Source organism: Citrobacter sp. Cf088 (assembly GCF_030334295.1).
GTDB classification, from domain to species: Bacteria; Pseudomonadota; Gammaproteobacteria; order Enterobacterales; family Enterobacteriaceae; genus Citrobacter; species Citrobacter freundii.
This window is the reverse complement of the sequence record NZ_JAOWEE010000053.1, coordinates 168,883-226,553: the sequence shown is the minus strand read 5'-3', so window position 1 is coordinate 226,553 and position 57,671 is coordinate 168,883. Positions and strand designations below refer to the sequence as shown.

48 protein-coding genes and 1 pseudogene (2 of these 49 only partly in view) are annotated in these 57,671 nt (G+C 52.7%); 27 read left to right on the top strand and 22 right to left on the bottom strand.

Translation table 11 applies throughout. The annotated features are described in order from the left end of the window. The 3 genes in view from napA to napF are tightly spaced (each overlapping or abutting the next) and all read right to left on the bottom strand, a layout consistent with a single transcriptional unit that may run on beyond the window. Nucleotides 1-136, bottom strand: the beginning of a protein-coding gene (gene napA / locus OGV71_RS13940) for a nitrate reductase catalytic subunit NapA (RefSeq protein WP_003027558.1). It extends 2,351 nt beyond the left edge of the window; the window shows 136 of its 2,487 coding nt (coding positions 1-136); it begins with the start codon at nucleotides 134-136; its stop codon lies off the left edge, out of view. After that, nucleotides 133-396 (bottom strand): chaperone NapD, encoded by a 264-nt coding sequence (napD, locus tag OGV71_RS13935; protein WP_003027560.1) that lies wholly within the window; start codon nucleotides 394-396, stop codon nucleotides 133-135. The genes napA and napD overlap by 4 nt, the downstream gene beginning before the upstream one ends. Continuing rightward, the gene (napF, locus tag OGV71_RS13930; RefSeq protein ID WP_003027564.1) at nucleotides 386-877 is read right to left on the bottom strand and encodes a ferredoxin-type protein NapF; all 492 of its coding nucleotides are present in this window, start codon (nucleotides 875-877) and stop codon (nucleotides 386-388) included. The genes napD and napF overlap by 11 nt, the downstream gene beginning before the upstream one ends. Nucleotides 878-1,290: 413 nt before the next feature. Between napF and eco the strand changes: the two genes are divergently transcribed. Then, entirely contained in the window at nucleotides 1,291-1,788 is a 498-nt protein-coding gene (gene eco / locus OGV71_RS13925) for a serine protease inhibitor ecotin (RefSeq protein WP_044711545.1), read from the top strand. A gap of 92 nt (nucleotides 1,789-1,880) precedes the next feature. Here the strand turns inward: eco and mqo are convergent, their stop codons facing one another. Next, entirely contained in the window at nucleotides 1,881-3,542 is a 1,662-nt protein-coding gene (mqo, locus tag OGV71_RS13920) for a malate dehydrogenase (quinone) (protein ID WP_204583421.1), read from the bottom strand. Between the two features lie 278 nt (nucleotides 3,543-3,820). On the opposite strand from mqo, the gene OGV71_RS13915 reads away from it, so the two are divergent. Beyond that, nucleotides 3,821-5,068, top strand: coding sequence for a SulP family inorganic anion transporter (locus tag OGV71_RS13915; RefSeq protein WP_204583420.1), 1,248 nt, complete (start codon nucleotides 3,821-3,823; stop codon nucleotides 5,066-5,068). On the opposite strand, the gene mgtE is transcribed toward OGV71_RS13915, so the two are convergent. The 6 genes from mgtE to OGV71_RS13885 all read right to left on the bottom strand — a co-directional run bounded on the left by mgtE (nucleotide 5,031) and on the right by OGV71_RS13885 (nucleotide 12,369). Further along, the gene (gene mgtE / locus OGV71_RS13910) at nucleotides 5,031-6,467 is read right to left on the bottom strand and encodes a magnesium transporter (RefSeq protein ID WP_003027576.1); all 1,437 of its coding nucleotides are present in this window, start codon (nucleotides 6,465-6,467) and stop codon (nucleotides 5,031-5,033) included. The two genes, OGV71_RS13915 and mgtE, sit on opposite strands and share 38 nt — an antisense overlap. A gap of 105 nt (nucleotides 6,468-6,572) precedes the next feature. After that, entirely contained in the window at nucleotides 6,573-8,216 is a 1,644-nt protein-coding gene (locus OGV71_RS13905; protein WP_204583419.1) for a multidrug ABC transporter permease/ATP-binding protein, read from the bottom strand. Nucleotides 8,217-8,291: 75 nt separating this feature from the next. Beyond that, nucleotides 8,292-8,942: a DNA oxidative demethylase AlkB gene (alkB, locus tag OGV71_RS13900; RefSeq protein ID WP_204583418.1), complete on the bottom strand. Its 651-nt coding sequence runs from the start codon at nucleotides 8,940-8,942 to the stop codon at nucleotides 8,292-8,294. Then, on the bottom strand, nucleotides 8,942-10,006 hold the full coding sequence (gene ada, locus OGV71_RS13895) for a bifunctional DNA-binding transcriptional regulator/O6-methylguanine-DNA methyltransferase Ada (RefSeq protein ID WP_204583417.1): 1,065 nt from the start codon (nucleotides 10,004-10,006) through the stop codon (nucleotides 8,942-8,944). Before ada ends, alkB begins: the two co-directional genes overlap by 1 nt. A gap of 79 nt (nucleotides 10,007-10,085) precedes the next feature. Beyond that, a complete protein-coding gene (gene apbE, locus OGV71_RS13890; protein ID WP_204583416.1) occupies nucleotides 10,086-11,138 on the bottom strand; it encodes an FAD:protein FMN transferase ApbE in 1,053 nt (350 codons plus the stop codon). Nucleotides 11,139-11,253: 115 nt separating this feature from the next. Continuing rightward, nucleotides 11,254-12,369: a porin OmpC gene (locus OGV71_RS13885; protein ID WP_003027588.1), complete on the bottom strand. Its 1,116-nt coding sequence runs from the start codon at nucleotides 12,367-12,369 to the stop codon at nucleotides 11,254-11,256. A gap of 738 nt (nucleotides 12,370-13,107) precedes the next feature. Here OGV71_RS13885 and rcsD point away from each other — a divergent pair. Both rcsD and rcsB read left to right on the top strand, forming a co-directional pair. Beyond that, nucleotides 13,108-15,777 carry a phosphotransferase RcsD gene (rcsD, locus tag OGV71_RS13880; RefSeq protein WP_204583414.1) on the top strand — a complete coding sequence of 890 codons (2,670 nt, stop codon included), beginning with the start codon at nucleotides 13,108-13,110 and terminating at the stop codon, nucleotides 15,775-15,777. Between the two features lie 16 nt (nucleotides 15,778-15,793). Further along, nucleotides 15,794-16,444 (top strand): response regulator transcription factor RcsB, encoded by a 651-nt coding sequence (gene rcsB, locus OGV71_RS13875; protein ID WP_003027592.1) that lies wholly within the window; start codon nucleotides 15,794-15,796, stop codon nucleotides 16,442-16,444. 112 nt (nucleotides 16,445-16,556) lie between these two features. Here rcsB and rcsC read toward each other — a convergent pair whose 3' ends face one another. Next, nucleotides 16,557-19,403 carry a two-component system sensor histidine kinase RcsC gene (gene rcsC / locus OGV71_RS13870; protein WP_204583413.1) on the bottom strand — a complete coding sequence of 949 codons (2,847 nt, stop codon included), beginning with the start codon at nucleotides 19,401-19,403 and terminating at the stop codon, nucleotides 16,557-16,559. Nucleotides 19,404-19,571: 168 nt separating this feature from the next. Between rcsC and atoS the strand changes: the two genes are divergently transcribed. The 6 genes from atoS to OGV71_RS13840 all read left to right on the top strand — a co-directional run bounded on the left by atoS (nucleotide 19,572) and on the right by OGV71_RS13840 (nucleotide 26,837). Further along, nucleotides 19,572-21,410 (top strand): two-component system sensor histidine kinase AtoS, encoded by a 1,839-nt coding sequence (atoS, locus tag OGV71_RS13865; protein ID WP_286533536.1) that lies wholly within the window; start codon nucleotides 19,572-19,574, stop codon nucleotides 21,408-21,410. Next, the gene (gene atoC, locus OGV71_RS13860) at nucleotides 21,407-22,792 is read left to right on the top strand and encodes an acetoacetate metabolism transcriptional regulator AtoC (protein WP_220393132.1); all 1,386 of its coding nucleotides are present in this window, start codon (nucleotides 21,407-21,409) and stop codon (nucleotides 22,790-22,792) included. The genes atoS and atoC overlap by 4 nt, the downstream gene beginning before the upstream one ends. 198 nt (nucleotides 22,793-22,990) lie before the next feature. Next, entirely contained in the window at nucleotides 22,991-23,650 is a 660-nt protein-coding gene (gene atoD / locus OGV71_RS13855) for an acetate CoA-transferase subunit alpha (RefSeq protein WP_003845129.1), read from the top strand. A gap of 2 nt (nucleotides 23,651-23,652) precedes the next feature. After that, a complete protein-coding gene (locus OGV71_RS13850) occupies nucleotides 23,653-24,303 on the top strand; it encodes a 3-oxoacid CoA-transferase subunit B (protein WP_032949682.1) in 651 nt (216 codons plus the stop codon). Beyond that, nucleotides 24,300-25,622 (top strand): TIGR00366 family protein, encoded by a 1,323-nt coding sequence (locus OGV71_RS13845; RefSeq protein ID WP_048218308.1) that lies wholly within the window; start codon nucleotides 24,300-24,302, stop codon nucleotides 25,620-25,622. The genes OGV71_RS13850 and OGV71_RS13845 overlap by 4 nt, the downstream gene beginning before the upstream one ends. 30 nt (nucleotides 25,623-25,652) lie before the next feature. Further along, nucleotides 25,653-26,837 (top strand): acetyl-CoA C-acetyltransferase, encoded by a 1,185-nt coding sequence (locus OGV71_RS13840; protein WP_220393130.1) that lies wholly within the window; start codon nucleotides 25,653-25,655, stop codon nucleotides 26,835-26,837. A gap of 43 nt (nucleotides 26,838-26,880) precedes the next feature. Here OGV71_RS13840 and gyrA read toward each other — a convergent pair whose 3' ends face one another. Further along, complete coding sequence (gyrA, locus tag OGV71_RS13835) at nucleotides 26,881-29,517, bottom strand: DNA topoisomerase (ATP-hydrolyzing) subunit A (RefSeq protein ID WP_003027598.1); 2,637 nt, start codon at nucleotides 29,515-29,517, stop codon at nucleotides 26,881-26,883. A 158-nt stretch (nucleotides 29,518-29,675) separates the two neighbouring features. On the opposite strand from gyrA, the gene ubiG reads away from it, so the two are divergent. The 5 genes and pseudogenes from ubiG to OGV71_RS13810 all read left to right on the top strand — a co-directional run. Beyond that, entirely contained in the window at nucleotides 29,676-30,404 is a 729-nt protein-coding gene (ubiG, locus tag OGV71_RS13830; protein ID WP_204583412.1) for a bifunctional 2-polyprenyl-6-hydroxyphenol methylase/3-demethylubiquinol 3-O-methyltransferase UbiG, read from the top strand. Between the two features lie 488 nt (nucleotides 30,405-30,892). Next, nucleotides 30,893-33,178 carry a class 1a ribonucleoside-diphosphate reductase subunit alpha gene (gene nrdA / locus OGV71_RS13825; RefSeq protein WP_003027604.1) on the top strand — a complete coding sequence of 762 codons (2,286 nt, stop codon included), beginning with the start codon at nucleotides 30,893-30,895 and terminating at the stop codon, nucleotides 33,176-33,178. Nucleotides 33,179-33,288: 110 nt separating this feature from the next. Continuing rightward, the gene (nrdB, locus tag OGV71_RS13820) at nucleotides 33,289-34,419 is read left to right on the top strand and encodes a class Ia ribonucleoside-diphosphate reductase subunit beta (RefSeq protein ID WP_003027605.1); all 1,131 of its coding nucleotides are present in this window, start codon (nucleotides 33,289-33,291) and stop codon (nucleotides 34,417-34,419) included. Continuing rightward, nucleotides 34,419-34,673, top strand: a complete 255-nt coding sequence (gene yfaE / locus OGV71_RS13815; protein WP_003027609.1) for a ferredoxin-like diferric-tyrosyl radical cofactor maintenance protein YfaE — start codon at nucleotides 34,419-34,421, stop codon at nucleotides 34,671-34,673. Before nrdB ends, yfaE begins: the two co-directional genes overlap by 1 nt. 21 nt (nucleotides 34,674-34,694) lie before the next feature. Continuing rightward, nucleotides 34,695-34,784, top strand: a pseudogene (locus OGV71_RS13810) (hypothetical protein); the annotation flags it as partial. 61 nt (nucleotides 34,785-34,845) lie between these two features. Here OGV71_RS13810 and glpQ read toward each other — a convergent pair. Further along, a complete protein-coding gene (gene glpQ / locus OGV71_RS13805) occupies nucleotides 34,846-35,913 on the bottom strand; it encodes a glycerophosphodiester phosphodiesterase (protein ID WP_204583411.1) in 1,068 nt (355 codons plus the stop codon). Between the two features lie 3 nt (nucleotides 35,914-35,916). Beyond that, nucleotides 35,917-37,275 carry a glycerol-3-phosphate transporter gene (gene glpT, locus OGV71_RS13800; protein WP_032949686.1) on the bottom strand — a complete coding sequence of 453 codons (1,359 nt, stop codon included), beginning with the start codon at nucleotides 37,273-37,275 and terminating at the stop codon, nucleotides 35,917-35,919. Nucleotides 37,276-37,545: 270 nt separating this feature from the next. Here glpT and glpA point away from each other — a divergent pair, with 270 nt between their 5' ends. From glpA to OGV71_RS13780, 4 genes are all read left to right on the top strand, one after another. Continuing rightward, nucleotides 37,546-39,174, top strand: a complete 1,629-nt coding sequence (glpA, locus tag OGV71_RS13795; RefSeq protein WP_046670096.1) for an anaerobic glycerol-3-phosphate dehydrogenase subunit A — start codon at nucleotides 37,546-37,548, stop codon at nucleotides 39,172-39,174. Beyond that, complete coding sequence (glpB, locus tag OGV71_RS13790; protein ID WP_204583410.1) at nucleotides 39,164-40,423, top strand: glycerol-3-phosphate dehydrogenase subunit GlpB; 1,260 nt, start codon at nucleotides 39,164-39,166, stop codon at nucleotides 40,421-40,423. Before glpA ends, glpB begins: the two co-directional genes overlap by 11 nt. Continuing rightward, on the top strand, nucleotides 40,420-41,610 hold the full coding sequence (gene glpC / locus OGV71_RS13785) for an anaerobic glycerol-3-phosphate dehydrogenase subunit GlpC (RefSeq protein ID WP_003027620.1): 1,191 nt from the start codon (nucleotides 40,420-40,422) through the stop codon (nucleotides 41,608-41,610). Before glpB ends, glpC begins: the two co-directional genes overlap by 4 nt. Nucleotides 41,611-41,927: 317 nt before the next feature. Then, the gene (locus OGV71_RS13780) at nucleotides 41,928-42,176 is read left to right on the top strand and encodes an Rpn/YhgA-type helix-turn-helix domain-containing protein (protein ID WP_353622297.1); all 249 of its coding nucleotides are present in this window, start codon (nucleotides 41,928-41,930) and stop codon (nucleotides 42,174-42,176) included. A 38-nt stretch (nucleotides 42,177-42,214) separates the two neighbouring features. Here OGV71_RS13780 and OGV71_RS13775 read toward each other — a convergent pair whose 3' ends face one another. Both OGV71_RS13775 and OGV71_RS13770 read right to left on the bottom strand, forming a co-directional pair. Further along, nucleotides 42,215-43,411: a nicotinamide mononucleotide deamidase-related protein YfaY gene (locus tag OGV71_RS13775; RefSeq protein WP_286533531.1), complete on the bottom strand. Its 1,197-nt coding sequence runs from the start codon at nucleotides 43,409-43,411 to the stop codon at nucleotides 42,215-42,217. Nucleotides 43,412-43,490: 79 nt separating this feature from the next. Further along, complete coding sequence (locus tag OGV71_RS13770) at nucleotides 43,491-44,033, bottom strand: YfaZ family protein (RefSeq protein ID WP_003027640.1); 543 nt, start codon at nucleotides 44,031-44,033, stop codon at nucleotides 43,491-43,493. A 317-nt stretch (nucleotides 44,034-44,350) separates the two neighbouring features. On the opposite strand from OGV71_RS13770, the gene nudI reads away from it, so the two are divergent. From nudI to arnF, 8 genes are all read left to right on the top strand, one after another. Continuing rightward, nucleotides 44,351-44,776 (top strand): nucleoside triphosphatase NudI, encoded by a 426-nt coding sequence (nudI, locus tag OGV71_RS13765; RefSeq protein ID WP_204583408.1) that lies wholly within the window; start codon nucleotides 44,351-44,353, stop codon nucleotides 44,774-44,776. A 284-nt stretch (nucleotides 44,777-45,060) separates the two neighbouring features. Then, nucleotides 45,061-46,200, top strand: coding sequence for a UDP-4-amino-4-deoxy-L-arabinose aminotransferase (gene arnB, locus OGV71_RS13760; RefSeq protein WP_071697039.1), 1,140 nt, complete (start codon nucleotides 45,061-45,063; stop codon nucleotides 46,198-46,200). Nucleotides 46,201-46,202: 2 nt separating this feature from the next. Further along, nucleotides 46,203-47,186 (top strand): undecaprenyl-phosphate 4-deoxy-4-formamido-L-arabinose transferase, encoded by a 984-nt coding sequence (arnC, locus tag OGV71_RS13755; protein ID WP_003027648.1) that lies wholly within the window; start codon nucleotides 46,203-46,205, stop codon nucleotides 47,184-47,186. Next, a complete protein-coding gene (arnA, locus tag OGV71_RS13750; protein ID WP_204583407.1) occupies nucleotides 47,183-49,165 on the top strand; it encodes a bifunctional UDP-4-amino-4-deoxy-L-arabinose formyltransferase/UDP-glucuronic acid oxidase ArnA in 1,983 nt (660 codons plus the stop codon). The genes arnC and arnA overlap by 4 nt, the downstream gene beginning before the upstream one ends. Continuing rightward, complete coding sequence (gene arnD, locus OGV71_RS13745; RefSeq protein ID WP_204583406.1) at nucleotides 49,162-50,064, top strand: 4-deoxy-4-formamido-L-arabinose-phosphoundecaprenol deformylase; 903 nt, start codon at nucleotides 49,162-49,164, stop codon at nucleotides 50,062-50,064. Before arnA ends, arnD begins: the two co-directional genes overlap by 4 nt. Further along, nucleotides 50,061-51,719 (top strand): lipid IV(A) 4-amino-4-deoxy-L-arabinosyltransferase, encoded by a 1,659-nt coding sequence (gene arnT / locus OGV71_RS13740; RefSeq protein WP_204583405.1) that lies wholly within the window; start codon nucleotides 50,061-50,063, stop codon nucleotides 51,717-51,719. Before arnD ends, arnT begins: the two co-directional genes overlap by 4 nt. Further along, nucleotides 51,716-52,051 (top strand): 4-amino-4-deoxy-L-arabinose-phosphoundecaprenol flippase subunit ArnE, encoded by a 336-nt coding sequence (arnE, locus tag OGV71_RS13735; protein WP_003027661.1) that lies wholly within the window; start codon nucleotides 51,716-51,718, stop codon nucleotides 52,049-52,051. The genes arnT and arnE overlap by 4 nt, the downstream gene beginning before the upstream one ends. Further along, entirely contained in the window at nucleotides 52,051-52,437 is a 387-nt protein-coding gene (arnF, locus tag OGV71_RS13730) for a 4-amino-4-deoxy-L-arabinose-phosphoundecaprenol flippase subunit ArnF (protein ID WP_003027663.1), read from the top strand. Before arnE ends, arnF begins: the two co-directional genes overlap by 1 nt. A 2-nt stretch (nucleotides 52,438-52,439) precedes the next feature. Here arnF and pmrD read toward each other — a convergent pair whose 3' ends face one another. The 6 genes from pmrD to menD all read right to left on the bottom strand — a co-directional run. Beyond that, a complete protein-coding gene (pmrD, locus tag OGV71_RS13725) occupies nucleotides 52,440-52,703 on the bottom strand; it encodes a signal transduction protein PmrD (RefSeq protein WP_048218323.1) in 264 nt (87 codons plus the stop codon). 95 nt (nucleotides 52,704-52,798) lie between these two features. Beyond that, the gene (gene menE, locus OGV71_RS13720) at nucleotides 52,799-54,223 is read right to left on the bottom strand and encodes an o-succinylbenzoate--CoA ligase (RefSeq protein ID WP_204583404.1); all 1,425 of its coding nucleotides are present in this window, start codon (nucleotides 54,221-54,223) and stop codon (nucleotides 52,799-52,801) included. Then, on the bottom strand, nucleotides 54,220-55,182 hold the full coding sequence (gene menC, locus OGV71_RS13715) for an o-succinylbenzoate synthase (protein ID WP_204583403.1): 963 nt from the start codon (nucleotides 55,180-55,182) through the stop codon (nucleotides 54,220-54,222). Before menC ends, menE begins: the two co-directional genes overlap by 4 nt. Further along, entirely contained in the window at nucleotides 55,182-56,039 is an 858-nt protein-coding gene (gene menB / locus OGV71_RS13710; RefSeq protein ID WP_003027671.1) for a 1,4-dihydroxy-2-naphthoyl-CoA synthase, read from the bottom strand. The genes menC and menB overlap by 1 nt, the downstream gene beginning before the upstream one ends. Nucleotides 56,040-56,053: 14 nt before the next feature. Further along, nucleotides 56,054-56,812 carry a 2-succinyl-6-hydroxy-2,4-cyclohexadiene-1-carboxylate synthase gene (gene menH / locus OGV71_RS13705; protein WP_204583402.1) on the bottom strand — a complete coding sequence of 253 codons (759 nt, stop codon included), beginning with the start codon at nucleotides 56,810-56,812 and terminating at the stop codon, nucleotides 56,054-56,056. After that, nucleotides 56,809-57,671, bottom strand: partial view of a 2-succinyl-5-enolpyruvyl-6-hydroxy-3-cyclohexene-1-carboxylic-acid synthase gene (menD, locus tag OGV71_RS13700; protein ID WP_204583401.1) — the 3' portion only. The gene runs 808 nt beyond the window's last position; only the last 863 of its 1,671 coding nucleotides appear in the window; the start codon falls outside the window, past its right edge; it ends in the stop codon at nucleotides 56,809-56,811. Before menD ends, menH begins: the two co-directional genes overlap by 4 nt.

Here is a 57,671-nt window from a genome sequence, read left to right as displayed (position 1 = left end):
ACGGGGCTTTGTCCCATTTGATGGCTTCTTGCTGACCGACTACCGCGCGGGCAACGCCCGGCACGCTTAACCCGGCAGCCGCCGCAGCGGCCGCAACGGCGTTAGCTTTCATAAAGCTACGACGACTGAGTTTCATGGTGTTTCCTCACCTTGCTCATCCTGCTGGTGATAAACCAGCGACACCGCCAGCACGCCCGCAACGTTGCGCACTGACTCAATTGTTTTCATTAGCGTTTCACTTTGCTCAGCTTCCACCACCACAATCAACTGACCACTTTCCACATCGCTGAGGGCAACTTCGCAACCGGGAAAGGAACGCAACTGCGTGGCGATATCGTTGATATGCTGGCTTTTGGCCTGAACGACCAGGCTGCAGACCTGCCAGTTATTGTCCATGGTTGTACTCCGCGTTAATGGCTGATACCGGGCAGATAGCGACACAGGCGCCACATCCGTTACAGTCCTGATTGTCGAGCTGCGGCTGATAAATGCCGGACAGCGTGGGGCGAAAGGTTATTGCCATGGGCTCACAGCTATCCTGACAGCGGTGACATTCAACTGACTGATGTGCGAGACAGTTTTCCCCAATCGTAAAGTTCAGATCCCATGCCCTGGTGTGGCGCGGAAGAAAAAGTGATTCGGGACAGGCTTCTGCGCAGGCATAGCAAAAGCTGCACTCGCCGTGTTTGAAATTTACGCTCGGGTAACCACCCTGGCCTCGCTGCAGGATGTCGGTTTCGCACGCCTGGATGCAGGCGTCACAACGGAGGCAATGGGCCAGAAAGTGAGAGTCTTCCTTGCTCCACGGCGGACGGATCCCTGCGCTGGCGTTTCGCCAACTGCCTGTCAACATGCCTCGACGGGATAAATCAACCATGACATTGTCCTTCCATAATGACGCCCTCCCTCGGCGGGTTGAACGACATAAAAAACTGCACTATTTATGAGTAGTTATTTTTAGCCGTAAGATATTTCAGGATGTGTTAGAGGTGCATACCCCAATTGGGGTAAATGCTGTTGCCGGATCAAAGGAGTGTTGAGTTGGCGGGAAAAAATGCGCTTTTGCTCACATTTCAATGAGTTATATAACAACGTATATAGCGACTTATTCAAAAAGATAAAGATCTCAACATTAGGATAATTCCTAGAATATATCGCTACATTTATAGTAAATTTCTATCTAATACACCTTAAATATAAGTAAATCCAGATTAATAGATTATCCAAATATGTTAACCTGCTACAGACTCGTTCATAAGACAGAAGAAAGGAAACACTGTGAACAATAAGATGAAGACAATTGTCCCTGCCGTACTTTTCGCCGCCTTTGCCAGCACCTCTGCATGGGCTGCCAGTAACGATACCGCCGCTCAGCCGCTGGAAAAAGTCGCCCCTTATCCTAAGGCGGAAAAGGGTATGAAGCGCCAGGTTATCCAGCTTACCCCTGAGAAAGATGAATCTACTCTGAAAGTAGAACTGCTGATCGGACAAACGCTGGAAGTTGACTGCAACCAACACCGCCTGGGTGGCGAACTGGACAGCAAAACGCTGGAAGGTTGGGGATATGACTACTACGTCTTCGATAAAGTCACATCTCCGGTTTCAACCATGATGGCCTGCCCGGACGGTAAGAAAGAGAAGAAATTCATTACTGCGTATCTGGGTGATGACGGCATGCTCCGTTACAACAGCAAGCTGCCGATTGTGGTCTACACCCCGGAAAACGTGGACGTTAAATACCGTATCTGGAAAGCAGAAGATAAAATTCAGGACGCAGTCGCGCGCTAAGTCAGGATGTGCCGGATGGCGGCGTACCGCCTTATCCGGCCTACAGACGCATAAAACAGGCCGGATAAGCGCAACGCCATCCGGCATTGTATTTACAGTGCGATATCCGCGACGGCTTTCTGTTCAGGCTGCGGTTGTGCCTGAGATTTCAGCTGTGGTTTCGGCGCTTCATCAGCAACCTGCGGCTTGTCATATTTCAGACCCAGAACCTCACTGGTGTACTGCAACTCTTGTTCCGTAGCCTCAACGTTACCGTTCAGCTTAGTACCATAAGACGGAATGATGGTTTTCAGCTTCGCCTGCCACTCGGGGCTGGCCACTTTATCTTTAAACACTTTTTCCATCAGATGCAGCATGATCGGTGCCGCGGTTGATGCGCCCGGAGAAGCTCCCAGCAGCGCAGCAATCGTGCCTTCTTTATCGCTGACGACTTCAGTACCCAGACGCAACACGCCGCCCTTCTCCGCATCGCTTTTGATGATCTGCACACGCTGGCCCGCCTGCCATAAACGCCAGTCTTCTTTTTTCGCCTGCGGATAGTACTCTTGCAGCGCAGCAAAACGGTCGTCGTCGCTGAGCATCACCTGGCTCACCAGATATTTCACCAGATCGAAGTTATCCAGACCCACGTTGACCATCGGCATAAAGTTCGACGTGGTGGTCGAGCTAAGCAGATCCCACAATGAACCGTTTTTCAGGAACTTGGTGGAGAATGTCGCGAATGGCCCAAACAGCACAACGCGCTTGCCATCAAGGATACGCGTGTCGATGTGCGGTACGGACATCGGCGGCGCGCCAACGGAGGCCTGACCGTACACTTTCGCCAGGTGGCGGTTGACTACGTCCGGATTGTCCGCAACCAGGAACTGCCCACCCACCGGGAATCCGGCATAGCCTTTCGCTTCCGGAATGTCGGTTTCCTGCAACAGCTTCAGCGCAGCGCCACCGGCACCGATAAAGACAAACTTCGCCTTGATATCATGTTCCGCTTCGTTATTTTTCAGATCGGCGACCGTGACCGTCCAGCTATTGTCGGCATTACGCTTAAAACCGCGCACTTCGGTGCTCAACTGCAGCGCAAAGTTGGGCTTTTTCTGCAATGAGGTAATCAACTGGCGCGTGATTTCGCCGTAGTTCACGTCAGTACCAATCTCGGTACGCGTTGCTGCGACTTTCTGTTTTGGATCACGACCTTCCATGACCAGCGGCGCCCACTCTTTAATCTGCGCGTGATCTTCAGAATAACGCATACCGCGGAATAACGTGCTCTGTTGCAATGCGGCGTAACGGGCACGCAGGAAGTTGACGTTCTCGTCACCCCAGACAAAACTCATGTGCGGAACGGTAGTGATAAACGAGCGTGGTTCATGCATCACGCCATTATTAACCTGATATGCCCAAAACTGGCGGGAAATCTGGAAGGCTTCGTTAATGTCGACTGCCTTTTCAATGCTGATGCTACCGTCTGCCTTTTTAGGCGTGTAGTTCAGCTCCATCAGTGCGGAGTGTCCCGTTCCGGCGTTATTCCAGCCGTTTGAGCTTTCCTGCGCTACACCATCCAGTCGCTCAACCATGGTCATTGACCATTGCGGCTCCAGCTCCTGTAAATAGGTTCCCAGCGTGGCGCTCATGATGCCGCCGCCAATCAACAGTACATCCGTTTCCTGCTCTTCCGCCGCTTTCGCTTTTGCCGCCATCGAGACAACATTCAGCCCTACAGCTATGGTGAAGAGCATGGCAGTCACTTTTTTCATAATGTTAATGCCTTACTTTTAGTATCGCTTTTTTGCTTTTAATGCAGGTGAAAATCGAGCGGCATCAACGGTAACACTTAAGTAAAAATAATTAAATATTGTTTATAAATTATATTTAATTTTTAAAGATGTTATAAATACGTTGATATTTTATAGGGTTATTGGCAATCATTTCTGGAAACCGGCCCGGCAGACGGGTACTATGCTGCGCTTTGCTATTCACCGCACGGATGCCTGTCGGTCTGCTGTATCAGGCCATTTTTGACCTGAGTGTAACTATGTCTGCAACTCAACATTCCTCTGTCGCAGTCGCGGAAAACGCGGCTCGAGCCGTGCTCCGCCAACCCCGTCTGCTGGTTCGCGAAACACTGGCCGGTGTGGTAACCGCCCTGGCGCTGATCCCGGAAGTGATTTCGTTTTCCGTTATCGCAGGCGTTGATCCTAAAGTCAGTCTGATCGCCTCCGTCGTACTGTGCCTGGCGATGTCCTTTTTAGGTGGTCGTCCCGCAATGGTTACCGCCGCTGCAGGATCGGTTGCGCTGGTGATTGGTCCGATGGTGCATCAACACGGCATGCAATACATCCTGCCTGCAGTGGTGCTGGCCGGGATGATTCAGATCCTGTTTGGTGTATTGGGAATGGCACGTCTGATGCGATTCATCCCTACGGCCGTGATGACCGGATTTGTCAACGCACTAGGTATTTTGATTTTCTTTGCCCAGGTCCCTCATTTCTGGGGGAAAAGCCCGCTCATCTGGGGGCTGTTTGTCCTGACGCTGCTGATTGTGCTGTGGGTTCCGCGGTTTATTAAAGCCATCCCCGCACCGCTTATCGCCATCGTGCTACTGACCTTATTCACTGTCACCAGTGGGCAACTGTTACCGACCGTCGGTGACGAAGGTTCGATGAGCGGCGGCCTGCCGGGTTTCACCCAGTTGTTGGTTCCGCTCAACCTGCAAACGCTGGCGATTATCTGGCCCTGCGCGCTGAGTATCGCTTTTGTTGGTTTGATGGAGTCGCTGTTGACCGCCCGTCTGGTGGATGACCTGACGGTGACGCCGTCGAATAAGAATCGCGAGAGTGCCGGGCTAGGGATAGCCAATATTCTGGCCGGATTTTATGGCGGCATCGCCGGGTGCGCGATGATTGGTCAAACCATCGTTAACGTCGAGATGGGCAAAGGACGCAGCCGCGTCTCGACGGTTGCCGCCGGACTGGTATTACTACTGTTAGTCACTGGGTTAAGCGAAGTGATGGCAGAAATACCCATGTCGGTGCTGGCGGGAATTATGGTGATTGTGGCGGTAAAAACCTTCAGTTGGCACAGCATCCAGCCCGCCACGCTGAGGAAACTCCCCATCACTGAAACGCTGGTGATGCTGATGACCGTCGCTGCCACGGTGTCCACCGGCAACCTGGCGATTGGCGTGGTTGCCGGGGTGATGGCAATGCTCATTCTACCGCGTATCGTCAGAGGCAAACGCGCGACTACATCAGAAACAGCGTTGCCAGACCGAGAAAAATAAAGAATCCCCCGGTATCGGTGATAGCCGTAATCATCACGCTCGAGCCGACCGCCGGGTCGCGCCCGAGCTTCACCATCGTCATCGGAATGATGACCCCCATTAATGCTGCCATCAACAAATTAAGCATCATCGCCAGGGTCATTACTCCGCCGAGCGCCATGTCATCGTACAGCCACCAGGTAATACCGCCCATAATTCCGCCCCATACGAGGCCATTAATCACTGCCACGCCCATTTCGCGCAGGATCAAAAACGTCAGGTTCCCCGGCTGAATATTTTGTAGCGCCAGCGCTCGAACGATCATGGTGATGGTTTGATTCCCGGTATTGCCGCCAATTCCCGCCACAATTGGCATCAGCGAGGCCAGCGCCACCAGTTGCGAAATCGTATGTTCAAAACCGTCGATCACCCGCGAGGCGATAAAGGCGGTACAGAGGTTAACGGCCAGCCACGCCCAACGGGTTTTTACCGCTTTGGTAACGGGCGCAAACACATCCTCTCCGGCGCTTAAGCCCCCCATTCGACGCAAATCGGTATCAGTTTCTTCATAAACCACATCGACGATCTCATCGATAGTTAAGCGGCCCATCAGCTTGCCTGAAGGGTCAACGACTGCAGCACTGACCAGGTCGTCACGTTCGAAGGTACGTGCAGCGTTTTCAGCGATATCGTCCGGAGAAAAGGTGAGCGGGTCATCTTCCATCACCTCGCTGACTTTGCGTTGCACATCATTGAGCAGAATACAGGTTAGCGTCAATTCGCCAACCAGCACTTTATTGCGATCGGTCACGAAGAGTTTATCGGTGTTCTCCGGCATTTTGCCCAACCGTCGCAGGTAGCGTTGCACCACTTCCAGCGTCACGTCCGGACGCACGGTGATGACTTCGAACTCCATAATCGCGCCGACGCGATTCTTCTCGTAATGCATTACCTGGCGGACACGCGCCCGCTCTTCGGCTGGTAACGTCGCCAGCAACCGTCCAGTGAGGTTACGCGGGAGATGCTGCACCAGATAAATCTGTTCATCGATATCGAGATATTGCAGCGCATCCAGTATTTCGCGGTCACTCATCTCATCGATCAGGTCGTCCCAGACGTTTTCAGACGCCTCAAGCAGGACGTTACCACGCTTTTCACTTTCGACCAGTCGCCACAGGGCGTGACGCTCTTCTGAAGGTAATGCTTCGAGGGTATCGGCTAAATCGGGAGGCGGCAGGTGGGCGACCAGCGCCCCTACCTCAGCAATATCGTCGGCTAACGTACCGACGTCATATTGCTCAGCCAGGGTAAGCTTGCCCAACAGTGTTGAAATAATGGCTTTATCAGTGGTCAGCAGCCAGATAAGGCGCGCACGCTCTTCATCACGCAGCCTGGCGCTGTTTTTGTTTATTACGGACATTAATCATAAATCCATGATATGAAATATCATTAATCATGATGCCGATTTATGTAAATAACAATAAACAGTGCCGCCGGGTGGCTAAAAAACCGGCGGCACGTGGGATCAGGCTGTGCGAGCCACCGCGTCACGCGAGGCGGCTTCACGTTCATCGCCCAGCAGTTCACTCAACTGTCCGTTACGCATTTCCAGCAGACGATCGGCGTGAATAAAATAGTGATCGTCGTGGCTAATGGCGAAAATGGTTTTGCCCATTTCCTGCATCAAAGGCAATAGCACCTGATAGAACTCCCGGCGGAAATGGGGATCCTGATCGGCAGCCCATTCGTCCAGCAGAATGATGTCGCGCTCCTCCGCCAGAGCCAGCAGCAGCGCCACGCGTTTCTTCTGCCCTTTCGACAGTTTCAGATTGAGGATACGGCCATCGCTCAGCTCCAGCTTGTGCCCCATCTTCAGATGTTCCAGCCACTTCGCGACCAACTGCGGATTAGCCTCTTTACCTTCCGGCCCCAGCAGTTTGTCGAACAGCCAGACGTCAGTAAACACGGCGGAGAATAGCTTGCGGTAGTCTTCCGGTGTTTCAACGGCAACGGCCTTACCATCAAGCAATATTTCGCCTGACTGCGGCTGGTATAGACCGGTCAGTAACATCGCCAGCGTAGATTTCCCGCTACCGTTACCGCCAATCAGAAAGATCAGTTCACCGCGATGAATCGTCAGATTCACTGGTCCAACGGAGAAGGCGTTATCCTGATAGTGGAAAACCACGTTACGTAACTCCAGCGTCTGCCAGTTCGGAAACGCATTTGGACGCGGGAATTCGGCCTTAAAGGGCGCAAGGGCAAACCTGTTCAGCTTGTTGAACGCTACCTGCGCGGTGAGCAGCGTCGGTAGCGCGCCAACGGCAGAGAGCAGCGGCGTGCGCAGAAATAGCAGGGTCAGAGAATAGGTCGCCGCCACGGCGGTATCGGCCCATCCCAGACTGTTGGCCATCCAGAACACCAGGCCAATGGCACCCAGCATCATAATGTTCGACCAGTTGACCGCGCTCAGGTGGAAAGTATCGGCGCGAATAATATGGTGACGGTACTCTTTGGCATCCGGGACATACATCTGATTAAAGATATGCTCGGCACGCTCACGGTTGAGTGTCAGCTCTTTGCGCCCTTCCAGCACCGTTTGATAATCGTTGTACAACTTATCTTCAGTTTCGCGCAAGGTAGCCATGTGTTTATACACCCGCGCCACCAGCACAAATCCGCCCCAGATGGTGATTACCATCCAGATTGCCGTCACCAGCAGCATTTTAGTCGACAGCATCGCCAGATACGCCGCCGATCCGACGGTCAGGATAATCCCCTGTACCAGCTCAGGCAGGCGGACAAAGGCGATGGTGATGTTGCGGATGTCGCTGGTTAAACCCGCCAGCAACGAGGCGCTGCCAAGCTGTTCGATACGCTCGACGTGGGTGTCCAGAATCCGTTTGATAAATTCGCTACGCAGTCGGTAGACAAAGTGGTGTCCCAGCGTGGTGAGCGCCAGTTGTGAACCGAGGGTGACGGCCATCAATAACAGCAGCAGGCCAAGAAACTCCGGTAGCACCATCAGCGTGGTGTCGACCGTTTCAATCAAACGCTGGTTGATAAACGCAATCAGCCCAATCCCCAACGCGGCGCTGGCGAGGCTGAGCGCCATCACGCTGATAAATGGCCAGCGATACTGCCGCCAGACAAGAAGTAAAAGTTCCATGCGAACAACCCGGGCAAGTAATAACAGCCCGCAGTTTAAACATCTCTTCGCTGACAGCAATAATAATTCTTATTTTTATTCTTTTTTACCTGCCTGACGAAACGTCAGATTGTAACGACAGTCTCCGGTCAACGGATGATACCCCGTTTTAAGCGGCTGGATCCCATGATAAAACAGCCGCGAATTACCGCCCCACACCATAACATCGCCATGCTCCAGCAGCAAACGCTTTAAAGGGTCATTACGGCGCAATCCGCCAAATTGAAAGATGGCCGGTAGCCCCAGCGATACAGAGACAATCGGCGCCCGCAGGTCGGGCTCGTCTTTATCCTGATGTAAGGACAGTTTTGCCCCTGGCGTGTAGCGGTTAATCAGGCAGGCATCGGGTTGAAAATCAGCATAGCCCGCCGCCGTCGCCGCCTGTTGACACAGGTCAGCAAATGCATCCGGCAGCGGCGGCCAGTGCACGCCGGTGAGTGGATCAAACGGAGAATAAAGATAGCCATGCTGATCCGTCGTCCAGCCCAGATGGCCGCAGTTGGTCATTGCCACCGACATCGTATAGCCGCCGGGCGTTACCATCTGACGAAACGGCGACTGTCTGGCGACAGCCGCTATCGCCTGCAGTAAAGTGGGTGCAGAGTCAAAAGCGAAACGTCGCAGAATAACCGCACCTGAAGCCAGCGGCTCCTGCCAGGGTTTAGCATCCGCAAAAAGATCGAGCATTATGTTTCCTCACCAGTAGTTTCCCGTTGCAGTAACTGCGTCTTGCGCGCAATACCCCATCGGTAGCCCGAAAGTGCGCCATCACCACGGATCACCCGGTGACACGGTATAACAATCGCCAGTTTGTTGGCCCCACAGGCACTGGCCACCGCGCGTACCGCCTTCGGTTTGCCGATGGCGCTGGCCAGCTGTTGGTAGCTCATTGTTTCGCCGCACGGAATTGCGCGCAGCGCCTGCCACACCTGCTGCTGAAATGCGGTGCCCCGGATATCCAGGGGTAGCGATAGCGACGCGTCACGCGAGTTGATCGCGGCGATCACTTCGCGCACGCGCTGCTGAAAATCGGCATCTGCAGGAACATCCTGCGCGGCGGGAAACAGCTCATGCAGATCCGCAACTAACGTGGCGTCATCATCACCAAGTAAGATCGCACAGATACCCCGCTCGCTTTCTGCCACCAGACAACGACCCAGAGCGCAATCTGCGAGGGTATAGCGTACAAAAACGTTGTCGCCACCTTTACGAAATTGCTTTGCGGTCATGCCTAATGTCTGATCCGCTTTGCGGTAATAGCTGCTGCTGTCGGGGAATCCAGCGTTGAGAATCGCTTGCGTAACCGGAACACCTTTCGCCAGAGCATCGCGCAGACGGCGGGCACGCCAGGACTGCTGCCACGCTTTCGGGGTCATGCCTGTCGTAGCTTTGAACAAGCGATGTAAGTGATACGGGCTCATTGCCACCTGTTGCGCCAACTCGTCCAGCGTAAGAGGTGACTCTTGCTCCAACAACTGGCAGGCGCGGGCAATTTTTTCCAGCCGATGCTGCTGCGCGCTGTCTTTATCCGGCTGGCAGCGCTTACAGGGGCGAAACCCGGCAGCCTGCGCCTGCTGAGCATCAGAGAAAAAGCGGACATTTTTGCGCAGCGCATGTTTTGCCCGACAGGACGGACGGCAGAAAATACCGGTGGTCTGGACGGCAAAAACAAACTGACCGTCGGCGTCGGCGTCACGAGCCAAAACGGACTGCCAACGGTCATCGTCAGTGATGCGTAAACGATTTTTCATTTCGGACTCCTTTGTTAAGCATAGCGCTTAGCCTCAGTGTGTCCCCATCGTCGGGCATAAAAACCCGCAATCTTGCTTTTTAATTTTTTTCGCTGACCAGAAAGCTTTTGAACTGCGGCGACATCCAGGTTTTAAACCCCTCGCCCTCTTTCATAATCATATAGACCGCCAGCCCTTCACGACGCACAACTTCTTTGGCCTTTTCCGGGCCGAGCACCATCAATCCTGTATCCCAGCCATCGGCCTCCAGCGCCGTTGGGGCAATCACCGTTACGGACACCAGGTTGTGTTCAATCGGACGACCGGTTTGCGGATCGATAACATGGGAAAGACGCTTGCCATCAAGCTCATAATAGTTACGGTAGCTGCCGGAGGTGCTAATGCCATGCCCGTTAATGTCGACAATCGCCTGCACCGCGTTTTCACGATCGGTCGGTTTCTGAATTGCGACTCGCCACGGATGCCCTTCAGCATTCATACCGCGGCTGTTTAGCGCACCACCAACGGAAACCAGATAACGGGCGATCCCTTCCTGCTCCATTAATCGAGCCAAATGATCGGCGGCGTACCCTTCGCCAACGGTAGAGAGATCCACATACAGATCCGGCAAGTCTTTTTGCAGGTAGTTCTGATGCGCTTCATTCACGACCTTCAGATGTGAAAGTCCGGTTTGCGCTTTTGCAGCGTCAATTTGCCCTTGGGTGGGAAAATGTAACGGTTGCTGATCCGGGCCAAAGCCCCACAGGTTGACTAACGGCCCCACGGTGATATCCATAGCCCCATCGGTTTTTGCACCAATGCGTAGCGCCGAGGTCACGATATCCGCCATGGCGTCGCTAACCGGCCACGGCGACAGACTTTTCGACAGGTTAAAGCGCATCAATGCAGAGTCATTTTTATAGGTGGAGAGCAGTTGATCATCGGCATCAAGCTGAGTCTGGATCTTCGCCTGTAGTTCTGCGGCGCGTTTTGCATCGACGCCCACGACGCTGACCCGCCAGAAAGTGCCCATGGTTTTACCTTCCAGAACGGTGGCTGGCGTTGTGGTCTGAGCAGGTTTCGGGGCTTCATCGCACCCGACAAAAAAAATCGTCACCGCCAGCAGCGCTGCGCGATAAAATTTCATTTCCATACGTAATTATCCTCATGCGAACGCGCGCAAGAGTACACCAAAAATCGTTGTTTGTACGGCGGAAAAACAGCATTAAAAAAGGCCCCGCAGGGCCTTTGATAACAATAAATGTAGATTAGAACTGGTAAACCAGACCCAGCGCTACGATATCATCGGTACCGATACCTGCGTCACGGGTGAACTGATTGTCATCCAGCAGGTTGATTTTGTAATCAACATAGGTGGACATGTTTTTGTTGAAGTAGTAAGTCGCGCCAACATCAACATATTTCACGATGTCTTCGTCGCCATAGCCACGGCCCAAGTCTTTACCTTTAGACTGCAGGTAAGCCACGGACGGACGCAGACCGAAGTCGAACTGGTACTGAGCAACCGCTTCGAAGTTCTGTGCTTTGTTAGCCCAACCCAGGGAGCCTGCACGCGTTGCGTTGTAGGTCTGAGTGTACTGAGTTGCAAAGTAGAAGTTGTTCGCGTCGTATTTAATACCACCGGTATAGGTTTCAGCACGGTCGCCGGTACCGAAGTTCAAACGGTTCTGTTCGTCGGTACGTTTGGAACTGGTGACTGCAGTACCCAGAGAGAAGCCTTCGCCGATATCATAAGTGATAGATCCGCCAACGCCGTCGCCATTCTGACGCAGTGCTTCACGACCGTTGTTTGTCACACCAGTGAAAGTTCTGCCGGTATCGTCTTCGCCACTCACGCTACCGTTTTTACCCTGGTACTGAATGGCAAAGTTCAGGCCATCAACCAAACCGAAGAAGTCGGTGTTACGGTAGGTCGCGAAGCCGTTACCACGCTGCTGCATGAAGTTGTCAGAACCGTAGGTGTCGCCGCCGAATTCCGGCAGAACGTCGGTCCAGGACGTTACATCGTAAACTACGCCGTAGTTACGACCGTAGTCGAATGAACCCACGTCTGCGAATTTCAGACCCGCAAACGCCACACGGGTCCAGGCGTTGTTTTCATTTTCTGCGGAGTTACCCTGAATCTGGTATTCCCACTGGCCGTAACCGGTCAGTTGGTCATTAACCTGAGTTTCGCCTTTGAAGCCGATACGCATATAGGTTTGGTCACCGTCAGCGCTTTTGTCATCGGAGAAATAGTGCAGACCGTCGACTTTGCCGTACAGGTCTAATTTGTTGCCGTCTTTGTTATAAATTTCAGCCGCATTCGCTGCGCCTGCTACCAGCAGTGCTGGTACCAGGAGGGACAGTACTTTAACTTTCATGTTATTAACCCTCTGTTATATGCCTTTATTGCTTTTTTATGCCACTGCATACTGATTAAGGTCATTAACCAGTCGGCAACTTCATTCTCCGCAAAAACACAGAATAATCCAACACGAATATGATACTAAAACTTTTAAGGTGTTTCATTTATCTGCATAGATGTTTCAAAATATTAATACAAGGGAACTTTTTTAAAATCAAAAAATAGGCAAAATAAGCACAAATAATCAAGAATCATATTAATGATCTTTAAAATCAACAGGTTACACGAAAAAATCTTATAGCACTGAATGACAAAAAAAAATCTTCACTCGCAACTAAAATAGACCCGCTATCATCATTAACTTTATTTATTACCGTCATTCATTTATGAATGTCTGTTTACCCCTATTTCAACCGAATGCTCAGCGTTCGGTTTTTTTTTACCCTTCTTTACACAAAACTTACCTTTCTGTGCTACCGATGCAAAACTATAACGACTATTAACTATCTCATAGCACTGCGCTCAGATATAAGCCTGACAAATAATTGATTGTTATTTAATGCTAAATGTATACTTTCCGTACGAATATTTGTACCCGCCGTTATCCACTGTACACCTTTGCACCGTCACGGGTGCAACCAAATGAGGCGTAAAAAATGCAACCTCTGCCGCGCGGTGTAAGTGTGGTAATTCATACATTACCCTTTATACTGCCCCTTCATCTTTCGCGTCGTTTAACAGGTCATAAACACGAATGAGTCAGTCTGACACAACGGTTTCCACCCGATTCTCCCTGTTGCCAGGAAGTATTACCCGTTTCTTCTTATTACTGATCGTTGTGCTGTTGGTGATGATGGGTGTTATGGTCCAGAGCGCCGTCAACACCTGGTTAAAAGATAAGAGCTATCAGATCGTCGATATTACCCATGCCATTCATAAAAGGGTCGATACCTGGCGATACGTGACCTGGCAAATCTATGACAACATTGCCGCCTCAACCAGTTCGCCGGGTGCAGAAGGGCTGCAGGAAACGCGTCTGAAACAAGATGTCTATTATCTTGAGAAGCCGCGCAGAAAGACCGAAGCGCTGATTTTCGGCTCGCATGACAGTTCTACATTGGAAATGACCCAGCGCATTTCAACATATCTGGATACGTTGTGGGGCGCAGAGAATGTCCCATGGTCAATGTATTACCTGAATGGTCAGGACAACAGCCTGATCCTAATCTCGACGTTACCGCTGAAAGATCTTACCTCCGGTTTTAAAGAATCGACAATTGGGAATATTGTCGATTCCCGGCGCGCTGAGATGCTGCAACAGGCTAATGCGCTAGATGAACGTGAAAGCTTCTCTTCACTGCGCCGTCTGGCCTGGCAGAACGGGCATTACTTCACGCTACGCACGACCTTTAATCAGCCAGGACATCTGGCAACGGTTGTCGCCTTTGACCTGCCGATTAATGACTTGATCCCGCCCGGTATGCCGCTGGACAGTTTCTATCTGGAACCTGATGCCACCTCAACGACCGAGCACCTGAATGAAAAAGAGTCGCCTGACAGCGTCAGCATTAATTTCAACAACAGTAAAATTGAGATCTCTTCAGCGCTAAACTCAACGGATATGCGGCTGGTATGGCAGGTTCCGTTTGGCTCATTGCTGCTCGACACATTGCAAAGCATTCTGCTACCTCTTTTGCTGAACATTGCGTTGCTGGCCCTGGCGCTGTTTGGCTATACCACATTTCGCCACCTCCCTGTCCGTTCCACCCAAGTGGCGCCAAACCTTGCGGCAAATAATGAACTGCGCGTTCTTCGCGCCATCAATGAAGAGATTGTTTCCCTTCTGCCGCTGGGATTACTGGTACACGATCAGGAAGCAAATCGTACGGTTATCAGCAACAAAATTGCCGATCACCTGCTGCCGCATTTAAATCTGCAAAACATTACCAACATGGCAGAGCAGCATCAGGGAATCATTCAGGCCACCATCAATAATGAACTGTATGAAATCAGACTGTTTCGCAGCCAGATCTCCCCGAGAACGCAGATCTTTATCATTCGTGACCAGGACCGCGAAGTGCTGGTCAATAAGAAGCTGAAACAAGCGCAGCGGCTGTATGAGAAAAATCAGCAGGCCCGCGCGGCCTTTATGCAGAATATTGGCAGCGCGCTGAAAGACCCCGCGAAAACACTGGCTGCCAATGCCGCCGCGCTCAATACACCGGACAGCCAGAAACTGGCAAATCAGGCCGACGTTCTGGTGCGAATGGTGGACGAAATCCAGCTAGCCAACCTGCTGGAGAACGATGCCTGGAAAGGTGAATCCACACTGTTTTCCGTGCAGGCATTAATTGACGACGTAGTTCCGGAGGTTCTGCCAGCCATTAAGCGTAAGGGGCTGCAGCTACTAATTAAAAATCACCTTAGCGCCCATGATGAACGCCGTGGCGACCATGATGCCCTGCGCCGTATTTTACTGCTGTTGATCCAATATGCAGTAACCACCACGCAGATTGGTAAAATCACGCTGGAAGTCGACCAGGATGAGTCAGAGGCTGAACGCCTGACCTTCCGCATTCTGGATACCGGGCAAGGCGTCACATTGAATGAAGTTGATAATCTCCATTTCCCGTTCATCAATGACACGCAGGGCGATCGGTATGGCAAAGCCAACCCTCTGACGTTCTGGTTGTGCGATCAGTTAGCCCGTAAGCTTGGCGGACACCTGAATATTAAAGCGCGGGAAGAACTTGGAACACGTTATATCGTCCATGTTAAAATGCCGCTGCACGATCAACATGCTGATAGTGAAGAGCGCCTGTTGGATGACGTCTGCGTAATGGTTGATGTCACCTCAAATGACGTACGTAGCATTGTATTACGTCAGCTGGAAAACTGGGGGGCAACCTGCATCACGCCCGATGAACGGTTGAATAGTCAAGAATATGATCTCTTTTTAACGGATAATCCGTCTAATCTTACTGCTTCAGGCCTACTTTTAAGCGATGATGAGTCTGGCGTGCGGAAAATTGGCCCTGGCCAACTGCGCGTCAACTTTAATATGAGCAATGCTATGCAGGAAGCAGTCCTTGAGCTGATTGAAGAGCAGCTGGCGCAGGAAGGGTTCCAGGAACTCCCCCTCGGTGGAGATGAAAACGCCGAACTTCATGCCAGTGGTTACTACGCTCTCTTTGTAGACACAGTACCGGATGATGTTAAGAGGTTGTATACTGAGGCGGCTATCAGCGATTTCGCTGCGTTAGCCCAAACGGCCCATCGCCTGAAAGGCGTGTTTGCCATGCTTAATCTGGTACCCGGCAAGCAGTTATGTGAAGCGCTGGAACATCTTATTCAAGAGAAAGATGCTCCAGGTATAGAAAAATACATCAGCGACATTGACGTTTACGTCAAGAGCTTGCTGTAGCAAGGTAGCCCAATACATGAACACTATGAACGTAATTATTGCCGATGACCACCCGATTGTACTGTTCGGTATTCGTAAATCACTTGAGCAAATCGAGTGGGTAAATGTTGTCGGCGAATTTGAAGACTCCACTGCACTGATCAACAATTTGCCTAAGTTGGATGCGCATGTGTTGATTACCGACCTCTCCATGCCGGGAGATAAATACGGTGATGGGATCACGTTAATTAAATATATCAAGCGTCATTTCCCGAGCCTGTCGATTATCGTTCTGACCATGAACAACAATCCGGCTATTCTGAGCGCGGTACTGGATCTCGATATTGAAGGGATCGTACTGAAGCAAGGTGCGCCAACCGATCTGCCGAAAGCGCTTGCCGCACTGCAGAAAGGTAAGAAATTCACCCCGGAAAGCGTGTCTCGTCTGCTGGAAAAAATCAGCGCCAGCGGCTATGGCGACAAACGTCTGTCACCGAAAGAGAGTGAAGTTCTGCGTCTGTTTGCCGAAGGTTTCCTGGTTACTGAAATCGCGAAAAAACTCAACCGTAGTATTAAAACCATCAGCAGCCAGAAAAAGTCGGCAATGATGAAACTCGGTGTGGAAAACGATATCGCCCTGTTGAATTACCTCTCTTCCGTAACGCTGAGTCCCTCAGACAAAGAGTAATTCTTTTAACACCAAAGTGCCTGATGGCACGCCGTTTATCAGGCCTACGAATGACACTGGGTGGTGCGTGTTCCGTAGGCCGGATAAGGCAAGCGCCGCCATCCGGCATCTGTTATTCCCGCGCCTTCCTCACCCTTTCCGCATAGACCGTCAGCGTTTGCTTCAATACATCCAACGTCACTGGCTTAGACAGACAGCTATCCATACCTGATTCCAGGCAACGCTGCTTCTCTTCGGCCAGCGCGTTGGCCGTCACGCCGACAACCGGCAGCGTTAACCCTAACTGGCGGATACGCTGGGTCAGGCGATAACCATCCATGTTTGGCATGTTGACGTCACTCAGCACAATGTCGATATGATTTTTGCTGAGCACATTGAGCGCATCCACACCGTCATTCGCGGTTTTACACTGATATCCCAACGATCCCAATTGATCGGCCAGTAAGCGCCGGTTTATAGGGTGATCGTCAACAACCAGGATCATCATGTCATCGTTCGTCGCACCGGCTTTATCCGGGGTTGGCAGCGCCGTGGAGAGCTCTTCACTCCCCAACTCTACACTGTAGATATGTGCCAACAGCGCAGGCAGTTCGTGCGGTGACGCCACGCTGTGTATCCATTCTCCAGGCTCTCTTTCCAGCGGAATGCCAATATGTCGGCGGCAGAAAATCACCGCTGCTCGCCCCTGCCAGTCCTGTTCCAGCACATCGTCGGCCACCAACAGGTCATCCGCATCGGGCTGTTGTCCCTCATATCGCAGCACCATCATCCCATTACGCGTCAGGCTGGATTCGAGAAAATGGTACAGTGACGCATTACGTACTGCCAGCCAGCAACGTGTGCCAGCCAATCCTTCAACACCCTTTTTCAGCGGATACTGTGCGCCATAAAGCGGAATACGCAGCGTAAACTGGCTCCCCATTCCCGGCTCGGAATCGACGGAAATATCCCCATCCATCATGCTGATCAGTTTTTCACAGATCGCCAAACCAAGTCCCGTTCCCTGGAAATTACGCTGTACGCCAGTCCCCACCTGGAAGAAAGGATCGAACAACCGAACCACCTCTTTGGCAGGGATCCCTACACCGGTATCACGCACTCGAATGCTCAGGTAGTCGCCGCTGCACTGCACGTGCAACACAATACAACCGGTATCGGTAAACTTGATTGCGTTACTCAGTAGATTAGAAATCACCTGTTGTAAACGCATTGGATCGCCATTCAGCGCCACAGGCACATCCGGATCGATAAAGCAGTACAACCCCAACTGCTTGCGGACCACCAGCGGCAAATAGTTAGCCGTAATATGGTTCATGACTTCACGCGGTGAAAACTCTCGCGGTTCAATCTTCAGCTGTTCAGATTCAATCTTTGAGAAGTCGAGAATATCGCTGATAATTTTCAGCAGCAGGCTGGAAGAGTTATTCATCGCCGTTACCAGACGATCCACCCCACTCGGTAACTCTTTGGTTTGCAACAAATCAAGGTTACCGATAATGCCATACAGCGGTGTACGTAGCTCATGGCTCACCGTCGCAAGGAACATCGATTTTGACTGGCTAGCCTGTTCCGCCGCCTGTGCCATCTCCTGCAACGACTCTTCCATTTTAACGCGCGCACTGACATCAACAAGGACACAAATTGCCACGTTTTCATTACGATAGCGCGAGTGCACGAAGCTGATTTGCAGATTGGTATTGTTGCTGGTCAGCACATCAACAAAATTGACCTGTTGGCCGCAAATAATTTGCGTTAACCGCTGACGGTCTTCATGCGTCAGCATGTTCAGATAGGTGTGCGCCAGTTCGTTACTCAGGATATTAATGCCATCCATCGTGCGCAGAATACAAATACCTACCGGCGCAGAAGCCACGATTTTACGGTTAAACTGCTCATGTTCTTCCAGCCGCTGAGCATCACTTTCCGCTGGAATAAAAATACGCCGTTCATACATGCGCGTGAGCATAAACAATGCCGCCCCGACCAGCACGTTCAGCAATATAGCGTTCAGGATCATCATGCGGATCCGCTCCAGCACCAGGTCGACAGGAACGGAGTACACGATGCTCAGGGAGGACGGAGGCAGATTTTTCTTCAATACCAGCTCGCGGAAACCCGGCGTGTAACCAAACCAGGAGCGCTCCTGCATCCAGTGGGGCTCAGCCTTAATATTCCCTTCAGGGCCGGTGAGAGAAATTAGCGCATGGCCATTTTCGTCGAGGATGGTCACACCCATCGGTAAACTGCCCGGCGTGAAGAAATTCTCCATGCGAATAGGTTGCTCTACGCCCAACAGCGCCTGGAGACGATTGGCGAGGTAAACCGGCGTCAGTGCATAGAAATACCCTACTCCCGGACGCGGCCCCTGGCTAATCCAGAACAAGTTGTTGCCGTTTTCTTCTTGCGTAGCATTGCGATACTTAATAATGCGCTCATGCAGAGCCTTCAGGGCCTCGTCTCGTTCGACGGGCATATCACGCAAACCGAAATTGGCCATACAGAGGTTGTCGCTGCCGATCAGGAACACTCGATTTAAATCATAAGCGGCGGAAAAGTTGTCGCGCCAGTAGCGCATAAACCATGCCAGTGATTCCAGGGAACCTCGCCAGGCGTTGCCCATTACGGAACAGTCGGAGTCGGCAAACAGCGGCTCAAAATTAGGCACGACGGTTTTATCGTCTCGCGCCCGCAACGACATCACGCCGTTTTCCGCCGTTAAGCGATTTTCGGCAATATATTTCAGCTCTTTAATCACATCAGAGGTGCGCTGAATGTAACGTTGGGCCTGATCGGAACTGAGATTAAGCTCCTGATGGATTTCAGACTCTCGCTGGTGCAGCGCATTCACAATGTAGAACACGGAGGCAAACGCAATCAGACACCAGATAACGAGCGCCAGCGCTCTGAACAGGTAGCGTGAGACTTTTAGGGTTGAATGAACGGAAGCAAGGTATTTCAAAGGGGCGAAGCTCCGCCTCAGGGCATTAATAGAGTGTGGTTAAGGTAGCGGTAAATGTCCGGCGTCGCAATGCCCTCTCTTTACGGGAATATGATACACCGCTCTGAAACCATTGTCTTAACCCGTGATAATCGTCGTTTGCCTGAAAAACACTGCACGGATGTCAGAATGCGCGACCTGAGATGGCTGGCTCGTCAGTTATACCCACGACGATTACGCAACCAAATGATCATGATGGCCATTCTGATGGTCATCATTCCGACGATATCTATAGGCTATATCGTAGAAACTGAAGGCCGTTCAGCAGTCTTATCTGAAAAAGAGAAAAAACTTTCATCGGTGATAACCCTGCTAAACGATGCGTTGGGCGACAGCTTCAGTCACTACCCGGACCAGCCGCGTGAAGCGCGTATTCGCGCGCTTAATCATGAGTTGGGCCCCGTCACCGAACGGATTACGCAGGCGTTTCCCGGCATTGGAGCAGGGTATTACCACAAAGCGCTGGATGCCATTATCACCTATGCCCCCTCTGCGCTCTACCAAAGCAACGTAGGTATTACCATCACCGAGGATCACCCCGGACGTGAAGTGATGAGTAGCAACTCGCCAGTGGTCTATTCAGGGCGACAAGTACGCGGCGATATACTCAACTCCATGATCCCAATAGAGCGCCAGGGTGAAGTTATTGGCTATATCTGGGCCAATGAACTGACGGAAGATATCCGCCAGCAGGCCTGGAAAATGGACGTCAGAATTATTGCTGTCCTGGTTGCCGGGCTCATCTGTAGCCTGCTGCTCATCGTGCATTTTTCACGCCGCCTCAGTGCGAATATCGACATTATCACCGATGGACTCTCAACGCTGGCACAAAAAACGCCTGCCCGATTGCCTGAACTCCCCGGCGAGTTGGGACAAATCAGCCGTAGCGTCAATGCGCTGGCGCAAACGCTACGAGAAACCAAAACCCTTAACGATCTGATTATTGAAAATGCTGCCGATGGCGTGATTGCCATCGACAGACAGGGTGACGTCACCACCATGAACCCTGCGGCAGAGCAGATAACCGGCTATACGCTGCATGAACTGGTTGGACAGTCCTACGCGACGCTCTTTGCCAACACGCAATTTTATAGTCCGGTACTGGACACCCTTGAGCACGGTACTGAACATGTGGCCCAGGAGATTAGCTTTCCTGGACGTGAACGCACCATTGACATCAGCGTCACCACGAGCAGGATCCATAACGCCCACGGCGAGCTGATTGGCGCATTGGTTATTTTCTCCGATTTAACCGCGCGTAAAGAGACCCAGCGTCGGCTGGCGCAAACTGAAAGGCTTGCCACCTTAGGTGAGCTGATGGCCGGCGTCGCACATGAAGTGAGAAATCCGCTGACCGCAATCCGTGGCTACGTCCAGATCATCCGCCAGCAAACCTCTCTGCCAGAGCATCAGGAATATTTATCTGTTGTGCTTAATGAAATTGATTCCATCAATAAAGTTATTCAACAACTGTTAGATTTCTCGCGACCGCGACAAAGCCAGTGGCAACAGATCCAGCTCAATGCGCTAATTGAAGAAACGCTAATCCTGGTGCAAACCGCTGGCCTTCAGGCACGGATCGCCTTTATAACGGAATTAGATCCCAGCCTGCCGCCGATCGTCGCCGATCGCGAGCTTCTCAAACAGGTAGTCCTCAATATTTTAATCAATGCGGTACAGGCGATCGCTGCACGAGGAGAAATTCGCATTCGCACCTGGCAATACTCTGCCTCGCAACAGGCCGTGATGATTGAAGATAATGGCAACGGTATTGAACTCGCCATCCAGAAGAAAATATTCGATCCCTTTTTTACGACAAAAGCATCCGGCACCGGACTTGGACTGGCGCTGAGCCAGCGCATCATTAACGCGCATCAGGGGGATATCCACGTAACCAGCCAGCCTGGCTGCGGGGCGATATTCACCCTGATGTTACCTCTTAACCCGCAGGGAAATCCGTCAGAATGAAAACGACCTACCGTATTCTCATCGTTGATGATGAAGAAAATGTTCGCCGTATGCTTGCCACCGCATTTTCCCTGCAAGGGCATGAAACGCATTGTGCCAGCGACGGAAAAGCCGCGCTGAACCTGTTTAGAGAAACGCAGCCAGATGTGGTGCTGATGGATATTCGTATGCCGGAGATGGATGGCATCGACGCACTGAAAGTCATGCGTGCGCAGCAACCACGGATCCCCGTCATTCTGATGACCGCCTACGCCGAAGTGGAAACCGCAGTAGAAGCTCTGCGCAGCGGCGCATTCGACTACGTGATTAAGCCCTTTGATCTCGACGAGCTAAGCATGGTGATTCAACGCGCATTGCAACTGCAGGAGATGAAACAGGAAATCCGCAATCTGCATAAAGCGTTGAGCACCAGCTGGCAATGGGGACATATTCTGACCAACAGCCCACGAATGATGGATATCTGTAAAGACACGGCGAAAATCGCCCTCTCACAGGCAAATGTCCTGATAAGCGGTGAAAGTGGCACAGGAAAAGAGCTGATCGCCCGCGCCATTCATTACAACAGCAAACGTGCCAACGGCCCGTTTATTAAAGTTAACTGCGCGGCTCTGCCGGAGTCGCTGCTGGAAAGCGAGCTGTTTGGTCACGAAAAAGGTGCGTTTACCGGGGCACAGACGTTGCGCCAGGGGTTGTTCGAACGCGCTCATCAGGGAACGTTATTGCTTGATGAAATTGGTGAGATGCCGCTGGTGCTGCAGGCCAAACTACTGCGTATTTTGCAGGAGAGAGAGTTTGAACGCATCGGCGGGCACCAGACCATTCGCGTTGATATTCGCATCGTCGCCGCCACTAACCGCTGCCTGCAAACGATGGTGAAGGAAGGAACATTTCGCGAAGACCTGTTTTACCGGCTCAACGTTATCCATCTGACTTTGCCTCCCTTACGTGAGCGTCGGGAAGACATTGCCTTATTAGCAAACCATTTTTTACAAAAATTCAGCTCTGAAAATCAGCGAGATATTATTGAGATCGACCCGACAGCGATGTCGATTCTCACCGCCTGGCCCTGGCCGGGTAATATTCGCGAACTGTCAAACGTCATCGAACGTGCAGTCGTGATGAATACCGGCGCGGTGATCTTTGCCGACGATCTCCCCGACCCGTTCCGCAGCCCGGTTAGCGCAATGACAGAGACAAAACCAACTTACTCCGGGGAACGCAATCTGAAAGAAGAGATTAAGCGTGAAGAAAAACGCATTATCCTCGAAGTCCTCGATAATCAGGACGGCAATCGTACCCGCACGGCGTTGATGCTGGGGATTAGCCGTCGCGCTCTGATGTATAAATTACAAGAGTACGGCATCGACCCATCGGGTTCCTGATACGCTAATTTGCTATGCAGAATTTTGCACACTGCGCAAAACTCTGCATAGTCCCCTCATCTTCCCCTCAGCAAAAGAAGAAAAATTATCATTTAATTTCAATGCATTAAATAATCTCATTTCACCTTTATCATTCTGGCACCCTGCTTGCAATTCCCTAAGCGTACCCAAAATGGAGTATGCAAAAAGGGAAACATAATGAAAACAAAACTGATTACCTTACAAGACGCTGCGGGCTTCTTTCGTGACGGCATGACCATCATGGTCGGTGGTTTTATGGGGGTTGGCACACCGCCTCGTCTGGTTGAAGCCCTGCTGGAATCCGGCGTCCGGGATCTGACGCTAATTGCTAACGATACTGCCTTTGTCGATACCGGTATCGGACCCCTGATCGTCAATGGGCGGGTAAGCAAAGTGATCGCTTCACACATAGGCACCAACCCGGAAACGGGTCGCCGCATGATCGCAGGCGAAATGGACGTTCAACTGGTTCCGCAAGGTACCCTGATCGAGCAAATCCGCTGCGGCGGCGCGGGTCTTGGCGGCTTTCTGACACCCACCGGCGTCGGCACCATCGTGGAAGATGGCAAACAGACCATGACGCTCGAGGGTAAAACCTGGCTGCTTGAACGTCCATTGCGCGCCGATTTAGCGCTTATTCGCGCCCATCGCGCTGACATGCTTGGCAACCTCACTTATCAGCTCAGCGCCCGGAACTTTAACCCGTTGATTGCCCTCGCCGCCGACATCACGCTGGTCGAACCGGATGAAATGGTTGAAACAGGTGAGCTGCAGCCTGACCAGATTGTTACCCCCGGCGCCGTTATCGACCATATCGTCATTCCACAGGAGAGCTAATCATGGATGCTAAACAACGTATTGCGCGCCGTGTGGCGCAAGAGCTTCGCGATGGCGATATCGTTAACTTAGGTATCGGCCTGCCGACGATGGTTGCCAACTATTTGCCCGCGGATATTCACATTACGCTGCAATCTGAGAACGGTTTTCTGGGACTGGGCCCTGTGACCACCGCGCATCCTGACCTGGTGAACGCGGGCGGTCAACCGTGCGGTATTTTGCCGGGCGCGGCGATGTTTGATAGCGCCATGTCATTTGCGCTTATTCGCGGCGGTCACGTTGATGCCTGTGTGCTTGGCGGGTTGCAGGTCGATGAGCAGGCAAACCTCGCCAACTGGGTGGTTCCCGGCAAGATGGTGCCCGGCATGGGTGGCGCAATGGATCTGGTGACCGGAGCGCGTAAAGTCATTATCGCCATGGAACATTGCGCGAAAGACGGCTCAGCGAAAATCCTGCGTCAATGCACCATGCCGCTTACTGCGCAACATGCTGTGCACATGCTGGTCACTGAGCTTGCCGTATTTCGCTTTATTGACGGCAAAATGTGGCTGACTGAAGTCGTCGAAGGATGCGACATCGCCACGCTGCGTGAAAAAACCGACGCCCATTTTGATATTGCCGACGATCTGCGCATCCTGCGAGGTGACGCATGATTGGCCGCATCGCTCGCTTTATGACGCGGGTGGTCAGCCGCTGGCTGCCTGACCCGCTGATTTTCGCCATGTTGTTAACGTTGCTGACCTTTGGCATCGCACTGTGGTTAACACCACAGACGCCTATCAGCATGGTGAAATTCTGGGGTGACGGTTTCTGGAACCTGCTGGCGTTTGGTATGCAGATGGCGCTGATCATCGTAACCGGCCATGCGTTAGCCAGTTCCGGGCCGGTGAAAAGCCTGCTGCGTACGGCGGCATCCGCCGCCAAAACTCCCGCTCAGGGCGTAATGTTGGTCACTTTTTTTGGTTCGGTGGCCTGCGTTATTAACTGGGGATTTGGTCTGGTGGTTGGGGCGATGTTCGCCCGCGAAGTCGCCCGTCGGGTACCGGGTTCCGATTATCCGTTATTGATTGCCTGCGCTTATATCGGTTTTTTGACCTGGGGTGGCGGTTTCTCAGGCTCAATGCCTTTGCTGGCGGCAACGCCCGGTAACCCGGTCGAGCACGTAGCGGGCCTGATTCCTGTCGCGGATACTCTCTTCACCGGCTTCAATATCTTCATCACCGTGGCGCTAATTGTTGTGATGCCGTTCATTACACGCATGATGACGCCAAAACCTTCAGACGTGGTGAGCATCGATCCAAAACTGTTACTGGAAGAAGCTGATTTTCAGAAGAAACTGCCGCCAGATGCGCCGCCATCGGAAAAACTGGAAGAGAGCCGCATTCTGGCGCTGATCATCGGGGCATTAGGCATTGCCTATCTGGGCATCTACTTTGCCGAGAAAGGTTTCAACATCACCATCAATACCGTCAACCTGATGTTTATGATTGCCGGTCTGCTGCTGCACAAAACGCCGATGGCCTATATGCGCGCCGTCAGCGCTGCCGCACGGAGCACCGCCGGAATTCTGGTGCAATTCCCCTTCTACGCGGGCATTCAGTTGATGATGGAGCACTCCGGTCTCGGTGGACTCATTACCGAGTTTTTCATCAACGTTGCCAACAAAGATACCTTCCCGCTGATGACCTTCTTCAGTTCAGCACTGATTAACTTTGCCGTGCCATCCGGCGGTGGCCATTGGGTTATTCAGGGACCGTTCGTCATGCCTGCCGCTCAAGCTCTGGGTGCCGATCTTGGCAAATCTGTCATGGCCATCGCCTACGGAGAGCAATGGATGAATATGGCACAGCCGTTCTGGGCACTCCCTGCTCTGGCCATCGCCGGATTGGGGGTACGCGACATCATGGGGTACTGCATCACCGCCCTGCTCTTCTCCGGCGTCATTTTTGTTATTGGATTGACCTTGTTCTGACGACAACCTCTTATTTAAAGGAACTGAAAAATGAAAAACTGTGTCATCGTCAGCGCGGCTCGTACCGCAATCGGCAGTTTTAACGGCGCACTGGCAACTACGGGAGCCGTCGAGCTTGGAGCAACCGTCATTAGAGCCGCTCTTGAACGCGCTCACCTTGACCCACAGCGCGTGGACGAGGTGATTATGGGCAACGTGTTGCAGTCAGGGCTCGGGCAAAACCCGGCGCGTCAGGCATTATTAAAAAGCGGTCTGTCCGACACCGTTTGTGGCTTTACCGTCAACAAAGTGTGCGGCTCCGGCCTGAAAAGCGTGGTGCTTGCCGCCCTGGCAATCAAAGCGGGACAAGCCCAGGCGATCGTCGCGGGGGGGATGGAAAACATGAGCCTGGCCCCCTACCTGTTAGACGCGAAAGCCCGTTGGGGATATCGCCTTGGCGACGGGCAATTGTCTGACGTCATTCTGCGCGATGGACTGATCTGCGCCGAGCATGGTTACCATATGGGGATCACCGCAGAAAATGTTGCCAAAGAGTATGGCATCAGCCGCGAAATGCAGGATGAACTGGCTCTGCAGTCACAGCGTAAAGCCGTTGCCGCAATCGAATCTGGCGCATTTCAGGCTGAAATCGTGCCCGTGAGCGTGTCATCACGGAAGAAAACCATCATTTTTGATCGTGACGAATTCCCCAAAGCTGACTCGACGGCAGAAGGTCTCGCCGCCTTACGTCCTGCCTTCGATAAAGCAGGAAGCGTCACCGCTGGCAACGCCTCGGGGATCAACGACGGCGCGGCGGCATTAGTGATAATGGAAGAGTCTGCGGCACTGTCGGCAGGGTTAAAACCGCTGGCGCGGATCAAAGCCTGGGCCAGCGGCGGCGTGGCACCTGCTATGATGGGAATGGGGCCGGTTCCAGCCACCCAAAAAGCGTTACAACTGAGCGGGCTGCAACTGTCCGATATCGATCTTATTGAAGCCAACGAAGCCTTTGCCGCGCAGTTCCTTGCCGTCGGCAAAACGCTGGGGTTCGATCCGCAAAAGGTGAACGTCAACGGCGGGGCAATTGCGCTGGGACATCCTATTGGTGCCAGCGGCGCGCGAATTCTGGTTACGCTGCTACATGCGTTACAGGCACGGGATCAAACGTTTGGACTTGCCACGCTGTGCATTGGCGGCGGTCAGGGAATCGCGATGATCGTGGAGCGCATGAACTAAAAAAAAGGGCCGGAGTTCTCCGGCCCTTCTTATTACGTTTTAATTACTCTTCAGCGTCATCCGCTGCATCATCATCGCTTTCCGCTTCAGGCGCGATATCCTCGTCACCTTCAGCTGCACTTCCGTCGATGGAGTCGAGCTCTTCATCATCAACCGGTTCAGCAACGCGTTGCAGACCCACAACGTTTTCGTCTTCCGCAGTACGGATAAGGATAACACCCTGGGTATTACGCCCTACCACGCTGATTTCCGACACGCGAGTACGTACCAGCGTACCTGCATCGGTGATCATCATGATCTGGTCGGTATCTTCAACCTGTACTGCGCCAACAACGGAGCCATTACGCTCGGTGACTTTGATGGAGATAACACCCTGCGTACCACGAGACTTGGTTGGGTATTCGCTTTCCGCTGTACGCTTACCGTAACCGTTCTGCGTGACGGTCAGGATTGCCCCTTCACCGCGTGGAACGATCAGGGAAACAACGGAGTCTTCACCGGCCAGTTTGATCCCGCGAACACCGGTCGCCGTACGACCCATCGCGCGAACTGCGTTCTCTTTAAAACGCACCACTTTACCGGCAGCAGAGAACAGCATAACTTCGTCATTACCGGACGTCAGATCAACGCCAATCAGTTCGTCGCCTTCGTTCAGGTTGACGGCGATAATACCGGCAGAACGCGGACGGCTGAATTCGGTCAATGCCGTTTTCTTCACGGTACCGCTGGCGGTTGCCATGAAGACGTTGACGCCCTCTTCGTACTCGCGTACCGGCAGAATTGCGGTGATACGTTCGTTAGCTTCCAGCGGCAGCAGGTTAACGATTGGACGTCCACGCGCACCACGGCTCGCTTCCGGCAGTTGATAAACCTTCATCCAGTACAGACGACCACGGCTGGAGAAGCAGAGGATCGTGTCATGGGTGTTGGCCACCAGCAGGCGGTCGATAAAGTCTTCTTCTTTAATGCGTGCTGCAGATTTGCCTTTACCGCCACGACGCTGCGCTTCGTAATCGGTTAACGGCTGATATTTCACGTAGCCCTGATGAGACAAGGTCACGACAACATCTTCCTGGTTAATCAGATCTTCGATGTTGATGTCAGCGCTGTTCGCGGTAATTTCGGTCCGACGAGCGTCACCGAACTGTTCACGAATCAGCTCCATCTCTTCACGGATAACTTCCATCAGACGATCTGCGCTGCCCAGAATGTGCAGCAGTTCAGCGATCTGTTCCAGCAGCTCTTTGTATTCGTCGAGCAGTTTTTCGTGCTCAAGGCCGGTCAGTTTCTGCAAACGCAGATCCAGAATAGCCTGAGCCTGCTGTTCAGTCAGGTAGTACTGACCGTCACGCACGCCAAATTCCGGTTCCAGCCATTCAGGACGCGCGGCGTCATCACCAGCACGTTCCAGCATGGCGGAAACGTTGCCCAGTTCCCACGAACGCGCAACCAGCGCGGCTTTCGCTTCTGCCGGGGTCGGCGCACGGCGGATCAGTTCGATGATCGGATCGATGTTCGCCAGCGCAATCGCCAGCGCTTCAAGGATGTGCGCACGGTCGCGGGCTTTACGCAGTTCAAAGATAGTACGACGAGTTACGACTTCACGGCGGTGACGTACGAACGCGGCAATAATATCTTTCAGGTTCATGATCTTCGGCTGGCCATGGTGCAATGCAACCATGTTGATACCGAAGGAAACCTGCAATTGGGTCTGGGAGTAAAGGTTGTTCAGAACCACTTCCCCGACCGCATCGCGTTTCACTTCAATCACGATGCGCATGCCGTCTTTGTCAGACTCGTCACGCAGTGCGCTGATGCCTTCAACGCGTTTGTCTTTTACCAGTTCGGCGATTTTCTCGATCAGGCGCGCTTTGTTTACCTGATACGGAATTTCGTGGACGATGATGGTTTCACGACCCGTTTTGGCATCCGCTTCGACTTCCGCACGTGCGCGAATGTACACTTTGCCACGGCCAGTACGGTAGGCTTCTTCGATACCACGACGACCGTTGATGATCGCTGCAGTCGGGAAGTCCGGACCCGGAATATGTTCCATCAGCCCTTCAATGCTGATGTCTTCATCGTCAATATATGCCAGACAGCCGTTGATCACTTCAGTCAGGTTGTGCGGCGGAATGTTGGTCGCCATACCTACCGCGATACCGGACGAACCGTTCACCAGCAGGTTAGGAATTTTGGTCGGCATGACGTCAGGAATTTGTTCGGTGCCGTCGTAGTTATCGACGAAATCAACCGTTTCTTTTTCCAGGTCAGCCATCAGCTCATGGGCGATTTTCGACATACGGATTTCCGTATAACGCATCGCCGCTGCGGAGTCGCCATCGACAGAACCAAAGTTACCCTGACCATCTACCAGCATGTAACGCAAGGAGAATGGCTGCGCCATACGAACAATGGTGTCGTAAACGGCGGTATCACCATGAGGGTGGTATTTACCGATTACGTCACCAACGACACGGGCAGATTTTTTATAGGCTTTATTCCAGTCGTTGCCCAATACGTTCATGGCGTAAAGTACGCGACGGTGAACCGGCTTCAGGCCATCTCGGACGTCTGGCAGCGCACGGCCAACAATGACCGACATCGCATAATCCAGATAGGAGCTCTTCAGCTCTTCCTCAATGTTGACCGGTGTAATTTCTCTCGCAAGGTCGCTCATCTAACCGCTATCCCTCTACTGTATCCCGGATTCAAAGGTCGCAAATTATAACACATACGTGAAGATTCAGGTAAATGGATTCCCCCTGACAGAGGCTTTATTCATCCCGTCAGGCTGATATACTCATTTGCATCGCAAATTTAGGAGTAGAAGCCCCAATGAATGCCGAAAAACCCCCGGTTACTCACAACGTTGACCATGAAGAAATTTCCAAGTTTGAAGCAGTCGCGTCACGCTGGTGGGATCTTGAGGGTGAATTTAAGCCACTGCACCGTATTAACCCGCTGCGTCTGGGCTACATTACTGAGCGCTCAGGTGGCCTGTTTGGTAAAAAGGTTCTCGACGTCGGCTGCGGCGGCGGCATTCTGGCGGAAAGCATGGCGCGCGAAGGCGCAACCGTCACCGGGCTGGACATGGGCTTTGAACCGTTACAGGTCGCAAAACTGCATGCGCTGGAGAGCGGCATCCAGGTGGAGTACGTACAAGAAACTGTCGAAGAACATGCGGATAAGCATGCGCATCAGTATGACGTGGTGACCTGCATGGAAATGCTGGAGCACGTACCAGATCCGCAGTCGGTGGTCAGGGCCTGCGCCAGACTGGTTAAACCGGGCGGCGAAGTCTTTTTTTCCACGCTTAACCGCAACGGCAAATCCTGGCTGATGGCGGTGGTCGGAGCGGAATATATTCTGCGGATGGTGCCGAAAGGCACGCATGATGTGAAAAAATTCATTAAGCCCGCTGAACTGTTAGAGTGGGTTGACCAGACCGTGCTGAAAGAGCGTCATATGACCGGCCTGCACTACAACCCCATCACTAACACCTTCAAACTCGGTCCGGGCGTTGATGTGAACTATATGGTGCATACCACCGCCAAAAGCGAATAAACCAGCGCTCATGGCCTTATGACGCTGGATTGTAGGCCGGATAAAGCGCGCCAGCGCCGCCATCCGGCACGACTCCGGGCTTTAACGCCTGATGGCGCTTCGCTTATCAGGCCTACGTTATTACGCATCGCCTACCAATCCTGAGTAGTACCGGTACAGCAATTTTTGCGCCAGATCATAAGAACTTTCCTTACCTTAGATGAAGAAATCAGCACTCGATCAAAATTTCTATTTTTTTTCTCAATTATTGACATCCCCGCCAGGCCTTATAAGACGCGCACTTAGCGATTCTCACCCTTTTGCAACCTCAATTTAACCTCAAAATCAACTCTTGTGCTGAAAAGAATCCCTACTAGAATACTCACCATATAGCGTCTATTTTATCAAACAACCCCTACATATAGTATTTATCCACAGACTTAGTCACAACATGACTCTGTGGATAATATGGGGGATATTTTTTCTTTCACGGACAGGTAAAAAACCACATGAATCAGAGTCTGCTGGTGACAAAGCGTGATGGTAGTACAGAGCGCATCAATCTCGACAAAATCCACCGAGTTCTGGATTGGGCGGCAGAAGGACTGAATAACGTATCGATCTCTCAGGTCGAGCTGCGCTCCCACATTCAGTTTTATGACGGTATCAAGACCTCCGATATCCATGAAACAATCATCAAAGCTGCTGCCGACCTGATCTCCCGCGAAGCGCCGGATTATCAGTATCTGGCCGCCCGTCTGGCGATTTTCCATCTGCGCAAAAAAGCCTACGGCGAGTTTGAACCGCCAAAACTGTTTGACCATGTCGTGAAAATGGTTGAAATGGGCAAATACGACAATCATCTGCTGGAAGACTACACGGAAGAAGAGTTCAAGCAGATGGACTCGTTCATCGTACACGATCGTGATATGACCTTCTCCTACGCTGCGGTGAAGCAGTTAGAAGGCAAATATCTGGTGCAAAACCGTGTTACCGGTGAGATCTATGAAAGCGCACAGTTCCTCTACATTCTGGTAGCAGCCTGCCTGTTTTCTAACTATCCGCGTGAAACACGTCTGCAATATGTGAAACGTTTCTACGACGCTGTTTCTACATTCAAAATCTCGCTGCCGACGCCGATTATGTCCGGCGTGCGTACCCCAACGCGTCAGTTCAGCTCCTGCGTTCTGATCGAGTGCGGCGACAGCCTTGACTCCATCAACGCAACCTCCAGCGCGATTGTGAAATACGTTTCTCAGCGTGCCGGTATCGGCATTAACGCCGGTCGCATCCGTGCGCTGGGTAGCCCGATTCGCGGCGGTGAAGCGTTCCACACCGGTTGTATTCCGTTCTACAAGCATTTCCAGACTGCGGTTAAATCCTGCTCTCAGGGTGGCGTACGCGGCGGTGCAGCCACGCTGTTCTACCCAATGTGGCACCTGGAAGTTGAAAGCCTGCTGGTCCTGAAAAACAACCGTGGCGTCGAAGGCAACCGCGTTCGTCACATGGACTACGGCGTACAGATCAACAAACTGATGTACACCCGTTTGCTGAAAGGCGGCGACATCACCCTGTTTAGCCCGTCCGACGTCCCGGGTCTGTATGACGCGTTCTTCGCCGATCAGGATGAGTTCGAACGTCTGTACACCCAATATGAAAACGACGACAGCATCCGCAAACAGCGCGTGAAAGCGGTTGAGCTGTTCTCACTGATGATGCAGGAACGTGCCTCTACTGGTCGTATCTATATTCAGAACGTTGACCACTGCAACACCCATAGCCCGTTTGATCCGGTTGTCGCGCCGGTACGCCAGTCCAACCTGTGCCTGGAAATCGCCCTGCCGACCAAACCGCTGACCGACGTTAACGATGAAAACGGCGAAATTGCGCTGTGTACGCTGTCCGCATTTAACCTGGGCGCTATCGAAAGTCTGGACGAACTGGAAGAACTGGCCGTACTGGCGGTACGTGCGTTGGATGCGCTGCTCGATTACCAGGATTATCCGATTCCGGCCGCCAAACGCGGTGCGATGGGGCGTCGTACGCTGGGTATTGGCGTTATCAACTATGCCTACTGGCTGGCGAAAAACGGTAAACGCTACTCTGACGGCAGCGCTAATAACCTGACTCACAAAACCTTTGAAGCGATTCAGTATTACCTGCTGAAAGCGTCTAACGAGCTGGCGAAAGAGCAAGGCGCATGCCCGTGGTTTAACGAAACCACCTATGCGAAAGGCATTCTGCCGATCGATACCTATAAAAAAGACCTGGATGCTATCGTCAGCGAATCCCTGCATTACAACTGGGAAAGCCTGCGCGAATCAATTAAAACTCACGGTCTGCGTAACTCCACGCTCTCCGCTCTGATGCCGTCCGAGACCTCTTCGCAGATCTCCAACGCCACCAACGGTATTGAACCACCACGCGGTTACGTGAGCATCAAAGCATCGAAAGATGGAATTCTGCGTCAGGTCGTGCCGGACTACGAACACCTGCACGACGCATATGAACTGCTGTGGGAAATGCCGAACAACGACGGCTACTTGCAGCTGGTAGGTATCATGCAGAAATTTATCGATCAGTCGATTTCTGCCAACACCAACTACGATCCGTCGCGCTTCCCGTCCGGAAAAGTACCGATGCAGCAGTTGCTGAAAGACCTGCTCACCGCCTACAAATTTGGTGTCAAAACGCTGTATTATCAGAACACCCGTGACGGTGCGGAAGACTCTCAGGACGATCTGGTACCGTCCATTCAGGACGATGGCTGCGAAAGCGGCGCATGTAAGATTTAATCTTTTGCCGGGTGGCGTAGCGCTTACCCGGCCTACAAATTAATTCGCGGTATTGTAGGCCGGATAAGCAAAGCGCATCCGGCAGTACATTCCAGACAGGATTCACATCAATGGCATACACCACTTTTTCACAGACGAAAAATGATCAGCTTCTGGAACCGATGTTCTTCGGCCAGCCGGTGAACGTCGCCCGCTACGATCAGCAAAAATATGACATCTTTGAAAAACTGATCGAAAAGCAACTCTCTTTCTTCTGGCGTCCGGAAGAAGTCGATGTTTCTCGCGATCGTATCGATTTCCAGGCACTGCCGGAACATGAAAAACATATCTTCATTAGCAACCTGAAGTATCAGACGCTGCTGGACTCCATTCAGGGACGTAGTCCAAACGTCGCGCTGCTGCCGTTAATCTCGATCCCTGAGCTGGAAACCTGGGTAGAAACCTGGGCGTTTTCTGAAACGATCCATTCCCGCTCCTACACCCACATCATTCGTAACATCGTGAACGATCCGGCGGTGGTGTTTGACGATATCGTCACTAATGAGCAAATCCAGAAACGCGCCGAAGGTATTTCCAGCTACTACGACGAGTTGATCGAGATGACCAGCTACTGGCACTTGCTGGGCGAAGGTACGCATACCGTGAATGGTAAAACGGTTGTCGTAAACCTGCGTGAACTGAAGAAGAAGCTATATCTGTGCCTGATGAGCGTCAACGCGCTGGAAGCGATCCGCTTTTATGTCAGCTTCGCCTGCTCCTTCGCATTCGCCGAACGTGAACTGATGGAAGGCAACGCGAAAATTATTCGTCTGATCGCCCGCGACGAAGCCCTGCATCTGACCGGTACTCAGCATATGCTGAACCTTCTGCGCAGCGGTGTAGACGATCCGGAGATGGCGGAAATTGCCGAAGAGTGCAAACAAGAATGTTACGACCTGTTCGTACAGGCCGCGCTGCAGGAAAAAGAGTGGGCGGACTATCTGTTCCGTGATGGCTCAATGATTGGCCTGAATAAAGACATTCTGTGCCAGTACGTTGAGTACATCACCAACATCCGTATGCAGGCTGTCGGACTCGATCTGCCATTCCAGACACGCTCTAACCCGATCCCTTGGATCAATACCTGGCTGGTGTCTGACAACGTCCAGGTCGCACCTCAGGAAGTGGAAGTCAGCTCTTATCTGGTCGGCCAGATCGATTCGGAAGTTGATACTGACGATCTGAGTAACTTCCAGCTCTGATGGGCCGCGTGACTTTGCGCATCTCTGGCACACAACTGCTGTGCCAGGATGAACATCCTTCCCTACTTGCCGCACTCGAGTCGCACGATGTTGAAGTCGAATATCAGTGTCGTGAAGGCTACTGCGGCTCCTGTCGTACCCGCCTGGTGGCGGGACAGGTTGACTGGATTGCAGAACCTCTGGCCTTCATTCAACCGGGTGAAATATTGCCCTGCTGTTGCCGGGCAAAAGGCGATATTGAAATAGAGCTGTAACGCAAGGCGGGATAAAAATTGTTACTGGCAAAAGAGCCGCCGATGAACGGCAGCCCTTTATTTCTCCTGCAGGCTTGTATGGAAACGTTGACAGCAGACGGCCTTATCTAGCGGTTAAAACGTTTCGTCCAATAAGGCCTGTGACCGGAGGTGCATCACAGGCCTTATGCCATTACTCTTTATTCAGGAATTTCACTGCTTTGTCGGGGAAGTCGGTGAACAGCCCGCCAACGCCCGCTTTGTTATAAAGAATGTCATACAGCTGGTTTACGTCAGTGGTGTAATCCGGCAGTTGATCGGCGCGAACGGTATAAGGATGCACCACCATCTTATTCTGATGTGCGTCCTGCACCATGCCAGTTAACGAGATATTGCCCTTCTTCGACTTCTCATCAATCAGCATGTGGTAGTCCGGCCCAATGCCGTCCGCATACTGCGCAACCTGCTTCATGGCACCCGGTTTAAACATCCAGTCGTAGTTGTAATTAACCCAACTGCCGTCCGGCTTTTTCTCCTGAGTTTCATTCCAGTCAGTGTACGCAATCAACTGTACCAGATTGAGATCCATCCCCATCTTCGGTTCCAGTTCATTCTTAATGCGCTTTAACTCTGCGACATCAAAACACTGCAGATAGACCTTGTCGTTCTTGTCGGTGTACCCGTACTTTTTCAGTACTTCCAGCGTTTTAGCCGCAATGTCCTTCCCTTCCTGATGATGGAACCACGGCGCTTTCATTTCCGGGTAAATGCCGATGTTTTTACCGGTTGAATGATTTAATCCCTGAACGAACTCAATCTCTTCTTCGAAAGTGTGCACACGGAAATCAGATTTACCCATCGGGAAACGCCCTGGGTAGGTCTGGACCTTTTTGCCATTTTCGATATCAAAGCCTTCGGTAAATTTCAGCGACTTAATCTCATCCAGCGTAAAGTCGATAGCATAGTAACGCCCATCTTTACGCGCACGATCCGGGAAACGCTCGGCAACATCGGTGACGCGGTCAAGATAGTGGTCATGCAGGACGACCAGATGGTCGTCCTTAGTCATCACCAAATCCTGTTCCAGGTAATCCGCTCCCTGAGCATAGGCCATCGCTTTCGCAGGTAACGTATGCTCCGGTAGATAACCGCTGGCGCCACGGTGCGCAATCACGATTTTATCTGCGGCAACCGCCGCGCTGCTCACAACCATACCTGCCAGCATCAGCGCCACGCTGATACTTTTCAATGTGGTTTTCATCTATTAGCCCCCGTTACGCTTGAGCTGCATCTCTTCGTGATGGCGTTTTTCGCCAATCATGACGACTACCAGCAGAATAACCGCCAGCACGCTACCGCCAATCATCACCATAAAGCCGCCGTCCCAACCGAAGAAGTCAACGGTGTAGCCGACAATGGCGCTCGCAGCCACAGAACCGCCGAGATAACCGAACAGACCAGTAAAGCCAGCCGCCGTACCTGCCGCTTTTTTCGGTGCCAGTTCCAGCGCATGCAGACCAATCAACATGACCGGGCCGTAGATCAGGAAGCCGATGATAATCATACAAGCCATATCTACGTTCGGGTTGCCTGCCGGGTTCATCCAGTAAACGATGGTCGCAATCGTCACTAGCGTCATAAAGAACACGCCGGTCGCGCCACGGTTTCCACGGAAGACTTTATCCGACATCCAGCCACACAGCAGCGTGCCCGGAATACCCGCATATTCATACAGGAAGTAGGCCCAGGATGATTTATCCAGTGCAAAATGCTTCACTTCTTTCAGGTAAGTCGGCGACCAGTCCAGGATGCCGTAGCGCAGCAGATAAACAAACACGTTGGCGATAGCGATGTACCACAACAGTTTGTTCGGCAGTACGTACTGCATGAAGATCTGCTTCGCAGTCAGCTCTTCTTCCGCTTTCTCGTTGTAATCGTCCGGATAATCGTTCTTGTACTCTTCGATTGGCGGCAGACCACAGGACTGCGGAGTGTCACGCATCAGAGCAAAAGCAAACAGCGCGACGACGATCGCACCGAAAGCAGGCATGTACAGCGCCGCTTTCCAGTCATTGAACCAGGCCATACCCAGCAGGAATAACAGAGGAGGCAGACCGCCACCCACGTTATGCGCACAGTTCCAGACTGAAACGATGCCGCCACGCTCTTTCTGCGACCACCAGTGCACCATGGTACGACCACACGGCGGCCATCCCATCCCCTGGAACCATCCGCAGAGGAACAGCAGCACAAACATAATCGCAATGCTCGATGTTGCCCACGGTACAAAGCCCATAAACAACATCACTGCCGCAGCCAGTATCAGACCCGCAGGCAGGAAAACGCGCGGATTCGAGCGATCCGAAACGGACCCCATGATGAATTTCGAAAATCCGTAAGCAATGGAGATACCGGACAACGCAAAACCCAGATCGCCACGCGAGAACCCCTGCTCAACCAGATACGGCATCGCAAGGGCAAAGTTCTTACGTACCAGATAGTACGCGGCATAACCAAAGAAAATCCCCAGAAAAATCTGCCAACGTAATCGACGATATGTCGGGTCGATCTCCGCTGCAGGTAAACGCGCCGTGTGTGACGCTGGTTTAAAAATGCTCAACATAGTGTAGCCTCCGTGGCCGTCTTTCATTCGAAGTAAACACTGCAGTTCGTCATTACTACCCTACCGCTCCCAGTGTGGCCGCGATGTTAAGGAAAGATACATAACAAAAATGTGAAACGCAGCACATATTGTTACAGATTTATGACAAATGTTCATAAAGGCGCACGAAATCACGTTTCATTTTCGAATAATGAGCGATTATGCGCGAAATCAAACAATCCATGTTTTTTATGTGGCTAAATGATAAAAAACGAACTGTGAGGAAAAACAATGAAAACTCGCGACTCGCAAACAAGTGACGTGATTATCATTGGTGGAGGAGCAACAGGTGCAGGGATCGCACGCGATTGTGCGCTGCGCGGGTTGCGCGTCATCTTAGTGGAACGCCACGATATCGCCACAGGTGCGACCGGGCGCAACCACGGCCTGCTGCACAGCGGTGCACGCTACGCCGTCACCGACGCTGAATCTGCCCGTGAGTGCATCAGCGAAAACCAAATTCTGAAACGTATCGCCCGCCATTGCGTTGAGCCAACGGACGGTCTGTTTATTACCCTGCCGGAGGATGAGCTCTCCTTTCAGGCGACCTTTATTCGCGCCTGTGAAGAGGCTGGGATTCGCGCAGAAGCGATTGACCCTCAGCAGGCACGTATTATCGAACCTTCCGTGAATCCACAGCTGATTGGTGCGGTAAAAGTGCCGGACGGCACGGTTGATCCTTTCCGCTTAACCGCCGCCAACATGCTGGATGCGCGTGAGCATGGCGCGGTTATCTTAACGGCGCATGAAGTCACGGGACTTATCCGTGAAGGGGCAACGGTTTGCGGCGTTAACGTGCGCAATCATCTGACGGGCGAAATGCAGTCCCTGCATGCACCAGTTGTCGTCAACGCCGCCGGGATCTGGGGTCAACGCATTGCGGAATATGCCGATCTGAGCATCCGAATGTTCCCGGCCAAAGGTTCGTTGCTGATTATGGATCATCGCATTAACCAGCATGTCATCAACCGCTGCCGTAAACCGTCTGACGCCGATATTCTGGTGCCTGGCGATACCATCTCATTGATCGGTACCACCTCGCAGCACATTGATTACGATGATATCGACAGCAACCGCGTCACCGCAGAAGAAGTCGACATTCTGCTGCGTGAAGGCGAGAAACTGGCGCCGATTATGGCGAAAACGCGCATTTTACGCGCCTACTCCGGCGTGCGTCCGCTGGTGGCCAGCGACGACGATCCCACCGGGCGTAACGTCAGCCGTGGGATTGTACTGTTCGATCACGCCCAGCGTGACGGACTGGAAGGGTTTATCACCATTACCGGCGGCAAACTGATGACCTACCGCCTGATGGCGGAATGGGCTACCGATGCTGTTTGCCGTAAGCTGGGCAATACCCAGCCTTGCACAACCGCAGACACCGCGTTGCCTGGCTCACAGGAATCTACCGAGCATACGCTTAAACGCGTTATTTCGTTACCTGCGCCGCTACGCGGCTCGGCAGTCTACCGTCACGGCGATCGTACCCCAGCGTGGCTGAGCGAAGGCCGTCAACATCGCAGCCTGGTCTGTGAATGCGAAGCGGTCACCGCAGGCGAAGTGCAATACGCCGTCGAGAATTTAACCGTCAACAGTCTGCTCGATTTACGTCGCCGTACCCGCGTCGGAATGGGGACCTGCCAGGGCGAATTGTGTGCCTGTCGCGCCGCAGGTTTGCTGCAACGTTTTAATGTCACTACCGCAGCACAATCCATTACTCAGCTTTCCGACTTCCTCAACGAACGCTGGAAAGGTGTGCAGCCTATCGCCTGGGGAGATGCACTGCGCGAAAGCGAATTCACTCGCTGGGTTTATCAAGGGTTGTGTGGTCTGGAAAAGGAGCACCAGGATGAAATTTGATACCGTCATTATAGGCGGCGGCCTCGCTGGACTGCTATGTGGCCTGCAACTGCAAAAAAGCGGACTGCGCTGCACGATTGTTACCCGCGGCCAAAGCGCCCTACATTTTTCCTCCGGCTCACTGGATTTGCTCAGCAGCTTACCCGATGGTCAACCGGTGACGGATATAGAAGCGGGTTTGAATACGCTGCACACTCAGGCACCCGCACATCCGTATAGCACCATCGGAACGCAGAACGTTCTGGAACTGGCCCAGCAGGCGCAAAATTTACTGGAAGAATGCGGAACGCATTTGCAAGGCAACGTGCATCAGGCACATCAACGTGTTACCCCGCTGGGCACCCTGCGCTCAACCTGGTTAAGTTCCCCGGAAGTGCCGGTCTGGCCGCTGTCCGCGCAGCGTATATGCGTTGTAGGGATTAGCGGGTTACTGGATTTTCAGGCGCATCTCGCCGCGGCGTCATTACGCCAACGTAATCTCAGCGTCGAGACGGCTGAAATCGAACTGCCGGAACTGGATGTTCTGCGTGATAACCCAACTGAGTTTCGCGCCGTTAATATTGCGCGCCTGCTGGATAACGAAGATAAATGGTCGCTGCTCTATGACGCATTACTGCCAATGGCAAAAACCTGCGACATGATAATCATGCCGGCCTGCTTTGGTCTGGCAGATGAGCGACTCTGGCAGTGGCTTAACGAGCGCCTCCCCTGCTCGCTGACACTGTTACCGACCCTACCTCCTTCGGTACTGGGCATGCGTTTACACAACAAATTGCAGCGCCAGTTTGTGCGCCAGGGCGGTGTGTGGATGCCGGGTGATGAAGTGAAGAAAATCACCTGTCAGGACGGCGTGGTCAGCGAAATCTGGACCCGAAATCATGCCGATATCCCGTTGCGGCCACGTTTCGCCGTGCTCGCCAGCGGCAGTTTTTTCAGCAGCGGGCTGGTCGCCACGCATGAGGCAATCCACGAACCAATCCTGGGACTGGATGTACAGCAAACAGCTACCCGCGCCGAGTGGTATCAGCGTGATGTTTTCGATCCACAACCGTGGCAACTGTTTGGCGTCACAACCGATGCCACATTGCGCCCATCACTGGCGGGAAAAACGATAGAGAACATGTACGCCATCGGTTCCGTCCTCGGCGGATTCGACCCTATCGCCCAGGGTTGCGGAGGCGGCGTGTGCGCAGTCAGCGCCTTACATGCCGCACATCATATTGCGAAACGTGCAGGAGGACAGCAATGAGCGACACACGTTTTGAAAGTTGTATCAAATGTACGGTGTGCACCACCGCCTGCCCGGTAAGCCGCGTCAACCCGAGCTACCCGGGCCCTAAGCAGGCCGGCCCGGACGGTGAACGTCTGCGCCTGAAAGATGGCGCACTATATGACGATGCGCTGAAATACTGCATCAACTGTAAGCGCTGCGAAGTGGCCTGTCCGTCAGACGTGAAAATCGGCGATATCATCCAGCGCGCGCGCGCCAAATACGACACGACGCGCCCATCGCTGCGTAACTTCGTCTTAAGCCATACCGATTTAATGGGTAGCGTTTCCACCCCCTTCGCCCCAATAGTGAATACCGCCACCTCACTAAAACCGGTACGTCAGTTGCTGGATTACGCGCTAAAAATCGATCATCGCCGTACGCTGCCGAAGTACTCCTTTGGTACCTTCCGCCGCTGGTATCGCAGCATTGCCGCACAGCAGGCGCAGTATCAGGATCAGGTCGCCTTTTTCCACGGCTGTTTTGTGAATTACAACCATCCCCAGCTTGGCAAAGACCTGATCAAGGTGTTGAATGCGATGGGAACCGGCGTGCAACTGCTGAGTAAAGAGAAATGCTGTGGCGTGCCGCTGATTGCTAACGGATTTACAGATAAAGCGCGTAAGCAGGCGGTCAGCAACGTGGCCTCACTCCGGGAAGCGATTGATGGCAAAGGCATTCCGGTGATCGCCACCTCATCAACCTGTACCTTTGCGCTACGTGATGAATATCCAGAAGTGCTGGATGTCGACAACTCAGGCCTGCGAGAACACATTGAACTGGCAACCCGCTGGCTGTGGCGCAAGCTGGATGAAGGTAAAACGCTGCCGCTGAAAACGCTGCCGCTGAAGGTGGTCTATCACACGCCATGCCATATGGAGAAAATGGGCTGGACGCTCTACACGCTGGAGCTACTGCGACAAATTCCGGGGCTGGAGCTGACGGTGCTGGATTCTCAGTGTTGTGGGATTGCCGGGACTTACGGCTTTAAAAAGGAAAACTATCCGACTTCACAGTCTATTGGCGCACCGTTATTCCGCCAAATTGAAGAAAGCGGCGCAGATATCGTCGTCACCGACTGCGAAACCTGTAAATGGCAGATTGAGATGTCTACCAGTAAGCGTTGCGAACATCCTATCACCCTGCTTGCCAAAGCGTTGGGGTAACTCAGTTGCCCGGTGGTGTTTGCTACCGGGCATTTTTGCGCATCCAGTTCCGCTTATTTGAATACGTTGCAGTCGAACATATTTATCTCTGATTCATCCACGCAAAGACCCCATTTCCCGCATGCAGCGCATATTAAAAGTGGATATCGTCACGCCATCTTCTCTATTAGTTGCAAGTACCATTAGTTACAAGCACCGCTAATGACAGCCAGCTACAAACGCTATTTAATTACCTGCTACGGTACGGTGACGTTTCTCACGTCAGCGAATTTATCCATGAAGTTGCCGAACGTTCCCCCCATCATAAGTTGAGGTTGATGACAATCGCAGAGAGGCTAAAACAAGAAGGTCACCACAATGGGCTACAACAAGGGCTACAACAAGGGATACAACAAGGGCTACAACAAGGGCTACAACAAGGGATACAGCAAGGATTAGCGCAAGGAGTACAGAAAGGTACGCAAGAAGAAGCCTTACGTATCGCGCGCATGATGCTGGAAAATGGAATTGATCGTGATTTGGTTCGGTTAATTACTGGGCTATTGCCTGACTATGTCACAGAATGAGTCAGATTGGGAAGGTTTGTAACCTTCCCTGTTAATAATTAAATCGTGAGCGACTCAATCACTTCGATCCAGCCGTGCTCGCTGGCAAGATCCTGATTGTTAAGCCAACGGCGCAGCATATTTAGCGCCATCATTGCGCACACTTCCTGACGAATCGACAAGCTGTAGCGATTAGCGTTCAGCCGAACGCGCAAACCATATGTCCCATTGGGGGTGGCCAGTGCAAAGTTAATATGTTCGTTTTCGAAAGCTGATATCGCCAAAGCCAGCCCGGCATAATGTTTGCTACGTCGCTCGGTTACCCAATGCGCCGTTTGCGCCAGCGTTTCTTCCTGGGGCGGAACAACTTCGCTCGCCAACAACGGAGCATTAGCGCGAGAAAGCTGCAACGCGACCAGACCACCGGTAAATTGTTCGCTCAGCGTCAGGCTGTATTGTCGTTCCTGTAACGTGCGGGCGATTTGCGCAGGCAAACCTTCCGTACCTTCAAAAATCATGTTTTGCCCGGCAACCTTTTTCACCTCAGGCCACAGCGCCAGCATCGCTTCCCGTTGTGAATCCGGCCCGGTCAGCTTCAGCTCAATAATCGGCATTGAGGAGCGATATCCCATTGTTACACCCGGTGGCAAAGTCAGCGGATCCAGGCTTTGTGCCAGCTCGCTTTCAGAACGGCCAAAGGTGGTTAATCGCAGGCATAACGGGGGCTGAGCCAAAGAGAAACGCTCACGCAAACGCGGCAGGATCTCATGCTCAACCATGACTTTGAATTCTGACGGTACACCCGGTGTAAAGAACATCAGGCTGCGGTTAAGCTTCAGGGCGAACCCGCACGCGGTACCCACCGGATTATTGATAAACTCCGCGCTGGCGGGAAGTTCAGCCTGTTTGCGGTTACTTGGCACCATCACGCGGCCACGATCGCGGAAATATCGCTCCATCTCGGTCAGCCATGCTTCATGCAGCACCAGCCCTTCGCCTTTTGCCGTTGCCGCTGCCAGCGCGCTCAAATCATCGCTGGTTGGCCCCAAACCGCCATTAACGATCAGTATATCGGCGTGTTCGCTACGCTCACGCAAAACGGCGACTAAATCGTTAAGATTGTCACCTACCGTGTTGCGGCGTGTTAGCGGTAAACCCTGATTAAAGAAAAAATCGGCCAGCCAGGCGGCATTGGTGTCGACGATTTGTCCGTGCAACACTTCATCCCCGGTGGATAGCATCTCCACGTTTAACATCGTGTTCTCCTGCTTTTATGATGAAAACACTATAACGCATGGAGGGGGGAAGGCGCGACTGAACGCCGCGCCAGAAATGTTAGAAGCTGGCGTTAACCCCAACGTACGGGCCATCAGCAATTGCGTTATCACGGTTACCGTCTTTACCTGCCAGGTTCAGGTAACGATAACCGGCTTCGATGCTCAGCGGACGCATAATGGTCAAACGCGCACCGGCATTTGCTTCTTCATAGCTGTCGATACCGCTGGAAAGCGAATCAGGAGAGTAATAGTACTCACCAAACAGACGAATGCTGTCGCCGATCGGCCACTGTAAACCACCACCGACAGCCGCAGCATAACCTTCATCGCCATCGTTTGGATTGGTATAAACACCTTTACCACCAACGGTCGCCAGCAGTGGACCGAGCGGGATATTCAGCCCCAGGCCCAGCCCAGCAACATCGCCGTCGTCATCGTTATGCATCCAGTTGCCACTGACGGCCAGACCAGTGGTCTCAGTACCCATACCGAATCCAAGGTTGGTGTAGTCTTCGCCAGCCTGACCATTGATGCTAATCGCGTTTGCCGAAGCGGAAACAAACAGCATTCCGGCAAAACCCAACAGTAAACTTTTTTTCATTTTCTATCCTTTCCTGCAAGAATCAAAACATAGCCCCAAAACCGGTGAATTGTACTGTCAGATGACGAGGAATCAATGAGCTAAAAAAGCGATGCAAGACCATATTGTAACTAAATACTACTTAATGAGATTAGATAAGGTTAAATTTTTGTATGTAATCTATCATTCGCATCCCTGAACGCCATTTTCAACAACAATCAATTTTTCCTCGCCCGTACGGACTTAATCGTCGATGAAGCGTTTTTTCTCCAGCCAGCAAAAGGTAAGATAGGTGGATGATGGAATTCTTAATACCCGCCCCTGGAAGGACTTGACCTATGCGCCAAAGAACAATTGTTTGCCCATTAATTCAAAACGATGGCTGCTATTTACTCTGCAAAATGGCTGACGACCGCGGCGTGTTTCCCGGTCAGTGGGCGCTTTCTGGCGGTGGCGTTGAGCCGGGTGAACGCATCGAAGAAGCTTTGCGCCGGGAAGTGAGAGAAGAGCTGGGTGAGCAGCTGGTGTTATCAGAAATTACGCCATGGACTTTCAGTGACGATATTCGTACCAAAACATACGCGGATGGCAGCCAGGAAGAGATTTATATGATTTATCTCATCTTCGATTGTGTGGCAGCTAATCGTGAAGTGAACATTAACGAAGAGTTTCAGGACTTCGCGTGGGTTAAAGCGGAAGATCTTGACACCTACGACTTAAATATCGCCACGCGTAAAACGTTAACCTTGAAAGGGTTACTGTAAGTCCCACGAGTTTCAACGTAATATAAACAATGATCACATTAGCGGTATTGCTTTCAGCATTCAGCAACAGAGAGCAATACCGCCAAAATGACTAAAAATCTTTTATATTCAAATAAATAAACCACTCACTACTGTATTTATTATTATATCCCAAACCTTAAACTCTTAAGGATAAATTAACCTTCAGTCATTAACCTTTGTAGCCTGATGAAATAATTAACGACGCCCCTGTTTATCACTAAAAATAAAACTTCGGTGGCGTTAAATGGCTTGAAGGAATAATGATGTCTGACTTTTTGCCTTTCTCTCGCCCGGCAATGGGTGCTGAAGAACTTGCCGCAGTGAAGGCGGTTCTGGACTCTGGGTGGATAACCACCGGCCCGAAAAATCAACAGCTGGAAGAAGCCTTCTGTCAGCTCACAGGAAATCAACACGCTGTCGCCGTCTGCTCTGCCACGGCAGGTATGCACATCACACTGATGGCGTTGGGCATAGGTGCAGGCGATGAGGTCATTACGCCGTCGATGACGTGGGTTTCTACCCTCAACATGATTGTCCTGCTGGGTGCGACGCCAGTCATGGTCGACGTCGACCGCGATACGCTGATGGTCACACCTGAGCAAATTGAAGCCGCCATTACCCCACGAACCAAAGCCATTGTTCCAGTACATTACGCAGGCGCCCCCGCCGATCTTGACGCGATTTATGCCATTGGCGAGCGTTATGGCATCCCGGTAATAGAAGATGCGGCCCATGCCGTAGGGACATTGTATAAGGGCCGTCATGTCGGGGCGCGCGGTACGGCAATCTTCTCGTTTCACGCCATCAAAAATATCACCTGCGCAGAAGGTGGACTGATTGTTACCGACGACAGCCAGCTTGCCCAGCGGCTTCGCAGCCTGAAGTTTCACGGTCTGGGCGTTGATGCTTTTGATCGACAAACCTATGGCCGGGCACCGCAGGCCGAAGTGCTTGCGCCAGGATACAAATACAACCTGACGGATATCAATGCCGCTATTGCGTTGGTACAGCTGAATAAGCTGCAGCAACTGAATTCACGCCGGGCGCAAATTGCCCAGCAATATCAGCAGGCGCTGGCTGATACGCCATTTCAACCGCTGGGCCTGCCCCGGTGGCCGCACGTTCATGCCTGGCACTTATTCATCATTCGTGTTGACGAAACGCGCTGCGGGCTGAGCAGAGATGCCCTGATGGAAGCGCTGAAGACCAAAGATATCGGCACCGGTCTGCATTTTCGTGCAGCCCATACGCAAAAATATTATCGCGAACGCTTCACTACCCTTTCGCTCCCAAATACTGAATGGAACAGCGCGCGCATCTGCTCGCTGCCGTTATTCCCAGACATGACCGAAGCGGATACCCAGCGGGTCATTACGGCACTTCGCGAGATTGCAGGACAATAATCATGTTTGAAGCAGCACCAATCAAAAAAGTCTCGGTGGTCATTCCCGTTTTTAATGAACAGGAAAGCCTGCCAGAGTTAATCAGACGCACCAGCGCCGCCTGCGAGAAATTGGGTAAAGACTATGAAATTCTGCTAATCGACGACGGTAGCAGTGACAATTCCGCTCAGTTGATGATGAACGCCTCCCAGGCGCCAAACAGCCATATTGTTTCTATTTTGCTGAATCGCAATTACGGACAGCACTCGGCGATTATGGCCGGTTTCAGTCATGTCACTGGCGACTTGATCATCACACTGGATGCCGATTTGCAGAACCCGCCGGAGGAGATCCCTCGGTTGGTCGCCACAGCAGATGAGGGGTTTGATGTGGTGGGCACGGTGCGCCAGAACCGGCAGGACAGCGTATTTCGTAAGACCGCCTCACGAATGATCAACCATCTGATCCAACGAACCACCGGTAAAGCAATGGGCGACTACGGCTGCATGCTACGCGCCTATCGCCGTCACATCGTCGATGCCATGCTGCATTGCCAGGAGCGCAGCACCTTTATCCCTATTCTGGCCAACATTTTTGCCCGTCGCGCTACGGAGATCCCGGTACATCATGCAGAGCGCGAATTTGGTGACTCCAAATACAGCTTCATGCGTCTGATCAACCTGATGTATGACCTGGTGACTTGCCTTACCACAACACCGCTTCGCATGCTGAGTCTGTTGGGCAGCGTGATCGCCGCCACGGGCTTTACCTTATCAGTCTTGCTTGTTGTTCTGCGCCTGACGCTCGGCCCACAGTGGGCAGCGGAAGGGGTATTCATGCTGTTTGCCGTCCTGTTTACCTTTATCGGCGCACAGTTTATTGGCATGGGTTTACTCGGCGAATATATCGGTCGCATCTATAACGATGTCCGCGCCCGCCCCCGCTATTTTGTTCAACACGTTATCCGCCCACAAACCACGCAGTCAACCGAGGAAAACCGCGCATGAAAGCCGTCGTATTTGCCTATCACGATATGGGATGTCAGGGTGTCCAGGCCTTGTTGGATGCAGGTTATGAAATCGCTGCCATTTTTACGCACACCGACAATCCGGGTGAAAAAGCGTTTTTTGGATCTGTTTCCCGCCTCGCGGCCAGCGCCGGTATTCCGGTTTACGCCCCGGACGAGGTTAATCATCCCCTGTGGATTGAGCGCATTAGCCAACTGGCACCTGATGTTATCTTCTCGTTCTACTATCGCCATTTACTGAGTGATGAGATCCTCAGCCTTGCCCCTAAGGGTGCATTTAATCTGCACGGCTCGCTACTGCCCAAATACCGTGGCCGCGCACCGCTGAACTGGGTACTGGTCAATGGTGAAACCGAAACCGGCGTCACGCTTCACCGGATGGTCAAACGCGCGGATGCCGGTGCCATTGTTGCCCAGCAGCGGGTTGCTGTTTCGCCCGATGATGTGGCGTTAACGCTGCACCATAAGTTGTGCCAGGCTGCGCGTCAGTTACTGGAAGAGGCGCTGCCCGCGATTAAAACGGGAGATTATGCAGAACACCCCCAACAGGAAGCAGAAGCGACCTGTTTTGGCCGCCGTACGCCGGAAGATAGCTTCCTCGACTGGAACAAACCAGCCGCAGAGTTGCATAACCAGGTACGCGCCGTCAGCGATCCATGGCCGGGCGCATTTAGCTATGTTGGTACGCAAAAATTCACCGTCTGGTCGTCACGTGTTTGCAAAAATGACCGCGCAGCCCAGCCAGGAACCGTCATCTCCGTTTCTCCTTTGCTGATCGCCTGCGCTGATGGCGCACTGGAGATTATTACCGGGCAAGCTGGCGATGGTATTGCCATGCAGGGGTCACAGCTGGCGCAGGTTCTGGGCCTGGTACCAGGTTCTCGCCTGAACAGCCAGTCAGTTACTACCGCTAAACGCCGTACTCGCGTGCTGATCCTTGGCGTCAATGGCTTCATTGGTAACCATCTGACCGAACGCCTGTTGCAAGAAGACAATTACGAAGTGTATGGACTCGACATTGGCAGCGACGCCATTAGTCGTTTTCTGCAGCATCCACGATTCCATTTCGTCGAAGGCGATATCAGCATTCACTCCGAATGGATTGAATATCATGTGAAAAAATGCGACGTCGTGCTGCCGCTGGTAGCGATCGCCACGCCAATCGAATATACCCGCAACCCGCTGCGCGTGTTTGAGCTCGATTTTGAAGAGAACCTGAAAATCATTCGCTACTGCGTGAAATACCGTAAGCGCATCATTTTCCCGTCAACCTCCGAAGTCTACGGCATGTGTACCGACAAAGTTTTTGATGAAGACAGCTCGAACCTGATCGTCGGTCCGGTCAATAAACCACGCTGGATCTACTCCGTTTCCAAGCAGTTGCTGGACCGCGTAATTTGGGCATACGGCGAAAAAGAGGGATTGCGCTTCACCCTGTTCCGTCCGTTTAACTGGATGGGACCGCGTCTGGACAGCCTTAACGCCGCGCGTATCGGCAGCTCACGCGCCATTACTCAATTGATCCTCAATCTGGTGGAAGGTTCACCTATTAAGCTGATTGAAGGCGGTAAGCAAAAACGCTGCTTTACTGATATTCGCGATGGTATCGAAGCCCTGTACCGCATCATTGAAAACGAAGGCGGACGCTGCGATGGCGAAATTATCAACATCGGTAATCCGGAGAATGAGGCCAGTATTCAGGAACTGGCAGAAATGCTGCTTACCTGTTTTGAAAAACATCCATTGCGTAACCACTTCCCACCGTTTGCCGGTTTCCGTGACGTCGAAAGCAGCAGCTACTATGGTAAAGGTTATCAGGACGTTGAGCATCGTAAGCCCAACATTCGTAATGCAAAACGCTGCCTGAACTGGGAGCCCACCATTGAGATGCAGGAAACGGTAGAAGTGACGCTGGACTTCTTCTTACGCAGTGTGGATATCACGGAACACACATCATGACCAAAGTAGGCTTGCGCATTGATGTCGATACTTTCCGGGGGACGCGCGAAGGTGTGCCCCGCCTGTTGGAGACATTGAACCGGCATAACGTTCGGGCAAGTTTTTTCTTTAGCGTTGGACCTGACAACATGGGGCGCCATCTCTGGCGTCTTGTGAAGCCACAATTTCTGTGGAAGATGCTGCGCTCAAACGCAGCATCGCTCTACGGATGGGATATATTGCTCGCGGGAACCGCATGGCCGGGAAAAGAGATTGGCCAGGCCAATGCGGCGATCATTGCGCAAACCGCCCTGATTCATGAAACCGGTTTGCATGCCTGGGATCACCATGCCTGGCAAGCGCGAAGCGGAAACTGGAATGATAAACAGCTGATTGATGATATTTCACGAGGCATTACCGCCCTTGAAGCCATCATCGGACAACCGGTTACCTGTTCTGCGGTTGCCGGATGGCGTGCCGACAACCGCGTCGTCGAGGCAAAAGAAACGTTCCATTTACGCTATAACAGCGACTGTCGGGGAACGTCTTTATTTCGTCCTGTACTGGCGTCCGGGAAAACAGGTACGCCGCAAATTCCCGTCACGTTACCAACATGGGATGAAGTGGTTGGTCAGGAGGTCCAGGCGGTGGACTTCAACGCTTATATTCTCTCCCACATCCAGATGAGCAGAGGAACACCGGTGTACACCATTCATGCGGAAGTTGAAGGCATCGCCTTTCATCAGAATTTTGACGAGCTGCTTACTCGCGCCGCCGACATGGGGATGACATTTTGCCCGCTTGGCGAGCTGTTACCAGACGATATCAGCACGCTGCCAACAGGACGGATCGTGCGGGGAAAAATACCGGGCAGAGAGGGATGGCTCGGCTGCCAACAACCGGTGAGCGTGACACAATGAAACCTGCTGCCCGCCATACTCTGGCCTGTATCGCGTTTATTGCACTGTATTTTATTCTCCCCATCAACAGTCGCCTGCTCTGGCAGCCTGATGAAACGCGCTATGCCGAAATCAGTCGGGAAATGCTGACGTCCGGCGACTGGATCGTGCCGCACTTTTTAGGACTCCGTTACTTCGAAAAACCGATTGCCGGATACTGGTTAAACAGCATCGGACAATGGCTATTTGGTGCTAATAATTTTGGCGTCAGAGCGGGGGCTATTTTTGCCACCTTGCTGACGGCGCTACTGGTAGCCTGGCTTGCCATGCGGTTATGGCAGGATAAGCGTACCGCCGTACTCTCTTCTGCTATCTTTTTAACGTTCTTTTCGGTTTACAGCATCGGTACCTACGCGGTACTTGATCCAATAATTGCGCTTTGGCTGATGGCGGGCATGTGCTGTTTTTGGGAAGGCATGCAGGCCACCACCAGAACGCGCAAAATCATCGCTTTTTTGCTGTTAGGGTTAACCTGCGGTATGGGCGTGATGACCAAGGGCTTCCTGGCGCTTGCCGTTCCTGTGCTCAGCGTACTGCCGTGGGTTTTCGCGCAAAAGCGCTGGAAAGATCTCATGCTCTACGGTCTGCTGGCGGTTATCGGCTGCGTCGTGATTGTGCTGCCGTGGGGAATAGCGATTGCCCGGCGTGAGCCGGATTTCTGGCATTACTTCTTCTGGGTTGAACATATTCAACGCTTCGCACAGGATGATGCCCAACACAAGGCTCCCATCTGGTACTACATTCCGGTATTCGTGGCTGGCGCATTACCATGGCTCGGGCTGCTCCCCGGCGCGCTGCGTACGGGCTGGCGTGAGCGGGATGTTCCGCGCAGCGCGCTGTACCTGTTAAGCTGGATTGTCATGCCAATCCTGTTTTTCAGCATCGCCAAAGGAAAACTGCCAACCTATATTCTTTCTTGCTTCGCCCCGCTGGCGATATTAACGGCGCGTTTCGGCCTGCAGGCCGCGGAAAAAGGCTCCGCCGCACTGCGTGTGAATGGCTGGATCAACGTGCTGTTCGGCGTGACCGGCATTGTCGCCACATTTATTGTTTCCACATTGGGTCCGTTAAAGACGCCAGTCTGGTCGCATATCGAAACGTATAAGGTGTTTTGCGCGTGGGGCATTTTTATCACCTGGGCACTGTTCGGTTGGTATACGCTAAATAACCGCGAGAAGAACTGGAAATTCGCCGCGCTGTGCCCGCTGGGACTCGCGCTGTTGTTTGGTTTCTCAGTCCCTGACCGGGTGATGGAGTCTAAACAGCCGCAGTTTTTTGTCGAGATGACTAAAGAGTCGCTGGAGTCGAGCCGTTACATTCTCACCGACAACGTTGGCGTTGCCGCAGGGCTGGCCTGGAGCCTGAAGCGTGACGACATCATAATGTATGGCCAAACGGGCGAGTTAAAATATGGCCTCAACTACCCGGATGCTCAGGGGCGCTTTGTCAGTCGGGAAGACTTTGCCGACTGGTTAGCGCAACATCGTCAGCAAGGAAATATTACGCTCGTGCTCACGATTGATAAGGATGAAGATATTAATCAACTCGCCATCCCTCCCGCTGATTACATTGATAATCAGGGGCGACTGGTTCTGATTCAGTATCGACCAAAATGATCTGGATAGCCTTAGTTCTCGCCAGCCTGCTCAGCGTCTGCGGCCAGCTATGCCAGAAGCAGGCGACCCGACCAGTGTCCGTTCGTGCGCGAAAACGCCACGTCACGCAATGGATTGGGCTTGCTCTGGCAAGCCTCGGTCTGGCCATGCTGCTATGGCTGGCGGTACTGCAGAACATTCCTGTCGGCATCGCCTACCCCATGCTGAGTCTTAACTTTGTATGGGTGACGCTGGCCGCGTGGAAAATCTGGCGCGAACCCGTCACTACACGCCACTGGCTGGGAGTTGGGCTGATCATTACCGGCATTTTTATTCTTGGGAGCGCAGTGTAATGGGCATCTTTTGGGGATTATGTAGCGTTATTATCACCTCCGCAGCCCAGTTGAGCCTCGGCTTCGCAATGGATAATCTGCCGCCAATGATGCAGCCGCTGGCGTTCATCTCCGCCGTATTCTCTCTCAGTATTGGAGCGTTTGCTTTATCTGCCGGGCTGGCAGGCTATTTGCTGTCGGTTATTTGCTGGCATAAAGCCCTGCACCAGCTCGCGCTGAGCAAAGCTTATGCCCTGCTCAGCCTGAGCTATGTGCTGGTTTGGGTTGCATCAATGATTCTGCCCGGCTGGCAGGGAACATTTTCAGTAAAAGCGCTGGTTGGGGTACTGTGCATCATGGCGGGTTTAATGACGATTTTTCTGCCTGCAGACAAGCACCGGCGCTGAGCTCATTTATCTGCCGACAGTCGTAACAGGCGCTCCCATTCGTCACATATGTACTGTCTGGCATCGATTATTTTAATCACGCGGGATGCATCGCGATTAACACAGTACTGCGCATCTTTCAGCGGTGAAAGAAGATCGCCAGGTTTAACCCGCTCGAAAGATTGCGCCTCAGCGAGCATCTTAAGCGAACCACCACTATCGCAAAGTACGATATAGAGCCTCCCTGCTTTCTTGTGACAGCAAGACTTCTTCACATGCCATTCCATAGCGCACCTTTTGTTAATAAATTTCACACCAGGTTACACTTTAGCAGATAAACAAAAGGACAATAGCTGCGGAATGACAAAAATGAAAAATGTAATTAATGCTTTCTTAATGTTAATGATGAAGCACTTACCCAATCCGACAACGCACGACGCGAGATTTTAATCCCTCCGGCTTTAAGCTCGGGTGGCAATGTCAACCAACATACCGGTTGCTGAAAGCGGGCCAGCTTATCTTTTACCCACTCTGCCAGATTAGTTTCTCCAGCATTAGCGTCATACTCAACGACCGCCACCGGGCGATGGCCAAATTCTTTGTCTTCTATCGGCACAATAAAGGCCTGCAGAACATGTGGATGTGCGGCAATCACGCGTTCCACCTCTTCCGGCTGTATGCCTTCCCCGCCGCTAAAGAACAGATTGTCCATACGACCGACAATGGTTAACTTGCCGTCCTTCAACACGCCGCGATCGCGGGTTGCAAACCAGCCTTCCGCGTTCGCTAAAGGCATAAGCTGTCCGTTACGCCAATAACCTTGCGCCATGCTGGCGGCTCGTAGCCAAACTTCGTCATTAACGATCCTGACTTCCCGCCCTGGTAAAGCAGAGCCCACATCCGCCAGGCCATCTGCTTCTTTCGCACAAACCGTAGAAGCAAACTCCGTCAATCCGTAACCGCACCAGCAACGAATCCCCTGTTCACGCGCCTGTTCCGTCAACTCAACAGGAATTGCCGCACCGCCCAGCAGCACCGCTTTTAGCGTGACTGGTGTGTTATTAACAAGTAAGCGCCACAGTTGCGTGGGCACCAGTGAAGCGTGAGTGCATCCAGCCAGCATTTGATCCAGCGGCTGTTTGTCGCGCACGGTCATTCGCGCCCCGGCGAACAACCATCGCCACAAAATGCCCTGCCCGGAAACATGAAACAGCGGCAATGAGAGCAGCCAGTCATCCTCAGCACCAAACGACATTAATGACAGTACGCCCTGCGCGCTTGCCAGATGCGCCTGACAGGTATGCACCGCCGCCTTTGGTAATCCGGTAGAACCTGAGGTTAACGTCATCGTGCTCAAACGCTCGGGCAACCATGCGGTGGCGTGATCGCCTGGCAACGACTGCATCTGTAACGGACTGAGTTCCGGGAGTGCGATAGCAGCCTCCAGGTCCAGCGCAAAACGTAGCGTTAAGTCCGGGACCAACGCATCAAGCAGCGACTGAGGCAACTGTGGGTTCACAGGTAAAACCCGCGCCCCACACTGCAGCAGTGCCAGCCAGGCCAGCAAAGCGCGCGGATGATTCCAGGCGCGAAGCAGGACGCCATCGCCTTCTTCCACGCCCTGAGCGGCAAAACCGCAGGCCAGATGGTCGATGCGCGCGCAGAGCTCGCTCCAGCTTAATACCTCATCGTTGAGGCGTAAGGCTGGCGCCTTCGCACGAACCTGTCGCCAGTGACGCCACGGCCAGTCACTGGGTTGTATCAGGCCCGATAAGCTCACGCTATCGGGCATTTCCTGCTGGATCATAGCAGACGTTCCAGCGCATCAACGTCGATACACGGCAACGCGCTACCCGGCCAGGTGCGTACCTGCTGGCACTGCATCAGGCTCAGGGTATCGAGACCCGGGATGGTTTGCGGCGTCAACCAGGCAGCAATTCGCGCCAGCTGGGTTAAGCCCAGACTCGACTCGATTGACGAACTGATAACGGCAGTAAGACCAAGCGCATGCGCCGCTGCTACCTGTTCACGGACTTTATCGAGACTACCGGTCAGCGTAGGTTTGATAACCACAGCCTTGATGCCCTCTTCGGCTTCGAAGGTGAAATCCGCTTCACGCAGACTTTCATCCCAGGCGATGGCAATGCCGGTTTCACGCGCGAAGGCACGAGAATCATCACGGGTTTTGCACGGTTCTTCGAGGAAGGCAATGCGTCCGCGGTACTCCGGATTAACGTATTTCGCGAACTGCTGAGCTTTCAACGGCGTCCAGGCCCGGTTGGCGTCAAGTCGCAAATGCAGCTCCGGGATCGCCTCAAGTAACAGATTGGCTACCATGCCGTCGCGAACTGCTTCATACAGACCGACCTTAATCTTCGCCACTTTTTCGCCCGGCATGTCCGCCAGTTGCAGTACCAGATCGTCAGGATCGCCCGTACACAGCGGTGCAGCACGATAGTCTGCGTCCTGTGGCAATACGCCAGCCAGTTCGGCCAGCGCACAGCTTACGCCAAAGGCGACCGAAGGCAGTTGCGCTAAGGAGGCATCCCCTTGCAGCCAGCCTTTCACCCAGGCCAGCAACTCGGTTTGCGCTTCTTCCCAGCTTTCCTGACTGAAGCCCGGCAGCGGGGAGATTTCTCCCCACCCTTCACGCTCACCGTCACGAAGAAATACGTATAACCCGTCACGCGTTTTTAACCGCCTGTCGCGCAGAATCACCCCCGCGTCCATGGGGATCTGCCAGCGGTATACCTGCGCGCTACGCATTACGGATTCCGTTTGAATTTGCTGAAATCAGGCTGACGTTTCTGGTTAAAGGCGTTACGGCCTTCCTGACCTTCTTCCGTCATGTAGAACAGCATAGTGGCGTTACCTGCCAGCTCCTGCAGACCTGCCTGACCATCACAGTCGGCGTTCAGTGCAGCTTTCAGGCAGCGCAGCGCCATTGGGCTGTTTTGCAGCATTTCGCGACACCAGCGTACTGTCTCTTTTTCCAGATCCGCCAGCGGAACCACGGTGTTGACCAGCCCCATATCCAGCGCCTGTTTCGCATCGTACTGACGGCACAGGAACCAGATTTCACGCGCTTTTTTCTGACCGACGATGCGCGCCATATAGGAAGCGCCCCAACCGCCGTCGAAGGAACCGACTTTCGGACCGGTCTGACCGAAGATGGCGTTTTCAGCCGCAATGGTCAGGTCACACATCATGTGCAGCACATGACCGCCGCCAATGGAGAAACCTGCAACCATCGCCACGACCGGTTTCGGACAGGTACGAATCTGACGCTGGAAGTCCAGCACGTTCAGGTGATGCACACCGGAGTCATCCTGGTATCCGCCGTAGTCGCCACGTACCTTCTGATCGCCGCCTGCGCAGAACGCTTTGTCGCCAGCACCGGTCAGAATAATTACGCCGATGTTGTCATCATAGCGAGCATCCGCCAGCGCCTGGATCATCTCTTTCACAGTGACCGGACGGAAGGCATTGCGTACCTGCGGACGATTAATGGTGATTTTTGCGATACCGTCGGTGGATTTCTCGTAAAGAATGTCGGTATAGCCTTCAGAGCAATCGTGCCATTCTACCGGTGCGTAAAGCATTGTTTCATCAGGATAGATCATAAAATGTCCTATAGTCAGCGACGCAGAATCTGAGCCAGACAGTCCACTACACCCGCGGGGTTGTCCCGATGCGCGTTGTGTCCGGCATTACGAATCACATGGTTTGGTACTGATATTTCCGCCGCCAGAGTGCGGAATTTATCATCACGTTCACCACATAAATAATAAAACGGAAATGTGCACGTCGTGAGTTGCGCACGTAAATCAGGTTGTACGGCAAGCGAGGTGGCCTCCAGCATTGCCGCCAGCGTTTGCCCATTATTCTGGCTACGCAGAGCGACCAGCGCCTCTCTTTGTACCGTGTTCAGCGAGGAAAAAACGGGCTGTTGATACCAGTCATTAAACACCTCACGTAGCGGCTCTGCGCGAAAACGCGCAGCCCAGCGGCCATCCGAGAGACGACGCTGAACGCGCGCCTCTTCGCCTTGCAAGCCTGGATGTCCACCTTCAACCACCAGACCACAAAGCCCAGGCATCTCCTGACAGGCCGCCATCATCGCGACTCTGCCACCAAGAGAGTATCCCACCAGCCAGTAGTTGTGTATGTTGTAACTAAGTAGAGTATTACGCAGCAAAACGTTTACGTCATCGAATCCGCTCACGCTGATGTCAGCGGAGCCACCGTGTCCCGGCAGATCGATGTATAGCCGCGAATAATCCTGAAACGCTTCGCCGACCGTCTGCCATTCCCGACAATCGCCAGAGAAACCGTGCAGGAAAACCAGCCAGGGAAATCCCGTCTGGCCCTCTTTCGCCTGCGCATACAGGATCATAGATGACTTACCTGCGCCAGCAGTTGCTGCAAGGTTTGCGCCCCGTCAGTTTCATTCACCACCAGCTCAATCACCGTGGCCGCAGGAGTACGCCAGGCGTTAGTCAACGCGCTCTCCAGCTGCTCCCAGTTTTCCGGGCGCTGGTATTTAAGGTTAAACATGGCGGCAGCATGCTCGAAATGTACGTTCTGCGGCATCAGATAGAACCGTTCGCGTTCGCTGGCTGGCGTCGGCAGCAGAGAAAAAATCTGTCCGCCGTTATTGTTGACCACTATCAGGACAAACGGTGCAGAAACCTGGCGCAATAACGCCAGCGCATTCAGGTCATACAATGCAGATAAATCGCCAACAATCGCCAGCGTCGATTTCGCGCTGGCACGCTGTACACCTGCTGCCGTTGACAGCAGGCCGTCAATACCGCTCGCGCCACGGTTGCTATAGACCGGGTAACCAGCCGGAAGCTGCGACAGCGCATCAATCAGGCGTACCACCAGACTGTTACCCACGAACAGCTGCCCCTGCTCCGGCAAGTATTCGCGAATACGGTGGGCTAATTGCGCTTCACCAAACGCCTCACGACGGGCTTCTACCGCCTGCCAGGCCAGTTGCGCCAGACGAGGGATTTCCACGTACCAGGGCTGACGTTTCTCCGCCGGATGCAGCTCCAGCCAGTCGCCAACTTTCGCCACCAGCCTGCGGCCACGATGGTGAGCCGGATCGAGGCGGCCTTCGATATTATCGACAATCCAGTATTCCTGCGGATCGCAACTGACCTGCCATTGCAGGAGTCGTTTTCCGGTCAGGCTGCTGCCAAGCTGCACCACAATCTGCGCCTGCTGTAACTCAGCTACCGCTTTCG

What these genes read in the sequence shown, in the direction of transcription:
- OGV71_RS13915 (WP_204583420.1), top strand. Translation starts at nt 3,821, where the DNA reads ATGTCTGCAACTCAACATTCCTCTGTCGCAGTCGCGGAAAACGCGGCT.
- napF (WP_003027564.1), bottom strand. Translation starts at nt 877, where the DNA reads ATGGTTGATTTATCCCGTCGAGGCATGTTGACAGGCAGTTGGCGAAAC.
- OGV71_RS13780 (WP_353622297.1), top strand. Translation starts at nt 41,928, where the DNA reads ATGACAATCGCAGAGAGGCTAAAACAAGAAGGTCACCACAATGGGCTA.
- OGV71_RS13775 (WP_286533531.1), bottom strand. Translation starts at nt 43,411, where the DNA reads ATGTTAAACGTGGAGATGCTATCCACCGGGGATGAAGTGTTGCACGGA.
- glpQ (WP_204583411.1), bottom strand. Translation starts at nt 35,913, where the DNA reads ATGAAAACCACATTGAAAAGTATCAGCGTGGCGCTGATGCTGGCAGGT.
- menE (WP_204583404.1), bottom strand. Translation starts at nt 54,223, where the DNA reads ATGATCCAGCAGGAAATGCCCGATAGCGTGAGCTTATCGGGCCTGATA.
- ada (WP_204583417.1), bottom strand. Translation starts at nt 10,006, where the DNA reads ATGAAAAATCGTTTACGCATCACTGACGATGACCGTTGGCAGTCCGTT.
- eco (WP_044711545.1), top strand. Translation starts at nt 1,291, where the DNA reads ATGAAGACAATTGTCCCTGCCGTACTTTTCGCCGCCTTTGCCAGCACC.
- OGV71_RS13840 (WP_220393130.1), top strand. Translation starts at nt 25,653, where the DNA reads ATGAAAAACTGTGTCATCGTCAGCGCGGCTCGTACCGCAATCGGCAGT.
- pmrD (WP_048218323.1), bottom strand. Translation starts at nt 52,703, where the DNA reads ATGGAATGGCATGTGAAGAAGTCTTGCTGTCACAAGAAAGCAGGGAGG.
- gyrA (WP_003027598.1), bottom strand. Translation starts at nt 29,517, where the DNA reads ATGAGCGACCTTGCGAGAGAAATTACACCGGTCAACATTGAGGAAGAG.
- arnT (WP_204583405.1), top strand. Translation starts at nt 50,061, where the DNA reads ATGAAACCTGCTGCCCGCCATACTCTGGCCTGTATCGCGTTTATTGCA.
- yfaE (WP_003027609.1), top strand. Translation starts at nt 34,419, where the DNA reads ATGGGCCGCGTGACTTTGCGCATCTCTGGCACACAACTGCTGTGCCAG.
- arnA (WP_204583407.1), top strand. Translation starts at nt 47,183, where the DNA reads ATGAAAGCCGTCGTATTTGCCTATCACGATATGGGATGTCAGGGTGTC.
- OGV71_RS13845 (WP_048218308.1), top strand. Translation starts at nt 24,300, where the DNA reads ATGATTGGCCGCATCGCTCGCTTTATGACGCGGGTGGTCAGCCGCTGG.
- alkB (WP_204583418.1), bottom strand. Translation starts at nt 8,942, where the DNA reads ATGCTCGATCTTTTTGCGGATGCTAAACCCTGGCAGGAGCCGCTGGCT.
- menH (WP_204583402.1), bottom strand. Translation starts at nt 56,812, where the DNA reads ATGATCCTGTATGCGCAGGCGAAAGAGGGCCAGACGGGATTTCCCTGG.
- arnD (WP_204583406.1), top strand. Translation starts at nt 49,162, where the DNA reads ATGACCAAAGTAGGCTTGCGCATTGATGTCGATACTTTCCGGGGGACG.
- nudI (WP_204583408.1), top strand. Translation starts at nt 44,351, where the DNA reads ATGCGCCAAAGAACAATTGTTTGCCCATTAATTCAAAACGATGGCTGC.
- glpB (WP_204583410.1), top strand. Translation starts at nt 39,164, where the DNA reads ATGAAATTTGATACCGTCATTATAGGCGGCGGCCTCGCTGGACTGCTA.
- arnE (WP_003027661.1), top strand. Translation starts at nt 51,716, where the DNA reads ATGATCTGGATAGCCTTAGTTCTCGCCAGCCTGCTCAGCGTCTGCGGC.
- OGV71_RS13850 (WP_032949682.1), top strand. Translation starts at nt 23,653, where the DNA reads ATGGATGCTAAACAACGTATTGCGCGCCGTGTGGCGCAAGAGCTTCGC.
- arnF (WP_003027663.1), top strand. Translation starts at nt 52,051, where the DNA reads ATGGGCATCTTTTGGGGATTATGTAGCGTTATTATCACCTCCGCAGCC.
- OGV71_RS13905 (WP_204583419.1), bottom strand. Translation starts at nt 8,216, where the DNA reads ATGGAACTTTTACTTCTTGTCTGGCGGCAGTATCGCTGGCCATTTATC.
- OGV71_RS13885 (WP_003027588.1), bottom strand. Translation starts at nt 12,369, where the DNA reads ATGAAAGTTAAAGTACTGTCCCTCCTGGTACCAGCACTGCTGGTAGCA.
- mqo (WP_204583421.1), bottom strand. Translation starts at nt 3,542, where the DNA reads ATGAAAAAAGTGACTGCCATGCTCTTCACCATAGCTGTAGGGCTGAAT.
- nrdB (WP_003027605.1), top strand. Translation starts at nt 33,289, where the DNA reads ATGGCATACACCACTTTTTCACAGACGAAAAATGATCAGCTTCTGGAA.
- atoD (WP_003845129.1), top strand. Translation starts at nt 22,991, where the DNA reads ATGAAAACAAAACTGATTACCTTACAAGACGCTGCGGGCTTCTTTCGT.
- apbE (WP_204583416.1), bottom strand. Translation starts at nt 11,138, where the DNA reads ATGGAAATGAAATTTTATCGCGCAGCGCTGCTGGCGGTGACGATTTTT.
- rcsD (WP_204583414.1), top strand. Translation starts at nt 13,108, where the DNA reads ATGAGTCAGTCTGACACAACGGTTTCCACCCGATTCTCCCTGTTGCCA.
- glpC (WP_003027620.1), top strand. Translation starts at nt 40,420, where the DNA reads ATGAGCGACACACGTTTTGAAAGTTGTATCAAATGTACGGTGTGCACC.
- OGV71_RS13770 (WP_003027640.1), bottom strand. Translation starts at nt 44,033, where the DNA reads ATGAAAAAAAGTTTACTGTTGGGTTTTGCCGGAATGCTGTTTGTTTCC.
- arnB (WP_071697039.1), top strand. Translation starts at nt 45,061, where the DNA reads ATGTCTGACTTTTTGCCTTTCTCTCGCCCGGCAATGGGTGCTGAAGAA.
- glpA (WP_046670096.1), top strand. Translation starts at nt 37,546, where the DNA reads ATGAAAACTCGCGACTCGCAAACAAGTGACGTGATTATCATTGGTGGA.
- glpT (WP_032949686.1), bottom strand. Translation starts at nt 37,275, where the DNA reads ATGTTGAGCATTTTTAAACCAGCGTCACACACGGCGCGTTTACCTGCA.
- menC (WP_204583403.1), bottom strand. Translation starts at nt 55,182, where the DNA reads ATGCGTAGCGCGCAGGTATACCGCTGGCAGATCCCCATGGACGCGGGG.
- arnC (WP_003027648.1), top strand. Translation starts at nt 46,203, where the DNA reads ATGTTTGAAGCAGCACCAATCAAAAAAGTCTCGGTGGTCATTCCCGTT.
- atoC (WP_220393132.1), top strand. Translation starts at nt 21,407, where the DNA reads ATGAAAACGACCTACCGTATTCTCATCGTTGATGATGAAGAAAATGTT.
- ubiG (WP_204583412.1), top strand. Translation starts at nt 29,676, where the DNA reads ATGAATGCCGAAAAACCCCCGGTTACTCACAACGTTGACCATGAAGAA.
- menB (WP_003027671.1), bottom strand. Translation starts at nt 56,039, where the DNA reads ATGATCTATCCTGATGAAACAATGCTTTACGCACCGGTAGAATGGCAC.
- mgtE (WP_003027576.1), bottom strand. Translation starts at nt 6,467, where the DNA reads ATGTCCGTAATAAACAAAAACAGCGCCAGGCTGCGTGATGAAGAGCGT.
- napD (WP_003027560.1), bottom strand. Translation starts at nt 396, where the DNA reads ATGGACAATAACTGGCAGGTCTGCAGCCTGGTCGTTCAGGCCAAAAGC.
- rcsB (WP_003027592.1), top strand. Translation starts at nt 15,794, where the DNA reads ATGAACACTATGAACGTAATTATTGCCGATGACCACCCGATTGTACTG.
- nrdA (WP_003027604.1), top strand. Translation starts at nt 30,893, where the DNA reads ATGAATCAGAGTCTGCTGGTGACAAAGCGTGATGGTAGTACAGAGCGC.
- atoS (WP_286533536.1), top strand. Translation starts at nt 19,572, where the DNA reads ATGCGCGACCTGAGATGGCTGGCTCGTCAGTTATACCCACGACGATTA.